At 44.1% G+C, this 57,127-nt stretch carries 60 protein-coding genes (2 of these 60 only partly in view); 29 read left to right on the forward strand and 31 right to left on the reverse strand.

Annotation, left to right across the window (positions count from 1 at the left end):
* A protein-coding gene (locus FTV13_RS03985; RefSeq protein ID WP_004781474.1) for a DUF3565 domain-containing protein crosses the window boundary here: on the forward strand, window positions 1–59 show its end. 136 nt of this gene lie to the left of the window's left edge; only the last 59 of its 195 coding nucleotides appear in the window; the start codon falls outside the window, past its left edge; the stop codon is at window positions 57–59.
* Window positions 60–200: 141 nt separating this feature from the next.
* Here FTV13_RS03985 and FTV13_RS03990 read toward each other — a convergent pair whose 3' ends face one another.
* Both FTV13_RS03990 and pyrE read right to left on the reverse strand, forming a co-directional pair.
* Window positions 201–512 (reverse strand): hypothetical protein, encoded by a 312-nt coding sequence (locus tag FTV13_RS03990; protein WP_180002588.1) that lies wholly within the window; start codon window positions 510–512, stop codon window positions 201–203.
* Between the two features lie 427 nt (window positions 513–939).
* Window positions 940–1,590, reverse strand: a complete 651-nt coding sequence (pyrE, locus tag FTV13_RS03995) for an orotate phosphoribosyltransferase (protein WP_180002587.1) — start codon at window positions 1,588–1,590, stop codon at window positions 940–942.
* 41 nt (window positions 1,591–1,631) lie between these two features.
* Here pyrE and FTV13_RS04000 point away from each other — a divergent pair, with 41 nt between their 5' ends.
* A complete protein-coding gene (locus tag FTV13_RS04000) occupies window positions 1,632–2,450 on the forward strand; it encodes an exodeoxyribonuclease III (protein ID WP_159124217.1) in 819 nt (272 codons plus the stop codon).
* A gap of 469 nt (window positions 2,451–2,919) precedes the next feature.
* Window positions 2,920–3,270, forward strand: coding sequence for a Spx/MgsR family RNA polymerase-binding regulatory protein (locus tag FTV13_RS04005; protein ID WP_180011101.1), 351 nt, complete (start codon window positions 2,920–2,922; stop codon window positions 3,268–3,270).
* Window positions 3,271–3,356: 86 nt separating this feature from the next.
* Here FTV13_RS04005 and FTV13_RS04010 read toward each other — a convergent pair whose 3' ends face one another.
* Window positions 3,357–3,794 (reverse strand): DUF2147 domain-containing protein, encoded by a 438-nt coding sequence (locus FTV13_RS04010; protein ID WP_004781465.1) that lies wholly within the window; start codon window positions 3,792–3,794, stop codon window positions 3,357–3,359.
* 155 nt (window positions 3,795–3,949) lie between these two features.
* Here FTV13_RS04010 and FTV13_RS04015 point away from each other — a divergent pair, with 155 nt between their 5' ends.
* Entirely contained in the window at window positions 3,950–4,861 is a 912-nt protein-coding gene (locus FTV13_RS04015) for an alpha/beta hydrolase (RefSeq protein ID WP_180011103.1), read from the forward strand.
* Window positions 4,862–4,933: 72 nt separating this feature from the next.
* On the opposite strand, the gene FTV13_RS04020 is transcribed toward FTV13_RS04015, so the two are convergent.
* A complete protein-coding gene (locus tag FTV13_RS04020; RefSeq protein WP_159124195.1) occupies window positions 4,934–5,503 on the reverse strand; it encodes an FMN-dependent NADH-azoreductase in 570 nt (189 codons plus the stop codon).
* 264 nt (window positions 5,504–5,767) lie between these two features.
* Between FTV13_RS04020 and FTV13_RS04025 the strand changes: the two genes are divergently transcribed.
* Window positions 5,768–6,958, forward strand: coding sequence for a GGDEF domain-containing protein (locus tag FTV13_RS04025; RefSeq protein ID WP_180002584.1), 1,191 nt, complete (start codon window positions 5,768–5,770; stop codon window positions 6,956–6,958).
* Between the two features lie 58 nt (window positions 6,959–7,016).
* Here FTV13_RS04025 and dsbD read toward each other — a convergent pair whose 3' ends face one another.
* The 4 genes from dsbD to FTV13_RS04045 all read right to left on the reverse strand — a co-directional run bounded on the left by dsbD (window position 7,017) and on the right by FTV13_RS04045 (window position 10,710).
* Complete coding sequence (gene dsbD / locus FTV13_RS04030) at window positions 7,017–8,861, reverse strand: protein-disulfide reductase DsbD (protein WP_180011105.1); 1,845 nt, start codon at window positions 8,859–8,861, stop codon at window positions 7,017–7,019.
* Between the two features lie 17 nt (window positions 8,862–8,878).
* Window positions 8,879–9,646 (reverse strand): transporter, encoded by a 768-nt coding sequence (locus tag FTV13_RS04035; RefSeq protein ID WP_166137494.1) that lies wholly within the window; start codon window positions 9,644–9,646, stop codon window positions 8,879–8,881.
* A gap of 24 nt (window positions 9,647–9,670) precedes the next feature.
* Window positions 9,671–10,213 carry an ankyrin repeat domain-containing protein gene (locus tag FTV13_RS04040; RefSeq protein WP_004781453.1) on the reverse strand — a complete coding sequence of 181 codons (543 nt, stop codon included), beginning with the start codon at window positions 10,211–10,213 and terminating at the stop codon, window positions 9,671–9,673.
* A gap of 128 nt (window positions 10,214–10,341) precedes the next feature.
* Window positions 10,342–10,710, reverse strand: coding sequence for an HPF/RaiA family ribosome-associated protein (locus FTV13_RS04045; RefSeq protein ID WP_005232722.1), 369 nt, complete (start codon window positions 10,708–10,710; stop codon window positions 10,342–10,344).
* Window positions 10,711–11,286: 576 nt separating this feature from the next.
* Here FTV13_RS04045 and FTV13_RS04050 point away from each other — a divergent pair.
* The 3 genes from FTV13_RS04050 (at window position 11,287) to FTV13_RS04060 (ending at window position 13,475) form a co-directional block, all read left to right on the forward strand.
* The gene (locus tag FTV13_RS04050; RefSeq protein WP_180011107.1) at window positions 11,287–12,027 is read left to right on the forward strand and encodes an outer membrane protein OmpK; all 741 of its coding nucleotides are present in this window, start codon (window positions 11,287–11,289) and stop codon (window positions 12,025–12,027) included.
* Between the two features lie 96 nt (window positions 12,028–12,123).
* Entirely contained in the window at window positions 12,124–12,627 is a 504-nt protein-coding gene (locus FTV13_RS04055; protein WP_180011109.1) for a GNAT family N-acetyltransferase, read from the forward strand.
* A 119-nt stretch (window positions 12,628–12,746) separates the two neighbouring features.
* Window positions 12,747–13,475, forward strand: a complete 729-nt coding sequence (locus FTV13_RS04060; protein WP_180011111.1) for a hypothetical protein — start codon at window positions 12,747–12,749, stop codon at window positions 13,473–13,475.
* Window positions 13,476–13,534: 59 nt separating this feature from the next.
* On the opposite strand, the gene parE is transcribed toward FTV13_RS04060, so the two are convergent.
* Entirely contained in the window at window positions 13,535–15,415 is a 1,881-nt protein-coding gene (gene parE / locus FTV13_RS04065) for a DNA topoisomerase IV subunit B (protein WP_166137506.1), read from the reverse strand.
* A 1-nt stretch (window position 15,416) separates the two neighbouring features.
* The gene (locus tag FTV13_RS04070) at window positions 15,417–16,010 is read right to left on the reverse strand and encodes a YqiA/YcfP family alpha/beta fold hydrolase (RefSeq protein ID WP_180002578.1); all 594 of its coding nucleotides are present in this window, start codon (window positions 16,008–16,010) and stop codon (window positions 15,417–15,419) included.
* Between the two features lie 242 nt (window positions 16,011–16,252).
* Between FTV13_RS04070 and FTV13_RS04075 the strand changes: the two genes are divergently transcribed.
* Window positions 16,253–17,584, forward strand: coding sequence for an alpha/beta hydrolase (locus FTV13_RS04075; protein ID WP_166137513.1), 1,332 nt, complete (start codon window positions 16,253–16,255; stop codon window positions 17,582–17,584).
* An 88-nt stretch (window positions 17,585–17,672) separates the two neighbouring features.
* Here the strand turns inward: FTV13_RS04075 and FTV13_RS04080 are convergent, their stop codons facing one another.
* Together FTV13_RS04080 and gshA are read right to left on the reverse strand one after the other, a co-directional pair.
* Window positions 17,673–18,200, reverse strand: coding sequence for a disulfide bond formation protein B (locus FTV13_RS04080; protein WP_159124206.1), 528 nt, complete (start codon window positions 18,198–18,200; stop codon window positions 17,673–17,675).
* 18 nt (window positions 18,201–18,218) lie between these two features.
* Window positions 18,219–19,796 (reverse strand): glutamate--cysteine ligase, encoded by a 1,578-nt coding sequence (gene gshA, locus FTV13_RS04085; protein WP_159124207.1) that lies wholly within the window; start codon window positions 19,794–19,796, stop codon window positions 18,219–18,221.
* A gap of 211 nt (window positions 19,797–20,007) precedes the next feature.
* On the opposite strand from gshA, the gene FTV13_RS04090 reads away from it, so the two are divergent.
* From FTV13_RS04090 to FTV13_RS04100, 3 genes are read left to right on the forward strand one after another with little or no spacing between them, the layout of a single operon-like run.
* Complete coding sequence (locus tag FTV13_RS04090; RefSeq protein WP_180011114.1) at window positions 20,008–20,547, forward strand: DUF924 family protein; 540 nt, start codon at window positions 20,008–20,010, stop codon at window positions 20,545–20,547.
* 41 nt (window positions 20,548–20,588) lie between these two features.
* Window positions 20,589–21,155 carry a hypothetical protein gene (locus tag FTV13_RS04095; protein WP_159124209.1) on the forward strand — a complete coding sequence of 189 codons (567 nt, stop codon included), beginning with the start codon at window positions 20,589–20,591 and terminating at the stop codon, window positions 21,153–21,155.
* A 14-nt stretch (window positions 21,156–21,169) separates the two neighbouring features.
* Entirely contained in the window at window positions 21,170–22,471 is a 1,302-nt protein-coding gene (locus FTV13_RS04100) for a DUF445 domain-containing protein (protein WP_159124210.1), read from the forward strand.
* An 86-nt stretch (window positions 22,472–22,557) separates the two neighbouring features.
* Here the strand turns inward: FTV13_RS04100 and FTV13_RS04105 are convergent, their stop codons facing one another.
* Entirely contained in the window at window positions 22,558–22,845 is a 288-nt protein-coding gene (locus tag FTV13_RS04105; protein ID WP_125278848.1) for a DUF2798 domain-containing protein, read from the reverse strand.
* A 253-nt stretch (window positions 22,846–23,098) separates the two neighbouring features.
* Here FTV13_RS04105 and argS point away from each other — a divergent pair, with 253 nt between their 5' ends.
* Both argS and FTV13_RS04115 read left to right on the forward strand, forming a co-directional pair.
* Window positions 23,099–24,889: an arginine--tRNA ligase gene (argS, locus tag FTV13_RS04110; protein WP_179991902.1), complete on the forward strand. Its 1,791-nt coding sequence runs from the start codon at window positions 23,099–23,101 to the stop codon at window positions 24,887–24,889.
* Window positions 24,890–25,202: 313 nt separating this feature from the next.
* Window positions 25,203–25,817, forward strand: coding sequence for an SPOR domain-containing protein (locus tag FTV13_RS04115; protein ID WP_159124212.1), 615 nt, complete (start codon window positions 25,203–25,205; stop codon window positions 25,815–25,817).
* Window positions 25,818–26,116: 299 nt separating this feature from the next.
* Here FTV13_RS04115 and asd read toward each other — a convergent pair whose 3' ends face one another.
* The 5 genes from asd to FTV13_RS04140 form a co-directional block, all read right to left on the reverse strand.
* Entirely contained in the window at window positions 26,117–26,968 is an 852-nt protein-coding gene (asd, locus tag FTV13_RS04120; RefSeq protein WP_166137528.1) for an archaetidylserine decarboxylase, read from the reverse strand.
* A complete protein-coding gene (locus FTV13_RS04125; protein WP_179991991.1) occupies window positions 26,965–27,813 on the reverse strand; it encodes a sulfurtransferase in 849 nt (282 codons plus the stop codon). The genes asd and FTV13_RS04125 overlap by 4 nt, the downstream gene beginning before the upstream one ends.
* Before the next feature lie 178 nt (window positions 27,814–27,991).
* Window positions 27,992–29,197, reverse strand: a complete 1,206-nt coding sequence (gene pncB / locus FTV13_RS04130) for a nicotinate phosphoribosyltransferase (RefSeq protein WP_179991901.1) — start codon at window positions 29,195–29,197, stop codon at window positions 27,992–27,994.
* Window positions 29,198–29,325: 128 nt separating this feature from the next.
* Window positions 29,326–29,853: an ankyrin repeat domain-containing protein gene (locus FTV13_RS04135; RefSeq protein ID WP_179991900.1), complete on the reverse strand. Its 528-nt coding sequence runs from the start codon at window positions 29,851–29,853 to the stop codon at window positions 29,326–29,328.
* 186 nt (window positions 29,854–30,039) lie between these two features.
* Entirely contained in the window at window positions 30,040–31,554 is a 1,515-nt protein-coding gene (locus FTV13_RS04140; RefSeq protein ID WP_179991899.1) for a catalase, read from the reverse strand.
* 227 nt (window positions 31,555–31,781) lie between these two features.
* Between FTV13_RS04140 and dtd the strand changes: the two genes are divergently transcribed.
* Window positions 31,782–32,222, forward strand: coding sequence for a D-aminoacyl-tRNA deacylase (gene dtd / locus FTV13_RS04145; protein WP_004281259.1), 441 nt, complete (start codon window positions 31,782–31,784; stop codon window positions 32,220–32,222).
* Between the two features lie 100 nt (window positions 32,223–32,322).
* Here dtd and FTV13_RS04150 read toward each other — a convergent pair whose 3' ends face one another.
* The 3 genes from FTV13_RS04150 to serB form a co-directional block, all read right to left on the reverse strand.
* The gene (locus FTV13_RS04150; RefSeq protein WP_004281258.1) at window positions 32,323–32,802 is read right to left on the reverse strand and encodes an SCP2 sterol-binding domain-containing protein; all 480 of its coding nucleotides are present in this window, start codon (window positions 32,800–32,802) and stop codon (window positions 32,323–32,325) included.
* A 140-nt stretch (window positions 32,803–32,942) separates the two neighbouring features.
* Entirely contained in the window at window positions 32,943–33,278 is a 336-nt protein-coding gene (gene aciT, locus FTV13_RS04155) for a ciprofloxacin tolerance protein AciT (RefSeq protein ID WP_034703185.1), read from the reverse strand.
* A 417-nt stretch (window positions 33,279–33,695) separates the two neighbouring features.
* Complete coding sequence (gene serB, locus FTV13_RS04160; RefSeq protein ID WP_180002568.1) at window positions 33,696–34,916, reverse strand: phosphoserine phosphatase SerB; 1,221 nt, start codon at window positions 34,914–34,916, stop codon at window positions 33,696–33,698.
* 77 nt (window positions 34,917–34,993) lie between these two features.
* Between serB and FTV13_RS04165 the strand changes: the two genes are divergently transcribed.
* Entirely contained in the window at window positions 34,994–36,247 is a 1,254-nt protein-coding gene (locus FTV13_RS04165; protein WP_159124187.1) for a hypothetical protein, read from the forward strand.
* A gap of 76 nt (window positions 36,248–36,323) precedes the next feature.
* Here the strand turns inward: FTV13_RS04165 and FTV13_RS04170 are convergent, their stop codons facing one another.
* The 3 genes from FTV13_RS04170 to mhpT form a co-directional block, all read right to left on the reverse strand.
* Window positions 36,324–37,298, reverse strand: coding sequence for a bile acid:sodium symporter family protein (locus FTV13_RS04170; protein WP_166137546.1), 975 nt, complete (start codon window positions 37,296–37,298; stop codon window positions 36,324–36,326).
* A gap of 107 nt (window positions 37,299–37,405) precedes the next feature.
* Window positions 37,406–38,035, reverse strand: coding sequence for a bifunctional nicotinamidase/pyrazinamidase (gene pncA / locus FTV13_RS04175; protein WP_159124185.1), 630 nt, complete (start codon window positions 38,033–38,035; stop codon window positions 37,406–37,408).
* A gap of 233 nt (window positions 38,036–38,268) precedes the next feature.
* Window positions 38,269–39,474 carry a 3-(3-hydroxy-phenyl)propionate transporter MhpT gene (gene mhpT, locus FTV13_RS04180; protein WP_179991897.1) on the reverse strand — a complete coding sequence of 402 codons (1,206 nt, stop codon included), beginning with the start codon at window positions 39,472–39,474 and terminating at the stop codon, window positions 38,269–38,271.
* Window positions 39,475–40,202: 728 nt separating this feature from the next.
* Here mhpT and dapA point away from each other — a divergent pair.
* Genes dapA through purC form a run of 3 tightly spaced genes read left to right on the forward strand, consistent with a single transcriptional unit; the run spans window position 40,203 to window position 42,478 of the window.
* Window positions 40,203–41,102, forward strand: coding sequence for a 4-hydroxy-tetrahydrodipicolinate synthase (gene dapA, locus FTV13_RS04185; protein ID WP_125278859.1), 900 nt, complete (start codon window positions 40,203–40,205; stop codon window positions 41,100–41,102).
* A gap of 12 nt (window positions 41,103–41,114) precedes the next feature.
* Window positions 41,115–41,720 carry a lipoprotein-34 precursor (NlpB) gene (locus tag FTV13_RS04190; RefSeq protein WP_034703997.1) on the forward strand — a complete coding sequence of 202 codons (606 nt, stop codon included), beginning with the start codon at window positions 41,115–41,117 and terminating at the stop codon, window positions 41,718–41,720.
* Between the two features lie 38 nt (window positions 41,721–41,758).
* Window positions 41,759–42,478, forward strand: coding sequence for a phosphoribosylaminoimidazolesuccinocarboxamide synthase (purC, locus tag FTV13_RS04195; RefSeq protein ID WP_004781395.1), 720 nt, complete (start codon window positions 41,759–41,761; stop codon window positions 42,476–42,478).
* Between the two features lie 268 nt (window positions 42,479–42,746).
* Here purC and FTV13_RS04200 read toward each other — a convergent pair whose 3' ends face one another.
* Window positions 42,747–44,021: a replication-associated recombination protein A gene (locus FTV13_RS04200; RefSeq protein WP_166137552.1), complete on the reverse strand. Its 1,275-nt coding sequence runs from the start codon at window positions 44,019–44,021 to the stop codon at window positions 42,747–42,749.
* A gap of 267 nt (window positions 44,022–44,288) precedes the next feature.
* Between FTV13_RS04200 and FTV13_RS04205 the strand changes: the two genes are divergently transcribed.
* On the forward strand, window positions 44,289–46,421 hold the full coding sequence (locus FTV13_RS04205) for an EAL domain-containing protein (RefSeq protein WP_180011116.1): 2,133 nt from the start codon (window positions 44,289–44,291) through the stop codon (window positions 46,419–46,421).
* A 43-nt stretch (window positions 46,422–46,464) separates the two neighbouring features.
* Here FTV13_RS04205 and FTV13_RS04210 read toward each other — a convergent pair whose 3' ends face one another.
* Complete coding sequence (locus FTV13_RS04210) at window positions 46,465–46,917, reverse strand: YcgN family cysteine cluster protein (RefSeq protein WP_004781392.1); 453 nt, start codon at window positions 46,915–46,917, stop codon at window positions 46,465–46,467.
* Window positions 46,918–47,109: 192 nt separating this feature from the next.
* On the opposite strand from FTV13_RS04210, the gene FTV13_RS04215 reads away from it, so the two are divergent.
* Complete coding sequence (locus FTV13_RS04215; protein ID WP_004647174.1) at window positions 47,110–47,268, forward strand: DUF1328 domain-containing protein; 159 nt, start codon at window positions 47,110–47,112, stop codon at window positions 47,266–47,268.
* Between the two features lie 84 nt (window positions 47,269–47,352).
* On the opposite strand, the gene murJ is transcribed toward FTV13_RS04215, so the two are convergent.
* On the reverse strand, window positions 47,353–48,903 hold the full coding sequence (gene murJ / locus FTV13_RS04220; protein WP_171431246.1) for a murein biosynthesis integral membrane protein MurJ: 1,551 nt from the start codon (window positions 48,901–48,903) through the stop codon (window positions 47,353–47,355).
* Window positions 48,904–48,980: 77 nt separating this feature from the next.
* Complete coding sequence (gene ampD / locus FTV13_RS04225) at window positions 48,981–49,553, reverse strand: 1,6-anhydro-N-acetylmuramyl-L-alanine amidase AmpD (RefSeq protein WP_180011118.1); 573 nt, start codon at window positions 49,551–49,553, stop codon at window positions 48,981–48,983.
* Between the two features lie 181 nt (window positions 49,554–49,734).
* On the opposite strand from ampD, the gene nadC reads away from it, so the two are divergent.
* On the forward strand, window positions 49,735–50,580 hold the full coding sequence (gene nadC, locus FTV13_RS04230; protein WP_034704010.1) for a carboxylating nicotinate-nucleotide diphosphorylase: 846 nt from the start codon (window positions 49,735–49,737) through the stop codon (window positions 50,578–50,580).
* Between the two features lie 87 nt (window positions 50,581–50,667).
* On the opposite strand, the gene FTV13_RS15715 is transcribed toward nadC, so the two are convergent.
* Window positions 50,668–50,790, reverse strand: coding sequence for a hypothetical protein (locus tag FTV13_RS15715; RefSeq protein WP_005232802.1), 123 nt, complete (start codon window positions 50,788–50,790; stop codon window positions 50,668–50,670).
* Window positions 50,791–50,939: 149 nt separating this feature from the next.
* Complete coding sequence (gene rph, locus FTV13_RS04235) at window positions 50,940–51,656, reverse strand: ribonuclease PH (protein WP_004781384.1); 717 nt, start codon at window positions 51,654–51,656, stop codon at window positions 50,940–50,942.
* 194 nt (window positions 51,657–51,850) lie between these two features.
* On the opposite strand from rph, the gene FTV13_RS04240 reads away from it, so the two are divergent.
* Window positions 51,851–52,480 carry a TetR family transcriptional regulator gene (locus FTV13_RS04240; protein WP_034704013.1) on the forward strand — a complete coding sequence of 210 codons (630 nt, stop codon included), beginning with the start codon at window positions 51,851–51,853 and terminating at the stop codon, window positions 52,478–52,480.
* Between the two features lie 98 nt (window positions 52,481–52,578).
* Here FTV13_RS04240 and FTV13_RS04245 read toward each other — a convergent pair whose 3' ends face one another.
* Window positions 52,579–53,196 carry a thiol:disulfide interchange protein DsbA/DsbL gene (locus tag FTV13_RS04245; protein WP_004781380.1) on the reverse strand — a complete coding sequence of 206 codons (618 nt, stop codon included), beginning with the start codon at window positions 53,194–53,196 and terminating at the stop codon, window positions 52,579–52,581.
* A 226-nt stretch (window positions 53,197–53,422) separates the two neighbouring features.
* On the opposite strand from FTV13_RS04245, the gene ubiG reads away from it, so the two are divergent.
* The 6 genes from ubiG to FTV13_RS04275 all read left to right on the forward strand — a co-directional run.
* Complete coding sequence (gene ubiG, locus FTV13_RS04250; protein ID WP_034704015.1) at window positions 53,423–54,151, forward strand: bifunctional 2-polyprenyl-6-hydroxyphenol methylase/3-demethylubiquinol 3-O-methyltransferase UbiG; 729 nt, start codon at window positions 53,423–53,425, stop codon at window positions 54,149–54,151.
* Entirely contained in the window at window positions 54,148–54,837 is a 690-nt protein-coding gene (locus tag FTV13_RS04255; RefSeq protein WP_180011120.1) for an HAD family hydrolase, read from the forward strand. Before ubiG ends, FTV13_RS04255 begins: the two co-directional genes overlap by 4 nt.
* Before the next feature lie 49 nt (window positions 54,838–54,886).
* Window positions 54,887–55,633, forward strand: a complete 747-nt coding sequence (locus FTV13_RS04260; protein WP_004781375.1) for a YciK family oxidoreductase — start codon at window positions 54,887–54,889, stop codon at window positions 55,631–55,633.
* A gap of 226 nt (window positions 55,634–55,859) precedes the next feature.
* Window positions 55,860–56,279: a hypothetical protein gene (locus tag FTV13_RS04265; protein WP_180002558.1), complete on the forward strand. Its 420-nt coding sequence runs from the start codon at window positions 55,860–55,862 to the stop codon at window positions 56,277–56,279.
* Between the two features lie 183 nt (window positions 56,280–56,462).
* Entirely contained in the window at window positions 56,463–56,618 is a 156-nt protein-coding gene (locus FTV13_RS04270; RefSeq protein WP_004781372.1) for a hypothetical protein, read from the forward strand.
* 306 nt (window positions 56,619–56,924) lie between these two features.
* Window positions 56,925–57,127 carry the 5' portion of an RcnB family protein gene (locus FTV13_RS04275; RefSeq protein ID WP_180011122.1) on the forward strand. Its footprint extends 193 nt past the window's final position, so 203 of the gene's 396 nt are visible here — the first part of the coding sequence; its start codon is at window positions 56,925–56,927; its stop codon lies beyond the right edge, outside the window.

Below are 57,127 nucleotides of genomic sequence, written 5' to 3' on the forward strand. Positions count from 1 at the left end.
GTAAAGAAAAACTGGGCGTCTTATTGGACTGCAAAAAATGTGAAATACACGAGGATTAATATCTTCTAAATCAAATCAGTATATATACTCACCCTGAGTATTTTATCTCGTTTAGAAAATTGATTAAAACCTGAATAAAAATAATAATACCTTGCTTATAAATGCATTATCTTTCAACTAAATACATCTAATTTTATGATTTAACGATTATTTTTCGAAATCATGGTTCCCAGCATAATAATAAAGGTACTGACCCCGCCAATCAGTAAGCTCATCAGAGCAATTTCCAAAGTGATCTTATGATGCCAGCTCTGATCAGGAATCCAGGGCAAATTCAGATTTTCCCCAAAGATAAAGTTAATAGTACATATAATCAGAAAGCCAATCGTTGTCGAGATCAGTAAAGTCACCACCAGGTTTTTCCACATCTTGCAGCCCACCAGCATGACAATAATGGCTAAACCTACCACCGTTATAATCGATATAAATAAAACACTGTTCCAGTAATCCATTCCTAGTACTCTTATTTTAAATCAATTAAAATTATGAAATTCTTATAATTAATTACGTAATGTTTATTTTAATATAGGCAGATTACAATTTGTAAACAATGACCATAACTACCTTATTCATTTTATTTGTAAAGGGACTTTATGGGGGGGGTAATTCATTCTTTAATGAGTTTCTTTTAAAAATATTGTTCTTTTTAGATAAAATAATTTTGATCAAGATTTATATATTGAGAAGAATATTTAGATAGAATTTAATTTTGAAGAAGATAATATAATTTATCGAATTCAAGGTTTATTTAGATCAAAATTTCTATCTTATTATTTATATTTCTTTTAAATACAGTCGCCTGAACAGAACTTCTCTTCCCATAAAAAGTAAAGCCCTAGATTACTAGGGCTTATACATCTTCATGTGGTGAATTGGATTTTAGATTCCGTATTTCACACGATAAGCTTCCATTTTCGCCAATGCTTCGCTATCGCCTTTTGCATCTAGGTAATTCATTAAATCTTTCATAGTAATCAGTGCATGTACTGGAATTTCCAGCTCTTTTTGTACTTCCTGAATAGCAGATAATTCACCTTGGCCTTTTTCCTGACGGTCAAGAGCAACCAGTACACCAGCAATTTGCGCACCGGCACTTTTCAGGATAGTGACCACTTCACGAATCGCAGTACCGGCTGTAATCACATCATCAATGATCCAGACTTTTTTCCCTTCCACTGAAGCACCGACCAGCACACCACCTTCACCGTGATCTTTGGCTTCTTTACGGTTAAAGCCCCATGGCACGCTGACGCCATGATTTTGCGATAGTGCCACTGCTGTAGCTGCTACAAAAGGAATGCCTTTGTATGCTGGTCCAAAAATCACTTCAACATTGTCACATTCAGTTAATTTTGCAGCATAGCCAGAAGCCAGTAGTGACAAGGCTTCACCATCATTGAGCAAGCCAGCATTAAAAAAATAAGGACTCACACGTCCTGATTTTAAAGTAAACTCACCAAATTTAAGCACACCACGTGATAATGCGAGTTCGATAAAAGCTTGCGGGTTAAACTGAGCTGGCGTTGACATGAGGTGCTCCTAAATCCATTAATTAAGGGTAAGACTTGCGCATGATACCAAAGAGTAGCTATCCAGGTGATCAAAAAATTCTTCGTGTCGTTTCAATTAATGTCAACGGTTTACGTTCCTCTGTCAGCAAGGGCTTGCTAGAGTGGATCGAACAGTCTGATGCCGATGTGATCTGCATGCAGGAAAGCCGGATTACCCATGCGCAGTGGACTGATAAATTTAAGCCTGAAGGCTGGTATACCCACCTGTTCCCTGCCGAGCGTCCAGGTTACGCGGGTACAGCGATTTACAGCCGTCTGCCATTTGTTTCCATTACCGATGGTTTGGGTTTTGAACTGGCCGATTCTCAAGGTCGCTTTATCTCGGCAGAATTTGACTTGGGTCTGGAAAAAACAGCGCATATCTGTTCGCTGTATTTACCTTCAGGTTCTTCGGGCGATGAAGCGCAGGCACGTAAAGATCACTTTCTGGAAGAGTATAAAAAGATCCTGAAACAATGGCGCGATGAAGACAAATCCATCATTGTCTGTGGTGATTACAATATCGTGCATAAACGTATCGATATTAAAAACTGGTCCGGTAACCAGAAAGCATCGGGCTGCTTGCCGCATGAACGTGCATGGTTGGATCATATCTATGATGAACTGGGTTATGTCGATACGTTCCGCGAAGTCCGTAAAGAAGCCGAGCTATATTCCTGGTGGTCGAATCGTGGTCAAGCCCGCGCCAAGAACGTGGGCTGGCGGATTGACTATCAGGCCTGCTCACCGGACTGGAAAGACCGTACTGTAAATGCCTGGGTCTATAAAGATGAATGGTTTAGTGACCATGCACCCGTGATTATTGACTATAAAATCTAAAACTGACCGAAAGATTGAGTGAACATTCGTTCACTCAATTAAGGTTTATTACCTACACTACATGACGTATTTTCAGGTTTATCTTCAGACCCTAACAGCGCATGATACTCACACGGCACAGGGATATGTCAGGATGACACTATAAGGACAGGACGCCGTAGGAAGAAAATAAAACAAACTATCAGATTTAGCTTGTTTTTCATGGATGTGACAACGGACGTTGTATTGAGACCCGCATAATCAGGATGATTAGATGCGGGTTTTCTCATTTCAGTACCTTCATTTTTTTCTTATTCTTAAACTTTACCATTTACTTTTTAATACCCATTCTGCTCTTAAACGATGTCAATCGAATGACATGTCTTTTAAATATTGCTTAAAAACAAGCTTCTTGGAAGCACATAGGCGATCGGCATAAATTCAGCTAAGCTAAGCCATCAATAAATAAACTGTTTGGGATACAGCGAGCATGCTCAAGATTTATGGCATTAAAAACTGCAATTCGATGAAAAAAGCTTTTGATTTACTTGATGAACTGGGATTGGCTTACGAATTTCATGATTATAAAAAACAGGGAATTGACGCGGATACTGTTAAAACCTGGCTAGATGCTTTAGGCCAAGATGTGGTACTGAACAAGAAAGGTACTACCTGGCGTAAACTCACTGCAGAAGAACAGGAAAATGCGCTTGCCAGTGAAGATAATCTGATTACCGCCTTAACTACTCATACCAGCCTGATCAAACGTCCGGTATTACAGACTGCAACTGGTTTTATCGCTGGTTTTGACGAAGCCGCTTATCAAAAGCTAAAAGACTAATCATCCCAGATGAGCTGGAAGAATAAAAAAAGCCTGACTTCTGTCAGGCTTTTTTATGGTAGTTTTTAGAGAACGGTCATGATCTATTATTTGGCACGAATCCAGGTTTGGTTACGACCTAAAGCAGACACGCCGATATAACCGCGCAGCTCAAGCTTCTTGCCACCATCTGTCAGGTTGCCTTTCAGCTTATAAGTTTTACCAGATTTTGGATCTAGGATCGAACCACTGTCATAGCTGGTTCCGCCTGTATTTTTCAGGCCTTTCACAATCGTTAAACCTTTCAGCGATTTATTGTGATACGGACCTTCACATTTTGTACAAGCATTTTCTTCACCCGGTGTTAATACCGATTGGATGCTTGCAGATAATGTCCCATTTTTTTGCTCAGTAAATTTTACTATAGCCTTTGGTTGTTTGGTTTCGTCGTCAATCGTTTTCCAAACGGTACCATTTAAAGGATCTGCAGCATTGGCCAGCGCAGATAAGCCGAGTAGTCCTAACATTAGCGTAATTTTTTTCATTTTTCTTCATTTCCCTAGTCTGAGATAGACCGATGTAGTATTAAAAAGTCACAACATTTTTGCAATTTTTACCTGTGACTATTTAGTGTAACCTTGTAAATATTGTTGGTAAATAATCTACATAATCAATAAAAGCAGAAAAAGATGGAAAGAAGATGAAGATGAGCCCCGTGACGAAACAATTAATTACAGAAAGTCTTTTAAAAGCGACCATCCGCGCGCCTAGTCGGTTCAATCTTCCTCCAAGCTCCTTACGGGTCGCACTGGAGCAGATGTGCAAGATTTTTCCGCAAGATAAGTCCGTACAAATCCGTTCGCTCCGGCTGGCAGGTGTACATGCCGAGGAAATCAAACCACAGCAGGAATCCAGCCAGCTGATTTTCCATATTCATGGTGGTGCTTTTTATCTCGGTTCCTTAAATACCCATCGTGCCTTTATGACCCAGATTGCCGCTCGCACCCAGATGCAGGTACTGCATATTGATTATCCTCTGGCTCCTGAATCTGCTTATCCTGAACCTTTGGAAGCTGTGTTTGATGTCTATAACCTGTTATTAGATCAGGGCATTCAGGCTAAGGACATTGTTCTGTCCGGAGATTCGTGTGGCGCTAATCTGGCGTTGGCGTTGGCACTCAAATTACAGCAGGAAGGCCTGCCACAGGTGAGTGGACTGATTCTACTTTCCCCTTTCCTTGATCTGACCCTGACCAGTGAATCACTACGCTATAATCAGAAACATGATGCCCTACTGTCGATTGAAACCCTGAAAACCGGGATTCAGTATTATGTACCGAGTACAATGGATCGTGGCGATCCGGAAATTTCCCCATTTTTTGCCGATCTCAGTGGTTTGCCACCGATGCATATACAGGTGGGATCTAAAGAAATTCTGCTGGATGATGCCACACGCTTCAAGGAAAAAGCGGAACAGGCTGGTGTCGAGGTTGAATTCAAGATATATACCGGGATGTGGCATAACTTTCAGATGTTTAGTGCCTGGTTTGAAGAGGCTCGACAAGCGCTAGCGGATCTTTCAGAATTTGCTCATCATCTGGATCAAGACTAGAAATTTAAAAGAAGCCATAAAAAAGGTCAGCGATTGCTGACCTTTTTTTGTTCATTCATTTTCTATCGAATTTTAGATCTGGCTTACCTGCGCCATCGCAGTTTCAATTGCCTGCTGTTTCGCTACATCACCCATATTGACGCCTTCAGCGCGAATTACGTGCACATCAGTTACGCCAGTAAAGTTAAATACAGTTTTCAGGAAAGCTTCCTGGAAATCGACTGGGCTTTGTTCGCCATAAACACCACCGCGGCTACTGGCAATATAGACTTTCTTTTCACCTGCCAGACCCACTGGGCCATTTTCTGTATATTTAAAAGTACGCCCTGCCACACTAATGCGGTCAATCCAGGCTTTTAAGGTAGAAGGTAGACCGAAGTTATACATAGCGGCCCCAACCACCACGATATCCGCCTGTAAGTACTGCTGTAAAATCTGTTCTCCTAAAGCCGCCTGCTCAAGATTTTGACCCATCAAAATTTCGGCAGTTAAATGTGGAATCGGCTGTGCAGCCAAGTCCAGATATTCAAGCTCAACAGCCTCACCATGTTTCTGTTGAAGCTGTCCCACAATAGCTTGAGTCAACTGACGGGAAATAGAGGCATCACCTAAAATACTGGAATCAATCTGTAAAATTTTCATTGCTTAATCTGGTCCGTTCATTGTTCGGGAATGGACATAGCTTAATAAACTTTAAATAATGAAATAATGGGTTTAAATAAAACACTTCATTGCGTATTTAGAACAATAAATTCTCAGCTTAATTTTTCTCCTTTTTTTTAATTTTTGATAAATATTACTGATTATCAATGAATTAATTTTATGTTATATTTCTGTAAATAATTAAAGCAATATTTTTCCATCTTTTAAAAACTTAGCAATAACAATAAAGGTCAGACCTGTTGTATGAAGCGAATGTCAGCAGTATTACAAAAATTCCAGAATCATCGACTCAAGAAATATCTGATCGAAGATGAAGTAGTGATGAACTGGGGGATTTTGAAAAAGTGTATCCTGATGCTGGCACTTGGCTGTGGCATACATATCAGCTGGCTAAGCTGGGACCTGTTTGTCCTGTCACATCCGCAATACTGGCAGCATGTCCATATTGATGTCGTTCGTTCAGAGATTCACATGAATGGCCTATTTTTACTGGCGCTGGTTCTTCTGATTTATCCCTGTTATAAATTTCAGGGCAATGCACTGATAGAACGATATTTTCCCTATCTGGCAGTGGGTATCTTTGTAGTTTCCCTGTGTCGGGATGCGTATATCGTGGGCGTGATCAGCCCGGTAGCCACAATTGCCTATGTTTGCCTGATGACGGTAGGTCTGGTCCTGTTTCACCGGAGACTGGTCTATAGCATGCTGATTCCGGCCTCACTGTTTCTGGTAACTTGTGCCTATCTAAGCTTTAACCAGCAACTGCCTTATTCGCCACTCTTTAATATTCAGGATCAGTTTTTCCATAATAGCTTCTGGCTGTTATCAATGCTGTATTTTATCTTACCAATTCTTGCTGTCTGCATGATTTTATTTGAAATTTTACTCAGTCAATGGCGCTATCGCGAACAGCTAATTAACCATCTCAGCCAGATTGATCCTCTGACCAATCTATTTAATCGCCGCAGTATCAATCAATGTCTGGACCAGCTAAATAGTACTGCAACTTTTAACTATGCCCTGGTGCTGCTGGATCTGGATCATTTCAAAAAGATTAATGATTACTATGGACATCACAAGGGCGATGAAACACTGGTACAAGTCAGTGCGGTACTGAACCAGCAATTGCGTGAGAGTGATGTGGTGGGACGGTTCGGCGGTGAGGAATTTATTCTGGTCCTGAATAATTCCAGCCTGGAAAAAGCTCAGCAGGTTGCAGAGCGTTGCCGAAGCGCGATCCAGCAACTACAGATTTTTAGTGATGAAGGACAATTGATCCCGGTGACTGCCAGCTTTGGCATTGCTATTTCAAAACCAGAATTACGCCCACAGCAACTCCTGAGTCAGGCCGATCAGGCCCTTTATCAGGCTAAAGCCGGTGGACGGAATCAGGTGAAATCTTATCTGGAACCTCTAAAAGTTCAACCAGCCTGATATTTTCATTGGCCTTATTCACTTTAAAGCATGCACCAGAAAAGCTTTAAAGTGAATGTTAGAGCTGCTCTAAACGCTGTAGCTGTGCCAATAATTCTGCTTCACTAAATGCACCTGTCAAACGTAAGCTGCGAATCTCCTGCTGCTGAGTGTCGAGAAATAAATAGGTCGGTGGTCCCAGAATTTCCCATCGGTTAAGTAAAGCCTGATGCGTAGTATCATATTGACTAAGATCGAGCTTGATCAGAAAATAAGGGGCTAAGGCCTGCTGGACAGCAGCTGCCTTTAATACTTTATGTTCAATCGGCTGACAAGCCACACACCAATCAGCATAGACATCCACAATGACCTTCTGCCCTTTCGGTACTGTAGCCAGTAACTGTTCAAATTCAGTGGCTGTTTTTGCTATATGCCAACTCGCCTGTTGTTGGGCAGTTTCAACAAAAAAACGCTGACTATGCTGATACTGACTATATGTAATATAAGGCACTGCAATGGCCAAACAGATGAGATAGAGCCAGCGCAGTCCGGTATTTTTCCAGAATAATCGTGCCAGAACATAGGCAACAAAGCTTAAACCCAAACCTAGCGACAGCCACTGCAATGCAGCTTCTGAAATCAGCGGACGAATAAAATACAAGGCCAAAGCCAGCATGATGAAAGCAAAGAGTACTTTTACCTGATTCATCCAGTGCCCGGCTCGGGGCAGGATGCGTGCCCCCATAATACTGGCCAGCAGCAACGGAGTGCCCATACCGAAGCCTAAAGTAAATAGGAGCACTGCGCCTTGCCATTGGTTCTGGGTCTGGGAAATAAATAATAATGCACCGGCTAATGGTGCCGTCATACAGGGACCAACCAGCAAGGCAGAAACAGATCCCATAACCGCAGCGCTGACCAAGGTACCCCCTTGCTGCATCGCCTGAACCCGGTCCAGACGCTGCGTCAGACGCTGTGGCATTTTAATTTCAAACAGGCCAAACAGGTTAAGAGCAAACACCACAAATAGCGCACTAAATGCCATCAAAGTGGCAGGTTGCTGTAACCAGCGTTGAAAGTTGAGTCCGGCTGAAGACGCGATCAAGCCCAGTACAGCATAGACTGCGGCCATACTGCTTACAAAGCTTAGGGCAATTATCCAGGCCTTGATGCCTTTGCTATCACGAACAATCAGTGAAGTCAGAATTGGCAGCATCGGCAAAGAGCATGGCGTAAATGCCAGCAAAATGCCCAAGCCAAAAAACAACAGTAATCCGTAAGCCAGTGAACTTTCAGCCAGACGTGCAGACCATTGCTGGTCTTGTGCCGAGTCGCTGCTGGATCGGGTAGAAATGACTTCAACGATTTTACTATCTGTATTTCCTGATTCTAAATCATCAGCAGAATTTGCCATAATCCGGTTGTGTTGCGAGGAAGAGCTGCTTAGATCCAGTAACCTTTTATTACCCGAGCCAGTAGATTCATATTGCACCAGACCGGATAAGTCAGTCTTAAATTCAATGGTTTGAGGAGGATAACAAAGCCGGTCTTTGGCACAGCCTTGCCAGCTGACCTGATAAGTTTGACCCGCCTGTGTCGGAATCTGAACTTTTAATTGCTGATAATAAACCTGGGTATGACCATAGTTTTCATCATATAGATCTTCAGCGGGTGGTAATTGCAAGGTCATCGGCTGACTTCCCTGCTTTACCTCTACCTTATGCTGATAAAGATAATAGTTTTGCGGAATTTCCCAGCTAAGTTCAGCCTGTTGCTGAGTGACTGAACTGATACTCAGAGGAAAAGCCTGCTCAGGCGAAAGCAAAGGCGCTTCTGCCTGAGCAATATTACTAAGCAACACTGTGCCCAATAAGACTGGAGAAAAAACTTTTCTCCCGATCTTAAACTGTAGTGCTTTGGTCATATCGGAATAAGAGCAGCTTAGAATAGGAATGATACGCCCAAGCCTGAGAAGTAACCTTTATTCTGACCTTCCAGATCTACCCCAACACTGGCATCAAGTTGTACCTGATCATTCAATGCATACATGACGCCAGTCCCTAGTGCATATTCATTATTCTGACTTTCGGCTTTACGATAAATCAGTTCCGAATAACCTGACCAGCGCTCAGTAATCTGATAGCCTAAAGCTGGAATCGCAGTAATTGCCCAGTTGCTATCCTGCCATTCATAACGCATGGTCAGTGCAGTATTCACCAAATCATTATATTGATAAGCAACTGCTGAGCTCAGGCTATAAATATCTTCTTCATTACTAAAATTAGCATTACCTGTGGCAATAATAGCTTCAGCCATCAGCGCCATACTGAGTTTTTCATCATCCAGATCAATGGCTTTTTTCAGGCCAATACTGACATCGCCTAAACCATCATCCTCTTCAGTCTGACCATTGAACTTGGTTTGTGACCAGGCCGGACCAGCCCAGCCTAAACGTAATTCCAGATCATCAGTCAAACCGGTACGCAACAAGACGTCGGCATTTAAAGTGGTTTGTTTCAGCTTGCTTCCATCCACAGTCGCTTCGCTATAAGAGAAACTCGGTAAACCCTGTTCCCAAGCTAACTGACCCACTGGTACGGTACTGGTACCCAAACCTTCACCTGGTCGGTCAAATTCAACTGCAGCACAAAGCTGTGCACTGACACCCGTCAGTGCCATCAAACCCAATATTCTTAAAGTTGTCTTCATCTTGTTGGAGCTCTTTCTTAAAATTTAATGTAATTCCTTGGTCATTTTTGCGCCATGACTACGCAATAATTCTAGGGTTTGTTTTTCTTCTTCCAGTGCTTCTGCCCAGTTAATTTCATCAAAATCACAATCAAAGAATAAATCACTAATCGATGACAGAATGGTTAATCCTTCTTCATCCTTGCTGTTCGGATTGACTTTTTCTTCTAATAGGCGCTGCACTGCAGGTACACAGGCTGCACTGGCCGCATCCCAAAGCGGGCCATAAACTTCTTCAGCATCCCAAAGATGCAAATTGACTTTAGCCTGGATCAGCGCTTCCAGAATCTGTAAATGTACATCCAGACGTTGCTGTTTTTCTTCAGCAGTTAAGGGACTGCCCGCTTCATAAGCTTCACACACTTCTTCCCACCATTTGAACAGGCCATCTGACCAGATGGAAATAACTGGGCCTTTTTCCAGATCAATAAAATTCGGGTTAAGTCCATCTGCCAAAAGCTGTTTGACCTGACCCAGATTGAGTTCTTCGAGTGCTTGCACAAAAAGCTGTTGTTGCGCAGTTAACATGATGGAGCTCACTTTAAATTCGTTTTTCACTATTATGCCGAATAAAGCGGGATTTGTTTTGTTCTCATTCGTTTATTTTATCTAAAATTGAAAAAAGCCCCGTAGGGCCTTTTTCATCTGCGAATTATTTATTGTTCTAGATCTGTACCTGTATCTTCTTCCGCAAGTTTTAGCGGAGTGCTACGTACGTTATCTTTTTTCTCAATCACATGTTCCAGACTGCGTTTTAAACGGTCAATGGCACCATGAATGGCAGTATCAACATTATGACCATGATGGTTCACAACAATTGGCTTCAAGCCGGCAGGACGTGCTTCGATCATGCAGCGAATATCGTCATCGCCTCCTTTGGCGGCATTTTCATCGCTAAGATGCACTGAGAAATGGGTAATACGCTCACTGTGGCGCTGGAATTCCTGATTTAATTCGGTACGAACGTAAGTAATTAGACGATCACTATTGCGAATGTTTTTATCGGTACGGAGTTCAATGTTCATAAAATACCATCCTCAAATCATTTTAACTTTTTAGTGCAGAATTTTTATCTTGGCACGTGTATAGCTTGCTGTTTTATATTGCATTTCACATCTTCAAATCGCTTTGGATAAAACCCTCCAGATTGAATGATGAACACATTTTTGAGTCTGCAGAACCGTGTTCCTATACTTCGAATATCGGTCCTCTGTTGAAAATATGCAAGTGATATTTTGATTTTTTTAGCAAAAGAACAACCGATCGTGACAACTGCTTACCGGATCGTGATTGACCTTCCAGATTTGGAACGATCGAAATACTATTCACATGACCTTTCCAAAATTAAATCAGTCTTTGCCCTGTTCATAGAAGATCTATGTCTTTACTTGACTCAGCTTCAAAATTGATTCTCTATTCTTAAAATTAATTTAAATATAAAAACTTAACTCGCTTCAATTATCCTATAAACCTTCTTCTCCCAATATCTCAAATTATCATCAGCTCAAGACGATGAAATATTTCCGTCAGCGATCAATTTTGACTTTATTTTTACTTATTAATCTGTATCCTTAAGCTGCTTTCTCGGGGGAGATATTTAAATGAAATTTACACAAATCGCGGCACTTTGTGCATTGGCTTCAACAGCAGCTTTCACTCAGGCAGCAGTTTGGCAGGATTTTAGTTTGACAGGCCTATATGGCGAAAATTATGCACATCCTGTAGGTATGGTTGATGATTTAGAACAATCCACTATTACAGCTGAATATGCAGCTGGTTTAAAATATGGTGATTTCTTCGCCTTTGCTGACCGTACTAATAATGATATTAGTGGTAATGAAACTTACTTTGAAGTTTCACCACGTTTAAGTTTAGGTGCTGTCACTGGTCAAAAGCTTGAGCTTGGTCCAATTAAAGACGTACTTATTGCGACTACTTGGGAAGGAAATAGCGGCAGTCTTGACTTCAATAATTACCTATATGGTATTGGATTTGCTCTAGATGTTCCTTATACCAGCTATGCAAATATCAACTTCTATAAAGCTGATAATGATAAAGGGTCAGAAGATGACTATCAGATGACCATTACTTATGCCGTTCCATTTAAAATTGGTGGTGAAGAGTTCCTGGCAGATGCTTTCCTGGATTGGTCAACAGCTGAGAAAAATGGTCATGCAAGTGAATTAAACTGGACTTCTCAATACAAATGGAATGCAGGTAAACATATTTCACCTGAAACCAAATTATACTTCGGTATTGAGCATTCAGTTTGGAACAATAAATATGCAATCAAAGGTTTAGACGAACATAATGTCAGCGCATTGGTGAAATACCACTTCTAAGTTTTTAGAATGAATAAAGCAGAACCTTGGTTCTGCTTTTTTATTGCCTAAATTCAGGTTATGGTTAGATATTCTCTTTCTTTTTGGCATCTGCTTATGAGCTTTGTTATTCGTCCTGCTCAAATTCAAGATCTGGAACATCTACTCCCGATCTACAATGCTGAAATCTTATACGGAACCTCAACCTGGAATAGCACGCCAAAGACAATTCAGGATTTTCAGAACATGCTGAATGAATTAAATGCTCAGCAATTTCCTTTATTGGTGGCTGAGCATTCAGCGTCCAAGCAAATTGCAGGTTATGCGGATTATTCTACATTTCGACCCATTCAGGGTTTTAAACACACTGTTGAACATTCTGTCTTTATTCATGCAGATTTTATAGGGCAAGGTCTGGGCAAAGCCTTGATGCTCAAGCTGATTGAACATGCGCGGCAAAATGCTATCCATGTTATGGTTGGTGCCATTGACCATGAAAATCAGGCATCAATTGCCTTACATGAGAAATTAGGCTTTAAACAAACCGGTTATATGCCGGAAGTTGGACAGAAATTTGGACAATGGCGTGATCTGGTATTGATGCAACTCAACCTGAATTAAACCAAAATATTTTATTTTTTATGTAAAACTTAATCTAATTGGATCAATAATCTGTTAGAAAAATTACTGATAGATAAAATTTTCTATTAAAACCAGAATAATGTCAGTTGAGTAAAATTATGAATAAATGGCTTATCTTTATCAGTATTCTCTCCCTGAGTAGTTTTAGTTTCGCCAATTCAAACTTTGAAACTGAACTCCGATCCGAATGTGCCAAGGTGAAAAGCTATGCCAACTCGGGAAGAAAATTTTATGATCAGAAACAGTATCAAAATGCGCTAGGACAATTTCAACAGCAAGCTTCCTGGTCTGCCTTTTGTGCAATGCATAGTGAAAATAGCGGTGTATCTTTTTCCGAGAGTGCCATTGCCACTGCTTTTAATAATGTCGGGTTAAGCTATTTTAAATCAGGAAAACCACAATGGGCACGGGCCTGGTTCTCAGTCTTTCCTCAAGCCAAAAGCAGTCAATTTAATTTAAAACAGCTTCCTTCCCCGCAAAAAACTCAAAACTTGGCTGGCATCTATATACAGCATGCTGGCTTCGGTCACTGGAATACCATTCAAGTCAAACGGATTAAAAATTCTTATCAGATTCATTTTAATGGCCTCTATATGGGACTAAATAGCATGATTTATGGTCCAAATATAGGTGAATTTGAAACCACAATGCCTGTTAATAAAACCCAAACGACCTATCGATCAGATGACTGCAAAATTAATCTCAATTTTGCTTTTGATCCTAAACAGGGGCAGCAGGTAATTTTAAAACAGGACAGTGGCAGTTCAGGTTGTGGCTTTGGACATAATGTCTATGCAGATGGACACTATTTAAAAGTTGAGTCCTAAATTGAGTTGTTAAAAAAGCCCGCGATTGCGGACTTTTTAAATGCATATTAGAAATATACTTAAACAACGATATCCGCCAGGTTACCTTTCTGTTCCAGCCAGTCTTTACGATCACTGGCGCGTTTTTTGGCCAACAGTTTATCCAGTAAGCCTGAAGTCAGGTGCACATCATCCAGATCTAGCTGTACCAGACGACGAGTATTAGGATCCAAAGTCGTTTCGCGAAGCTGGCTGGCATTCATCTCACCTAAACCTTTGAATCGGGTGATCTGCGGATTCTTAGTTTTACATTTTTTCAGGATGCCTTCCAGTTCATCTTCATCCAGCGCATAGTGCACATCTTTAGCATCATCGATACGGAATAGGGGTGGCATTGCCACAAACAGATGCCCTTCTTCGACCAGAATCGGGAAGTGTTTTACAAACAGCGCACATAACAAAGTCGCGATATGCAAGCCATCCGAGTCGGCATCGGCAAGAATACAGATCTTGCCATAACGCAGTTCAGACAGGTCATCTGAACCTGGATCGACCCCAATCGCGATTGCAATGTTATGCACTTCCTGAGAGGCCAGCACTTCATCCGAAGAGACTTCCCAGGTATTTAAAATTTTCCCGCGAATCGGCATGATCGCCTGGAAATTCTTGTCACGTGCCTGCTTGGCCGAGCCGCCCGCAGAGTCCCCTTCCACAATAAACAGTTCAGACTGATCCAGATCATGTCCCACACAATCTGACAGTTTCCCAGGTAAAGTCGGACCAGCGACAATTTTCTTACGTTCAACTTTCTTGGCCGCTTTTAGACGGCGACCCGCTTTGGAAATGGCCATTTCCGCCAGTTGCATAGCGATGTCTGAATTCTGGTTTAACCATAGCGCAAACGCATCTTTGGCAATATTCTGCACAATGCCGGAGGCTTCACGGCTAGATAAACGTTCCTTGGTCTGACCAGAGAATTGTGGCTCCTGGAATTTCAGTGACAGGATATAGTTCACCCCATCCCAGACATCTTCTGCAGACAGTTTCATATTCCGTGGCAACAGGTTACGCAGCTCACAGAACTCACGCATGGCATCGGTCACACCTGAACGTAAGCCATTCACGTGAGTACCGCCTTGTGCGGTTGGAATCAGGTTGACGTAGGATTCCTGAATACTTTCTCCACCTTCCACGTTCCAGCAGATGGCAAATTCTGCACTGGCACGCTCAGCATCACCTGTCGCCACAAAAGCAGGAGCCGGAATGATTTCACGGTCTTCCAGCTCGTCCATCAAATAGTCGACCAGACCATTTTCAAACTGCCAGGTGATCTTTTCATCATTGATCTGGTCGATATAGTTAATTTGCAGACCAGCAGCCAATACCGCTTTGGCTTTTAAGTTATGTTTTAAGGCTTTAAGCGCGAATTTTGGAGAATCGAAATATTTGGTTTCCGGCCAGAAATGAACAGTTGTCCCTGTGGCACGTTTCGGTGCCTTACCTTCTAGCACTTCTAGTGGTGCAGTCGGTTCGCCATTTTCAAAGGCCATTTTATACAGGTTACCGTGACGCTGAACTTCAACTTCTACGCGGCTAGAAAGCGCGTTGACGACCGAGATCCCCACCCCGTGCAGACCGCCAGAAAATTGATAGTTATCAGTACTGAACTTACCACCGGCATGCAATTTGGTCAGGATAATTTCAATCCCGCTCTGACCATATTCCGGATGAATATCGACGGGCATACCACGGCCATTATCTTCAACCGATAATGAACCATCCTTATACACCGTGACCGTGACTTTATTGGCATGTCCCGCCAGTGCCTCATCGACCGCATTATCAATCACTTCCTGCGCCAAGTGGTTTGGACGAGAGGTATCGGTATACATGCCCGGACGACGACGGACCGGATCTAGACCAGATAAAACTTCAAGAGATTGAGCCGTATATTGAGACACGTTATTCGGTTTCCTTTTTTATGCAGTCGGATAAAAACTGTAAGAGCAGCGGAATTTTCTCCGCAAAATCATCCATGCCATGGCTGCCATTGGCCTCGGTCATCAGCAGTGCAGGTGGACGAGCTGAACTATAATAGCGATGTGCTTCACGATAATCCAAAACTTCATCGCCTTGTTGTAACAGCACTAACATTTTGTCTGCATCTTGTGCAGTTGGTAGCGCCATGGCTTCGAGCTGGCCAAGATCTGCGTCATTCAGGCACCAGTTCGGATGAACCTGCAGGGGCAATTCATCATCAAACAGTTCACGAAACAGCTGCCATGGTCGCATTGCCGGATTGATCAGTACAGCCGGCACATGCGCTTGAGCGACCAGATATGTCGCATAAAATCCCCCGAGACTACTGCCGACCAATGCCACCTGATCCATCGACTGGATCAATTTAGCAATCTTCTGAATTGCAGCCATCGGCGGCATGTTTAAATCCGGTAAATGCACCTGAATATCTGGGTACTTGGCACAGTATTGTTCCAATAACTGGCCTTTAATTGAGCTGCTACTACTCTTGAACCCATGCAGGTAAATGATATTCATCGGCAATCAATAAAAACAAACAAAATGTCAAAATTTAATTTAAAAGTGTGAAATACACTTCATTTTATAACCACTTAATTGCTTAAATTGTCTGACAAAAAAGCCTTTAATGTTATGCAATTCTCGCTATTTTAAGAGTATTCCGAATAAATTGAGAATCAAGAATACTGAAAAAAAGAATTTATACCGCGAAGTGCTCAAAAAAGAAAGATGTCTACGGCTCATATAAAGGATAGGATCAAATGCCAAGTTTAACGCCATTGCATGAAACCTATTGTCGATGGGATCGAACTCCGCTTAGCCAGGCAGATGTCCTGGAAGGCCTGGCACAATTGGTCACCATGCGCTTTAGTGATGTAGTACAGGAGCTGATTAAATCGATTCAGCGTGAAATTTTAATGAGCGTATTCGGGCTGAGTGAAAAAAATTCCAAAACTTTCCAGAATATTCCTTATATCGTACGTCTGTATCAAATGTCTTATGACATGATCTTTCATTATGGCAATACCCTGATTGCGCCTGGACTGCGCCGTATTATTGAAAGATTTCCAAAATTACATAATAAACCTCTGACCCCGACCATGCATTTTATGGTCAGTGCCCTGAACGGGATTATTGGCGATTATCTGCTGAAATATCAGAATCCTCTCGCCCTGCCGATGCTCATTTACGATCATTATGGTTCTCTGCAACAAGGTGAGCTAACCGGACGCATTACCCTATTTGTGCATGGTCTGTGCATGAACCATCTGGACTGGTCAACCCGCAAATATCCGGGCATTGGAGAAAAATTACTGGCACAGCGTGACCATAACACCATGCTGTACCTGAACTACAATACCGGACGCCGCATTTCAGCCAATGGCCGCAGTCTGGCCAATGCCTTGCAGGATCTGGTCAAACGTAATCCAGGAATTACCAGTATTGATCTGATCGGACACAGTATGGGCGGTCTGGTGTCACGCAGCGCCTTGTTCTATGGCAAACAAAATGTCTATGACTGGATTCCGATGGTAGAAAATCTGGTCTGTCTGGGCTCACCGCATCATGGTGCGGTACTGGAACGTTTTGGTTTTAGTTTGCAGGAAAAGCTCGGACATTTTCCTTTAGTGAAAATTGTGGGACATGTGGTGAATATTCGCAGTAACGGAATTCTAGACTTACGTCATGGCAGCGTCCGGGATGATGACTGGGAACATAATCCGGTACGGATTGGCTTTATGGACGACAACCGTAAACCAGCCCCGATTCCTGCGCATATTGATGCCTATCTGGTGGCAGGTACGATCGAGTTTGAACACCATACCAACAAAACGCTTAATGTGATCGGTGATTATCTGGTCAGTGTCAAAAGTGCCTTGGGCGAACATCCCCATCCGCGTTTTGATCTGAAAGTACCCGACGCACATAAGGCGATTTTCTATGGACTGAATCATTTTGAAATTCAGTATCATCCACTGGTGGCCGAACAGATTGTGCGCTGGTTCTATCCAAGTGTGGAAGATGAAACCTATACGCAAATTCATGAATACGTGACCGATCTGGACAGTATTGAAGGCATTGCCCTAACCTGATTGAAGGTGAAAAATTTGGTTCGCCTCTAAGAGAGTGATAAAAAAAAGCCAGTCTGTAGACTGGCTTTTTTGATTCCAATTTTGAAAATCAGTATTTATCTCTTAGACGTTTGACGGGCGCAGTCTGATATTTGCGAAATAACTGCCACAGGCTGATCAGCAATAAAATACTGAAGAACACCAATGACCAGACCGGTAAAGATTGCCCCAGGAACGTCCAGTCAATTGCGGCACATTCACCTGAACCGTTTAATACCTGCTGTAATACCGATTTCATCGGCAAAGTTTCCAGCCAGTAATCCAGACCTGGGCCACAGCTCGGCACTTGATCTGGGGGCAGGTTCTGTAGCCAGACATGCCGTGCAGCGACACCGACTGACCATAAGATACTCAGCGAGCCTAAGAAAGCATAACCACGCTTCATGGCATTGGATTTCGGATTATGCAGCAAGGCAATCAGGGAAATAATCCCTAGTCCGATCAATCCGATTCGTTGAAACACACACAATGGGCAAGGGTTCAGGCCCTGTCCATGCTCAAGATATAAAGCAAATGCCATCCCGGCAACAGATGCCAAAAACAACACACCACTCACGAAGCGATAACCCCATTGCATGGTTAATCCTCTTATTTATTATCGATATTGGGCTAAATATTCAGTAAAACTGATCGTGTTATCTTGCTCGAGCTGCTGTTGTTGCTGCAATGACTTTTGTGACAATTCATTGAAATATTTAAGTGTTTCTTTGCTTAATCGATGTGATTCATAGAGATTGCTATGCTGATGGGCCAAATGCTGACCAAACTGCCACATGCTGCTGTGGCTACGAATATCTCCGACAATCAGGGCTGACAAGGTCGCATCAACTTCATCGACACGGATCTGCATGGCTTGCATAGCATTGCTATATAGATCAGTTTCATAAGCCTGATCGAGCAATTGAGCCAGTGGCTGCATACGTTGCAAATGCAGATTACACCAGTCTTCAATCATATAACGCTGGCCATTTTCCATAATCGCAGCGTTATAGGCGCGGCCACGATTGACCACTTCAGCCTGATTCTGGTCAATGATTTCCTGTTCGGCATCCAGCAATGCCGGGCTGTCTTGCAATAAGCAGTACAGTGCCACTACTTCCAGGAAGCCGGCAGTATCTTCATTGATCCCGATCGCGCTATACGGATTGACATCTACAGCACGCAGCTCAACATAGCCGATCCCGCGATTTTGCAAGGCTTGCGATGGAGTTTCACCTTCTTTAGGTACCTGCTTTGGACGCACCAGACTGTAGTATTCATTTTCAATCTGTAGCACATGGTCATTGATCTGAATTGGCTGACCATTGGCATCATCCAGACCCAGACGGGTAAACTGTTTGTAAGGTGTTCTGACCGCTTTTTGCAGACCTTCCAGATAATCCTGCAGATTATTGTAGTGAATACCGAGCTGTTTCTGCGCTGAATTCTGGTAGCCAAAGCGTCCCATCCGTAATGCAGTCGAATAAGGCGTATATAAAGTACCGCGTACCAGCGGAAATAAATGGTGATCACGTCCAGTCATAAAACACTGGCACACTGCTGGACTGGCACCAACCAGGAAAATTACCAGTGGCGTTAAACGAATAAAGTTACGGATCAGCCCCATATAGCGATGGCTGCGATAATCCTGCAGGCTTAAAGCGCGTAGCTCTTCATCAGTTTCCTGTTCCTGAAGTGCTATAAAGAAATGATCCGGGAAAGACAGATTATAGTGAACCCCGGAAATGGTCTGCATACGGCGACCATAACGCACGCCTAAACCATGACGATACAGCGTTTTAAATAAGCCAATATTGGAGCTGCCATATTGCGCCAGCGGGATATTTTCATCCTTACTGTCGAGCATGCACGGCATAGACATCGGCCAGAGCTTTTCATCATTTTTCAGATGACGATGTACAAAGGCATGAATGTCGGTCAGATAGTTTAATGCCTCAGTAATACTCTCTTTCGGTGGAGTAATAAACTCCATCAAGGCTTCAGAATAATCGGTCGTAATATGCGGATGTGTCAGAGCTGAACCTAAGGCATGAGGATGCGGTTCCTGCGACAGGAAACCATTGCTTTGCATACGCAAGCTCTCACGCTCGATACCGCGCAGCATTCCTTTGATGAGCGACGAATCTACCCATTCCGGTAATACATCATGGGCAGTCGATTCAGGTTGACTCATTACAATCTCGCTTAATGGGGGTAACTATTAAAATAGAATCATCGGTTTAGCTTAGTATACCGCGATTTCCAGACAGCACATGCTGCCCTGCCTAGTTTTCAAGCAAACCATTGATTTTTAGTTGGGCAAATTTTTAACACAAAGTTTCTCTATAAGACATGTGAAATTTGTGATTTTATTAACAAATAAATGCTAATAAATTGTAAACATTATGAATTATCAAGATATTTTAGACTCCTGGTTTAGTCCTGAGACTCAACCCAACTGGTTTGCCAAAAGTGACCAGTTCGACCAAAGTTTGAAGGAAAAATTTGGTGATATTCTGGAACAGGCGAGTAGAGCTGAACTGTGGTCATGGCGTAAGAATGCTGATGGTCGATTAGCTGAAATCATTGTTCTGGACCAGTTCTCACGCAATATTTTTCGGGATACGCCGCGTGCTTTTGCTCAGGACAGTCTGGCTTTGGCACTGGCTCAGGAAGCCATCAGCCAGGATCTGGACAAACAGCTGAGTCCGGAGCAACGTTCCTTTCTTTATATGCCTTTCATGCATAGCGAATCTAAATTAATACATGAATTTGCGCTAAAATTATTTCAGCGCCTCGGCAATCCAGAAAACCTCGAATATGAAATCAAGCATAAAATCATTATTGACCGTTTCGGACGCTACCCACATCGCAACCAGATTCTGGGCCGTGAATCCACCGAGGAAGAATTGAGTTTCCTGACCCAGCCAGATAGCAGCTTCTAGAGGTCTGTAACTCGCTGGATCATCCTATCAGGAGAACGAAGATGAAAAAGACCGTCATTGCCCTGACCCTTGCGACGACTGCCCTGCTTTCTGGCTGTGCAACGACACCGTCCAAGCCGCTTACCTTTGACCAGCTCGGCCAGTACAGCACTACTCCACTGAATGCCAACACTTATCGCATCAGTTTTCAGGCGCGACCTAATATGAGTTTCGGTACAGCCGAAGAAATTACCCTGCTGAAAGCCGCGCAGACCACAGTTCAGAACGGTTTCCAGTTTTTCCGGGTACTGAACGATCCAAGCAACCGTACCCAGCAACCACCGCGTCAGGCGATTGTCTATCCGGCGCCTAGCGTCTATCCATACGGCTATTATCGTCCTTATGGTTATTCCCGTCGCTATCCGGGATTCTGGCCCGATCCATTCTATGACCAGCCCTATACTGTCACTTTAGATCCTGCTCAAGTGGCTTATACCATTGAGTGCTTTAAAGCCGGTCAGGAGCCGAAAGATGCCTTTGATGCCCGCTTGATTTTACAATCACTTGGCGCTAAATATGGAGTAAGTCCATCCGGCCAAGTACTCCAACCGCAGCCGGCCACGCCCTAATAACAGGATGATTTATGCAGAAAGAGCAGCCGTCACCGAGCTTACAACGCAGTAAACGTTTTGCGACTATTGCACTGGTCGTCGCAGTACTGGCTTGGCTGGCGCTGATGATTACTGCCAAACTGCTGCCTGAATATGTCTGGCTGATTCATATTCTGATGCTCTCTGCCGAAGCAGGTGTAGTCGGTGGTCTGGCGGACTGGTATGCAATTACCGTGCTGTTCCGCAATCCTTTTGGCCGGCTACCGATTCCAAAATTTTTACGTGACCATACTGAAATTATTCCACGCAATAAGGCCCGGATTGCCGAATCTATGGGGCGCTTTGTGCAGGAAAATTTCCTTTCCCCGCAAATTGTGCAGCGCAGTCTGGCCAGTACCGATTTAAGTCTGGCTGCTGGCCGCTGGCTGGCCAATCCGCAGAATAATGCTCAAGTCACACAAGTGATTCAGCAGACCGTACCCAAAGTATTTGAATTTGTCGGGCAGGAACAGATCGCCGGATTTATTCAGAGCAATAGTGTGCAATGGGTCAAAAACACCCAGATCAATACCCTGGCCAGCGAAATGCTGCGCGCTGTTTTGGAAAATGATTTCCATCAGGATGTGCTGCAACGCGGCCTAGATGTGGTACATGCCTGGATGACTTCACATCCAGAACAAACCCGTGAGCTGACCCGCACTTTATTCAAGGAAATGGGCGTCTGGCGTCTGGCCAAAGGCGCCAGCTGGATCGGTATTGATGTGCAGCAACGCAGTATCGATTCGGTGATTCAGCGGGTGGAAGCCATGCTGGCAGATCCCGACCATCCGTGGCGGCTTAAAATTGAAGAAACAGCTCAAGAATTGATGCAGCAATTGGCAGATTCTGAAAGTATGGCCAGCCAGCGACTGAATGAAACTAAAGATGCCCTGCTTGACAGTCCGCAAGTGCTAAATTTTATCAGTGGTGCAGTGGTCATTTTATGCGATGCCATCAAAGCAGATTTGCAAAAGTCGGATTCGGGGATTGCGGAGAATCTGCGAGTCGCCATTCAGCAAGTCGGTGAAAATATTATTTCAAATACTTCAGTGCGTGAGTTGCTGAATAACCGTCTCAGTGGTATCGCTGTCGATTTGAGTGACCAGTACAGTGAGAAAGTGATCCGTTTTATCAGTGAACGTATTCATGAATGGGATTCGACTGAGATGATCGACAAGATTGAAAACGAAGTCGGTGGTGACCTGCATATGATCCGGGTCAATGGTGTCGTGGTCGGGGCCTGTATTGGTCTGATCCTTGGAATCATCCGTGCTGCAGTCGAGCATCTGATTTAATTGATTTTTAGTTAGAGAGCCCATCTGTTAGTGAATGCTTTTTACCTTCTAGAACTTCTTTCTTAATTCTCATTGATAGAAAACAATTATTTGGGTGGCTGATTTCCTGACATATCGACCAGCAAGCCGGCAAATTTGCGTACAAAAGGCAAAAGCGTTACCACAATTGGAAAAGCAATTGCCCAGGAAATCATCCAGTTATGAAACCAGAGTGCCATAAAGCCCTCAATCCAGCCCAGATTGCGCAGCATGTTAATCATGGAAATAATTCCACTCATCAGGCAGGACAGGATAAAAGGCACAATGACCAAGGCCCATTTGGCTGGAAGTTTGGGAATATTGCCGATAATAGTCGGGCGCTGTTTTGAATCCATGCTGACTCTTTTTATAGTTTCAATCAGGCTAATATAGGCCATTTTGATTGCTGGATGATTCATTTTTTATAGCAAAATTTGCAACTTATTTATTCCCCTCTTTCTCATGTGATCCTTCATTGATGACCGACCGATGGATAGAAACTATAGACTACTAATCGTATATTTTTTATTCCCCATAAATGGTTTTACCTAAAGAGTCGGAAATTTGCTATATTTGCTGTTTTTCTGCGATATCTATTTTCGACTGATTATGAATACGGCAATCCAAGCAGCTCTCGATCATGCAGTGCAAACTTTACAGGCACAAAACGTACTCCCATCTGACTGGAACAATACAAGTAATTTGACGCGTACCAAAGACCGCAGCCACGGTGACTTTGCATCAAATATTGCCATGATCGCGTCTAAAGCTGCGGGTATGAAACCGCGTGATTTAGCAGAAAAAATTCTTGCTGCCCTGCCTGAAGTGGCGGATATCAGCAAGGCAGAAATTGCAGGCCCAGGCTTTATTAACTTCTTTTTAAATGCAGACCAGCGTTTTGCTGTGCTGGATCAGATTCAGGCTCAACAGGCAACGTATGGTCGTACCCAGGCCAATGCGGAAAAACGCGTTCAGGTTGAATTTGTTTCTGCGAACCCGACTTCTAGCCTGCACGTAGGTCATGGTCGTGGCGCTGCTTATGGTATGACTGTTGCAAATCTGCTTGAAGCGACAGGTGCCAAAGTTGACCGTGAATATTATGTCAACGACGCTGGCCGTCAGATGGATATTCTGGCAACTTCAACTTACCTGCGTTATTTAGAATTGACGGGTCAGGAACTGGTGTTCCCGAAAAATGCCTATCAAGGTGACTACGTCAAAGAAATCGCACAAAGCATTATTGATAAAGACGGCGATATCTATGTTCGCCCTGTTGCAGACGTTTATAAAGATGTCCCTGAAGATGTACAGTACGCTGCCGAACCGGATGCTGAAGGCAATAAGGTGGTGGTTTCAGGCGATAAAGAAAAGCACATTGATGGCCTGATCTTCAACTCACAAACCTTATTAAATGAAGGTTACCGCGTATTCCATCAAGCTGCGTTAAAAGCCATCCTTGATGATATTAAAGATGACCTTGGTGAATTCGGGGTGACTTTCAATCAATGGTTCAGTGAAGCGACTTTGACTGAAAAAATTGATGAAGCGCTACAAACTCTAGATCAGCGTGGCTTCCTGTATGAAAAAGATGGCAACATCTGGTTCAAGTCGACTGAATTTGGTGATGAAAAAGACCGCGTAGTGAAACGCCGTAATGGTCAAACCACTTATTTCGCGTCTGATATTGCGTATCACCTAAACAAATTACAACGTGGCTATACCGATATCATTGATATCTGGGGTTCAGACCACCACGGTTATATCGCACGTGTAAAAGCTGCGATTGATGCTCTGGGCTATGACTCGAAAAAACTGACTGTACTTCTGGTTCAGTTTGTCAGCCTGTGGCGTGGTGGAGAGATGGTACAGATGTCCTCTCGTTCAGGCCAGTTCGTGACTTTACGTGACCTGCGTAAAGAAGTCGGTAATGATGCAGCGCGTTTCTACTATGTCATGCGTAAATCTGAACAGCACATTGACTTCGACCTTGACCTTGCCGTATCTCAAAGCAAGGACAATGCCGTGTATTACATCCAGTATGCGCATGCGCGGATCTGCCGTATGTTAGAAAAGGCAACCTCTACAGGTGTGAACTTTGATGCAGCCACTGCACGTGGTCTGGCAGCCAAACTTGAGCTGGAAGCGGAGACTGAAATTCTGGCAAAGCTGGCAGCTTATCCAGAGATTGTCGTTCGTGCTGCAAACAGCTATGAACCGCATCAGATTGGTAACTACCTGAAAGAGCTGGCTGCGCTGTTCCATGGCTGGTACAACGACAACAAGGTTCTGGGCGATGATGCAGAATTAACTCAGGCACGTTTACTGTTATCTGTAAATGTTCGCCAGGTGCTGCGTAACGGTCTGGAACTGCTTGGTGTATCTGCGCCTGAGAGCATGTAAGCAAAACACTGTTTTGCATGCTCGCAAGGCGAGAGCTAAGCTCGAAGCGAAAATGTAAAGCACTGCTTTTACATTGACGCAAGACGGAGAGCTCTGCTCGAAGTCAGCATGCTAGTCATTGCCGTTTATCTGCTGAATAAATATTTTGTAACTTTAGCTATGTGTTTGAAGATGCAGATAAATTAAAATTCTGTGTGATTTGTGATCTAGATAATGACTTTTCTATCACGATCACATAGGATGAAGTCATAGTAGGGGCATAACTGCTGTTATGCCTTTTCTATTTGCCCCGATAAATAAGAGGAAATCCCAAGTGTTTGGAAAAACGCAGCGCGGTGTATCTGAAAGACCGAATAAGCCCAAAAAGCCACTTATTCCTACCTGGCTCGGCACACTCGTGATCATTTTAATCGTGTTAAGTTTTTTAATGGCACTCATGCTGTGGAAGCCATGGGAACCTGTTAAACCTAAAAACCAGGCTACGGCTGAGCATTCTCAAGAAGAAGATACCAATAAAGACTACCGTTTTTATGATCTGTTGCCACAGCAGCAAGTGACACCGATTCCTGAAGAGGCGGTTCCTGAAGCAAAAAATCAGGAAGCAGTGGTGATTGTAGAGGCACCAAGACCTGAAGTTGATGAATCAGAAACAGCAACTGAGCCAGGTCTGGATGCAACCGAAGCCCCAACTCCTGCTTCTGCAAGCTATATTTTACAAGTTCGTAGTTTTGATGACCCGGATCAGGCAGATGCCCGCCGTGCAGAAATCATTCTCAACGGTTTATCTGCAGATGTAGTCCGCAGTGTGGAAAATGGCAAGGTTTGGTATCGTGTCGTGTCTGGACCTTATGATTCAGCAGAATCTGCGATTATTGCACAGCAAACCTTACAACATAGTGGTATCGATTCGATCGTGGTCAAACGATAAAGTTTAGAAAATAAAAAAGCGCCAGATGGCGCTTTTTTTGGATCTTTTATCTCCTCCCTTTTTTAAAGGGAGGTTGGGAGGGATTTTAATTTTTTAACTCCCTCTTGCGAAGCAAGGCTTCTCACCTTTTTCAAAGGGAAAGAATCTAAGGGATATTTGTTATCATGAGATTCCCTCCTAAGCAAGCTTTGAAGCACTGCTTTGAATTGAAACGCAAGAGGAGGAAATTAGAATATTTAATCCCCCTCAATCCCCCTTTTTCAAAGGGGGAAGCAACATAACAGGAGATTAAAAGCTTTTTATAGGGTATGACCCAACGCCTCACCCATCAATACGGTTGAATTGGCTTTAAATTTCTCATCCCATTGCATCTTGTTTTCCTCAAACAGGATAACGGCGGTTGAACCTAGGTAAAAACGACCCAGTTCAGCGCCTTTTTCAAGGAATAAATTGTGCTGGTTTAGCTCGATACGACCAGATGGTTTTACCTTGCCAGTCGCCACAGTTTCAATACCAGCCACAATCATCGCACCAACTAGAACCACTGCCATACGACCAAGTTCGGTATCAAACAGACATACCATACGTTCATTACGGGCAAACAGACCTGGAATATTTTCGGCTGTGGTCTGGTTGACCGAGAACAGTTCACCCGGCACATATAAAGTTTCAGTCAGAGTCCCGGCAAATGGCATGTGAACACGGTGATAGTCACGTGGTGACAGATACACCGTCGCAAACTCACCATTCTTGAATGGTTCTGCTAGTTGCGGATCAGCAATCAAGTTTTCAACCGTAAACTTCTGGCCTTTGGCCTGAAACACATCGCCATTTTCAATTTTACCCAGTTGGGAAATCGCGCCATCTGCCGGAGATACGATCGCAGTTGAATCAGCATCGACCGCACGCACCCCGGTTCTTAGTCCACGGGTAAAGAAATCATTAAATGATTTGAATTTCAGGGCATTGGTTTGCTCAGCAATCGACATATCAATTCCGTATTTGGTCTTGAATGCTGCGATCACGGCTGTTTTTACAATCGGATTTTCGCTGGCTGCAATTTTTCCCACCACACGGGACAGGCGATGCTGTGGCACCACTTTTTGGGCCTGGATAAACAGTTGTTGTTTTAGACGCGATGTGATGCTCAAGATGGCACCTCTCCTGTAGCGATTGGACTATCGAGGCGGTTGCCCCATTCACTCCACGCACCATCATAGGCTCGAATATTCCAGCCGAATAAGCGACCCAGAATATAAGCCAGACCTGAACGGTGATGGGACTGACAATACACCACAACCGGCTGATCCAGATCAAATCCCAGTTGTTCCAGACGCTGCTGAGTACGTGGTAAAGGATGTAATTTTAAATGATTTTGCCGGTTAAGGGCAGTACTCCACTCAAAATGACGTGCGCCCGGGATGTGACCACCGCGTCGCGCAGCCAGACGCAGGCCAGTGTATTCATCTTCTGTACGACAATCCCATACCTGAATTTTTTCATTTTCAATGAGTTGTTTTAATTCATCATAATCAATCTGAAACTCAGCCTTTCTTTCAAGATTGACTGGAACCAGATGATCGACAGGTATAAACGTTTCCTGATCTGATGAAGTCGGTAGTCCCGCACCCAGCCAGGCATGAATGCCGCCATTGAGTAAACTGGTATTTTCAAAGCCCATGCAATGCAGGTTCCAGAGCAGACGCCCTGCCCACGCACCGCCTTCATCATCATAAGCTACGACATGATGTTCAGGAGAAATATTCAGGTAACGAATTAAAGCTTCCAGCCCTTCTGCATCCGGTAACAGGCCCATGGCTGTTTCTTCCTGACGAACCAGCAGCTTGGGTTGCAGATGTAAGGCATGTGGAATATGCAATTGTTCATAAACCGACGCCCGGCTTAAATCAACAATTCGAAGTTTTTCATTTCCCAAATGTGGAACCAAATCTTCTGCTTCAATCAGCAGACCAAAGTCAAAGGCGGAAGCTGTCATCTTAGTAGTTGTCATTGCGGTCAAATCCTTTTGATCTTAGCACAGCTCATTTTTTCAATTATGTTGTTTTTATCTAGATCCTTAGCATAATTTTAGCTAAAGCTGATTTAAGAAAGACCATCATCCAAGAAAAAACCGCCTCATGATTGAAGCGGTTTTTTGAATCAAGCAGAGATTTTTAGACAGGTTCTGAGATATTGAACACCTGACGCAAATATGCCAGGAAAGTATCATTATCCGTCATGGTTTTTCCTGGGCTATCGGAGATTTTCGCTACCGACTGACGGTTGCATTCCACCAGTTTCAATACGATATTTAGCGGCGTCTGCCCCATGTCATTGGTCAGATTGGTGCCGATCCCGAAGCTGACCTGAAAGCGGTCTTTAAAGTATTGATGCAATTTCCAGGCTTTTTCCAGATTCAGGCCATCACTAAAAGTCAGCATTTTGGTTTTGCTGTCAATTTTCAGCTTTTTATAGTGAGCATAAGCCTTGTCACCCCATTCATAGGGATCGCCACTATCATGACGCAAGCCGTCAAACAGTTTGGCAAAGTACAGGTCAAAGTCACGCAGGAAAGCATCCATACCGACTACATCGGTCAAGGCAATTCCGAGGTCACCACGGTATTCTTGTACCCAGGTTTCTAGGGCTGCTTTCTGGAAATTACGCAGACGCACATCCAAGGCCTGAAAGGCTTGCAGAAATTCATGCGCCATGGTGCCGATCGGGGTAATACCCAATTCTTTGGCTAAGTACACATTACTGGTCCCACGGAACACGTGCGGTGCAGCTTTATTAAATTCTTCAACGACATGCTTTTGCCAGTCAAAACTATAACGACGGCGGGTACCAAAGTCCGAGACCAGGAATGGTGGATCATTCGGGTTCTGCGCGGCATCATACTGTTTTAGCAATTCAATTTTAGCTTTTAAACGGCGCTCACCTTCGGCTAGCACTTCGGGTGTACGGATACGACTGAAATACAGTTCATTCACAATGGCCAGTACAAAGATTTCAAACATCATTGCCTGAACCATGGGGCCTTCAATAGTAATATCCAGGCGGCCTTCATTGTCGATGGTGGCCTTAATAAAACGCCGTTTGAGCTGGAATAGTTCCAGATAATCCACAAAATCGCTTTTGATAAAACGCAGGCTGCGTAAATATTGTAATTCGTCTTCTTTAAATTTGAGCTGACACAGCAAATCCAGTTGGTGATTCAAATCATCCAGAATATCCGTCAGCGGATATTCCGTATCTTCCAGGTTGCGACAACGGAAATGATAGACACTATGCGTTTGTGGAAACTTGTGTAATACCACTTGTAGCATGGTGAATTTATACAAGTCAGTATCTAACAAAGAGTGGATAATTGGAGCCATAACTAAGGGAAATATCGCTGTGCTTATCCCGCATTAAAGCATAAAAGTTTAGGCAATATTGCAGGATTTACGTACAGCTAGCTGAATTATCGACAAAAGTTCAAGAAAATAAACTGCTTCCCACACAGTTATTTGACTGCTTTCAGCCCGTTTTCCTGTTCCTTGATAATTTTTTGTAGCTGCTTTTCCTGACCGATCACCTTGGCAAATTCAGCTGTGGTTTTTTGCCCGGTTTTCTTGGCTTGGGCATCACAGTCGACCTGACGCAGCTGTTTGGCAATGGCAAATTCCATTTTAAACAAGGCACCCATCAAGGCTGTATTGCCACGGTTGTCCCGGGCGCAGCGGTCTGCCCCTTTGGCCAGTAAGGTGGTCACAATATCCTGATGGCCATAATAGGTTGCCATCATCAACGAGGTATAACCATCTTGATTGCGTACATCGACTGGAAAGCCGTGCTTTAAAAATTCATTGATCACTTCGCTATTGCCGATTTTAGCAGCAGCAAAAAACAGATCGATCAATTCCTGTTGTGAGGTCATCTGAACGCTTGCCGCAGTTTTTGCAGGGGAGACATTCTTCACTTCAGCAGCAGTTGCGAATGCGGAACTAAAGGCAAGAATACTGGCTAGAAATGCGTGTGGCAGAACTTTCATGATGAACTCCAATAGAAATCGAAAGGAAAATTTAAGTTTTTAAAAACTCAATTGACCTGAGATGGAATGAAAAACAGAGTGCCTGTAAAACTCCCCCTAGGGTGCAGGAAAGGTTTGGAGTATTACAGGACTTTTTGGAGGTGATGCGCTATGCCCTAGTCACCAGTTCCTCAAGACCAATCGGGATTAGTCTTTTAATTTTGCAGCTTTGGCTTTAACGATGGCGATGTCACCATTTACAGCTTTAGTCATGCGCATACCGTAGTCAGCATCTGCCTTATAGAAGTAAGACAACATGATGTGCTTGGTTTCTGAATCTTTGACATTGCCCAGATCAGCCGCCAGGTTCATGATCAGGTCATCTTTCTCTTTGGCAGTATATGAACGGTACAAGTCACCTGCTTGCTTGAAGTTTTGCTCTTTAGTACCGATCTGTTGCACATGACCAGTCAATGGTGTTTCAACTGCACGCGCTTTTTCAGTCGCCGGTTTTGGCTCTTTACGGCTTGGCTCGTAGTTCACATCAGAGTCACGTTCAGACACATTCATGTGACCTTCTTGGTTATTGTTGTTCACATTCACCACAGGACGGTTTACCGGAATTTGCTGATGGTTCGCACCTAGACGGTACATTTGTGTATCTGAATAAGAGAAGATACGGCCTTGAAGCAAACGGTCTTCAGATGGTTCGATACCTGGGACCAGATTACCTGGTGCAAATGCAGCCTGTTCAGTTTCATTGAAGAAGTTCTTCGGCATACGGTTGAGTGTCAATGTACCGACTTTCACTTCTGGAACCAGTTTGGTTGGCCAGATTTTGGTTGGGTCTAGCGGATCGAAATCAAAGCTGTTCAGATCTTTAGGATCAAGCACCTGAATATACAGATCCCATTTCGGGAAATTACCTGCATAGATGTTGTTATAAAGATCATTGGTCAAGTGATTGAAATCTTTACCTTGTTGCGCAGCCGCTTCTTTGACATTTAAGCCCTTCACGCCCTGTTTAGAGCGGAAGTTGAATTTCACGTACTTGTATTCGCCTTTGTCGTTATACAGTTTGTAGGCATGTACACCAAAACCGTCCTGTTCGCGGTAGCTGGTTGGGACACCTTGCTTGCCATAAACATAAGTCAGCATGTTGGTTGCCCAAGGCTGGCTAGACAGAAAGTCAAACACACGGTTGGCATCTTGTACGTTGGTGACGGGGCTTGGTTTCATCGCGTGGATGAAGTCCGGGAATTTGATCGCATCACGGATAAAGAAGACTGGTGTCTGGTTACCGACCAAGTCCCAGTTACCTTCCTGGGTATAGAATTTGATGGCGAAACCGTGCGGGTCACGTAGGGTCTCTGGTGAACCTTTACCATGAATGACGGTAGACATGCGCACAAAAACTGGAGTTTTGGTACCGGCCTTGAATAAAGAAGCAATTGTTAAATCAGACAGATCTTTCGTCGTAACGAATTCACCATAAGCACCCGTACCACGTGCGTGTACGACACGTTCAGGAATGCGCTCACGGCCAAAACGTTGCAGTTTTTGAACCAGTTGTACATCCTGCAGCAAAGTTGGACCTTGTGGACCCGCAGTGATCGAGTTCTGGTTATCACCGACTGGTGCCCCGTTATCTTTGGTTAATGGTGCAGCTTGTGCAGCTGTCACCGTTGCAAGCATTGCAACAAGTAATGAACGCTTAAACATTTCTAAATCTCTCAATTTAATACCTTTCCTGCATGCAGCTAAGATACTTGAGAGCAAAAAATAGATAAAACAGATAATTTTTATGATTATGATCGTGTTTTTAGATAGTCTAAAATATTATCAATGCTAATCAATCAATTAAGCCCATTTTTTAGACATTAACTTAATAACAGATGAGTCTGATCTTGCTACAATGGCGGCAATTTTGAATCTGACTAAAATTGATTATGCGTGCATTATTACAACGGGTACTGGAAGCCAAAGTCGTGGTCGATGGTGAAACCACCGGAGAAATTGGCAAAGGTATTCTGGTTTTTCTAGGTTTAGGTAAAGAAGACAATCTTGAAAAAGGCAAAAAACTGATTGATAAGATATTGAAATACCGTTTCTTTGATGATGAGCAGGGCAAGATGGGCTGGAATGTCAGTCAGGCCGGTGGCGGTTTACTGCTAGTGTCCCAATTTACCTTGATGGCGCAAACTCAAAAAGGCTTACGTCCGGATTTTGGTCCCGCCATGCCGCCAAGCGATGCCAAGGTCTTGTATGAACAGCTGGTTGAATATGCGCAGAGCCAGTTCGAAAATGTACAAACCGGTATTTTTGCGGCCGATATGAAAGTGCATCTGGTCAATGATGGGCCGGTAACGTTTAATCTGGAAGTTGAATAAACTGTCATTGTTCCAGAATGAAAAAAGCCCTCTAAATGAGGGCTTTTTTATGATAATCCTTCCCTAGCCCCTCCTTTAATTAAAGCAGGGGGATTAGGAGTTATTTACCAGTTTTTTCTTTAATAAACTGACGTGCCATTTTCACTTTTTCTTTAACTGGTTTTGGCAGTTTAGGTGGAATCATTTTCGCAACCTGGTTAAACCAGACCAGCAGACCAAAATCACCTTCCATTTTAATCGTGCCACTTTGCATACCGGTCATGAATGCAGTCGGATCACCTTTGAGCAACGTTTTTACGCCCTGTTCACTGTCAGCAAATTGCAGTACAAAATCAGCTTTTTCTGCATCACCTGAAACGGTATCGATATGACCATTATTCACAACGATCTGACGTGCCATTCCTTCATCTGTTCCGATCTGGATACGGAACTGGCGTTCATGTACCAATTCAATAAATTTCGGACTGGTACGCGCTAACTGCTTCATACGTAATGCAAGACCTGCGACCAGCAAATCAAGTGGATCGGTACTGAGGTCAACCAGAGGAAGTTTGAGCACAGGAATGGAGGACAGTTTCATGGAATTATGCCTATTCTAATTGTACGAAAATTGACAAATATCCTAGCATAGATCAAAGCCAGGCAGATGCAGGACTTTGTATCATATTTCTAAACGAAAAATGCACCCGCAGGTGCATTATTTCGCTGATATTAGAGAACTTAACGGCTAGATAGCTGCTGCTGGTCATCTTCATACACTGGTGTATGTTCGATATAACGGCGTTTAGCCAAAGCACGCTCTGCACGTCGATCTTCACGCAATAACAGTAAGGTCACTACGACCATCACGGCCGTTAAAGCTGTCAGATAGCTATATGTCATCGGGAGCTCAAACAAGGCTTGAGTACCTACTCGAATCACTTCGATCAGGCCCCAGGCTAGCATTCCCGCAGCCATAAAACTTAACCAGCGACGATAAGGCGAGAAGAAAACAGCAAGCACAGCCGCGGCGACTAAACTAAAGCCTACGAGAGTTGCTAGATTCGCTGTTACCATATAAACCCCTCCATCCAAAAGGATAGTGTGTATGCTTGATATTGCAACCGTCCTACCTATTGAATTTCGTTAAATCAATAAAATGGAATGTGTTGATTTGTATCTCTATGCATGCATTATGCTGAGTTTTTTGCATAAAAAAAGTCCTGTTTTCTCCCCTTACGACATACTCTGTCGCGATATTATTTTGTCATTACATTTTTTATTTTCACAGTATTTGTGGATCAATTGCTGCGTCGATGTTGGCGTGTCATTACAAAATCATATGCCCTTTCATCGACTTAAAAAAAATATTTTCCGTTTAAGATGATCGGGGTATTTATAGACAAGCTGCGCCGTCCCTCGATAAAAGTTAAGCTAAAAATATAAAAAAACGCGACCCTAAGGCCGCGTTGGATTTCACCGAAAAGCTATGTGTTACGCGCGGCTCAGATCTTTATCATGTACACCGAGCAGGTAGAGCACACCATCCAGACCCACGCTGGAAATGGCCTGATTGGCATTCTGACGAACCAAAGGCTTGGCACGGAAAGCCACACCTAGGCCCGCAATTGAAAGCATTGGCAGGTCGTTGGCACCATCACCTACAGCAATGGTCTGTTCCAGAGAAATTCCCATATTGTCGGCAATTTCACGGAGCAATAAAGCCTTGCGTGCGCCATCCACAATATGACCTTTGACTTCGCCTGTCACCACGCCATCCTGCACATCCAGAACGTTGGCATGAACTTCATCAATTCCCAGTTTGGCTTGCAGATATTCTGCAAAATACTGAAATCCACCAGACAGAATTGCGGTACGGTAGCCCAGTGCTTTCAGGGTGGAAATCAGGCGTTCTGCACCTTCAGTCACGGTCAGACGCTCAGCAATTTTTGGCAATACCGATGCATCCATGCCTTTTAATAAAGCAACACGGGCACGGAAACTTTGCTGGAAGTCCAGCTCGCCCTGCATCGCGCGTTCAGTAATTTCAGAGACTTGGATACCGACACCAGCTTCGATCGCCAGCTCATCAATGACTTCCTGCTCGATCAAGGTCGAGTCCATGTCAAAGCAGACCAGACGACGGTTACGGCGGTAAGCATTATCTTCCTGTACTGCCACATCGACATTCAGGTTATTCGACAGGCTTAAGCAGGCTGCACGCATGGCTGCTGCATCTAGCATCTGGCCTTTCAGACCAAACTGTACACAGGCACGTTTAGGGCCAGTATTGGAACCATCCAGCTCAGGACGGCCAGAAAGACGGGTTACGGTTTCAATATTGAAGCCCTGACTCGACACAATCTGGGTCACGGCTTGCAGATGAGAGGCATTTAATTCCGGGGCCAATGCCGTTACGATATAACGCGTGCGGCCGCCCTCTCTTACCCACTGTTCATATTCAGCAGCAGAGATTGGTTTAAAGCGCACTGTTAACCCGATATCATGTGCTAGAATCAGGATTTCCTTCATGGCTAATGCTGTTGCAGTTTGGTCATCAGACGATACAACAATACCTAAGGTCAGTTGATTATGAATGACCGCTTGCCCCACATCTAGAATCTGTAAGGAATGAGCGGACAAAACCTGCATTAATCGTGTAAATTGATTAGGCTGGTCGGGTCCTAAGAATGATATAAGAATGATTTCTCGCATGAATTGACTCGGGTCTGAGCTACAACTATTGTTAGAATCATAATCGAAATTGAACAGAATTGCCTTGGAAGTTTACGTTGAATGCGCCTAGACAAGGGCTATTTGCTAGCCTACTGATTGTAAGTTTTGCTCTGCATACCTTTTTACTGGTATTGGCAACGACTCACCAACTGAATGATAACCGTGCCAACCAGGGACAGCTCATGACGAGCCAACTGGTCACAGACAGCCTGGCGGAGCTTGAACCGGCGAACCGCGTTTCTCTGGCACTTCTGGCCAACCGTTATGCGACTAACCCAAGCGTTGCTTCAATTCGTATCCTGGATGCGAATGGTCAGGTTTTAGCCACTGGTGGGCTGACCAAGACCCGTGATGGGGAAGTTTTTGTCCGTGATGCCCTGCAAAACGAGAAAAAAGTCGGTGTGATTGAAATCACCCTGATTGAGCCAAGTATTGGTGAAATTCTCCGGACTCAATGGCTTGCCATTCTGTTCTCTTTCATTATTCATGGTTTGCTTTGGGTCGGTTATCGTGCGGTAGCGCGTCCAAGCCGTACCGAGTATCTGGCACGTATCAATAATGAATCGCGACTGAAATTCGAGATTCAGACTTTAACTCAGGCATTAGAACAGGAAAAGCATAATGCTGCCCTCGCCATTGCCCAGGCACAGCAAGCCCTGAAAAACAAACCGAAAGAAAAAGACAGTAAACCTGTGGTCCTGGATACCGATAGCCTGAGCTTGAACATTCAGTTCTATGATCCAAAACAGTTGCTAGATAGTGTGAATAAGACGGTATCGGTTCCTTATTTCAATCTGTGCCAGATTTTCCTGAACAAAGCTACTGAACTGTGCATCCAGCACTACAAACTGAACAGCACGGATATTTGTACCGTACACAAGTTTGATGAAAAAGGTGCCAGTATCAGTATTGCGGCAGAGAAGCCAGATGCCCTCGCCTGTCTGACCATGATCAGTTCAGTATTCCAGTTGCTTTCAGAAGTCCTGTATAAGCGTTATCGCGAAGAAAAACGTTTTGTCCTGCAGACACGTAGCGCAATTTCTTCAGCCGTTGAAGAAATGCAGCTTAATTCCGTTCAGGCTGCAGAACGTCTGGTTCAGCAACTAGTCGCTAAGGAAAGTGCACTGCATGTTCCTAATGCCCTGTTGAAACAAATCGCGGACCACTTTGAGCTGGTCAGCATGCCAAATCCGACCAATGTTCTGACCCGTCATGCCTTTGTGGTCAATGGGATGGATGCGGAAAGTGCTGAACTAGCGCAAAGCTTCAGAACCGAGATTCTCAAATCGAAACAGTCTAAAGCGTCCTAAGTCACAGAAAGCAAAAAGCCCGATTGAATATCGGGCTTTTTATATGAGAGAAATAAAATCTTCAGCAGTCAGGATGTTATCTATCTGCGGAAGTATCTTGTGCTGATGCAGATTCAATTGTCTTACTTTTAGCGGCCCAGTACGTCGCCAAGGCGGGTCCAGAAATGTTATGCCATAGGCTGAAAATAGCACTTGGAACCGCAGTGATGGGAGACGCGGCAAAATGGGTCGCAGCCAACGCTACCCCTAAACCAGAATTCTGCATTCCCACTTCAATCGAAACCGCGCGACAATCGATTTCTGCCAGTTTCAATATTCGGCTTGCCCAATAACCCAATAAGTAGCCCATTCCATTGTGTAAAGCCACAAGACCCAAAATCATTAACCCGGATTCCAGAATCTGGGTTTTACTGCCAGCAATAATGGCCGCCACAATTGCGACAATGGCAATCACCGAAATTACTGGCATTACTTGGATATAGCCTTCTACCTTGGTTTTTAGAAGGGCACGGACAATCAAACCTAAAATGATTGGAAACAGCACCACTTGTAGAATCGAAATCAGCATAGATAAGGCATTAATTTCAATCCATTGGCTGGCCAGCAGATAAAAAATTGCCGGAGTCAAAAGCGGTGCCAATAAAGTTGATACCGAAGTACACGCCACAGACAAGGCCGTATTGCCTTTGGCCATATAGGTAATCACATTAGATGCCGTGCCACCTGGACAGCAGCCCACCAGAATCACACCAATCGCAATTTCAGCCGGAAGCTGGAATAGCTGACAGAGCAAAAAGGCTAACCCTGGCATCACCATAAACTGAGCCACGACCCCAATCGCAACGGCCTTGGGACTTTGCAAGATACTTTTAAAATCACCTGGCGTCATGGTCATGCCCATGCCGAACATGATCAGACCCAGCATCCAGGGAATATAGGCGCGTAACCAGACAAAAAGATCCGGCAGCATCAAGGCAATGGCTGAAAACAGAATGACCCATAGAGCAAAGGTCTTTTGGACAAACTGGCTAAATTGAAGAAGTGCTGACATGGGAAAATCCAAGTGTCATGAAAAAGAAATCAAGGCATCTGTGGATGCCTCAAAGTAAACAAACCATTGCATAATGGCAAATGGCCCTAATCGCCTTAAGTTAGCGCTTAGGCAGCATTAATAATATCTTTCAGATAAATCCGTTTTACACCCTGTGCCAGCATGTCCTGCCAGGCATGTTGTAGCGAACCGTTCAGGTCTATACCTTTGGTGGCATCCGCAATGACATAGGCCTTAAAGCCGAGTTTGCAGGCATCCATCGCAGTCCAGGCCACACAAAAATCAGTCGCGATACCCACGATGAATACGGTATCAATACCGCGCTCACGTAAATAGCCGGCCAGACCGGTACTGGTTTTTTGATCAGCTTCCATAAAGGCGGAGTAACTGTCGATATTTTGATGAAAGCCTTTGCGGATAATCAGTTGAGCTTGCGGAAGGTTCAGCTCCGGATGGAATTCAGCATCCTCAGTCCCTTGTACACAATGACTCGGCCAAAGGACCTGAGAACCATAATCCAGCTGAATCGTGTCATAGGCTGCTTGAGCAGGATGATTGTCTGCAAAGGAGATATGCTCTGCCGGATGCCAATCCTGAGTCAGCACAATATTCTGAAAGTACTGCCCCAATCGGTTGATATTCGGAATAATCTGATCGGCATTGGTAACAGCCAGATTTCCACCTGGGGTAAATCCTTTTTGTACATCCACCACAATCAGCGCCGCATTTTGCATCATTTTCATCCCTTGAAATCTGAGTTTGCATCCAAGCATAGCTTAAAACTAAAGAAAATTTTTAGCCCTTTAGGTAAAAATAGAATGACTCTGCATTCTGATAAAACGCATGATGAGTTAACTGTAAAAGCTATTGCTCTCCAAAACATAGAAAGAACTTGTCTTAAGCTGAACTGATACTGGAAAATAAAAAGCCTGCATCAGTGCAGGCTTTTCGGATATTCATCTTTTTATTTTTAAACCTTGGTACGGCTGACCAGGAGTAGCATACATACCGCAGAGATTACGATACATGGAATCGCTGCCGAGATCACCCCTGCTGCACCGAAGCCTGCTGTCAGTAGCTGACCCGCAATTGCAGGGCCAAGCATGGCGCCGATACGGCCAACTGCGGAAGCAACACCTACCCCTGTACCACGTACTTCAGTTGGGTAAACGATACTACCGAAGGCATAGAGTACACCCTGACAGCCAATCACAAAGGCACCTGCCAGTGCTGCGGCCATGTACATTTGCTCAAGTGAGCTTGCACCGTTGAGTGCCAATAGACCCGCCAGGATACCGCCATACATCAACAGGATCACATAGGCTTTTTTCAGGCGATCCGTCAGCATACCCAAAATCACAGTACCAATCGTTGCAGTCACCATAAAGTAGAACTGTGCAGTTGAACCATCTTTACGGGTGAAGCCCAGTTCCATGAACAATGATGGCAACCAGCTCAACATAATGTACACCACCATCAGGGTGAAGAAGTAGCTGACCCAGATGCAAAGCGTACGAAGCAAGTTGTCAGAGTTAAACAGATCCTTGAATGAACCCTGAGGAGATGCTGCACGTTCTGCGGCTGTCTTGTTTTGTGTCTTTAAGTATTCTTTAGATTCAGGCAGACACAACATCATCAGTGGAATCACGATGATGGGTAATAAACCACCTAAGTAAAAAACATTTTTCCAGTTTGCACCGAATTCAGTTGCTGCGATTAAAGACAAGATTGCTGCACCGACTGGCATACCACAGTACATCAGGCCCACGGCACGTCCACGGTTTTGTGGAGCCACGGCTTCAGAAGCCAGCGTGATTAAGATTGGCATTGCACCGCCAAGACCCGCACCCGCCAGAAAACGAACTGCCAGCAAACTGTGGAAACTGTTCACCCACACGGTACATAAGGTAAATAGTGCAAAAATTGCGGTTGACCAGATTAAAACTTTCTTACGACCAATACGGTCCGCGAATCGACCACCGACCAGTGCACCAGGCAATAAGCCCAGAATCCCTGCACTAAAAAACACACCCAATTGTGAGCTATCCAGACCAAAGTGCTCACGAATACCAGCAGCGGCAATCCCGGCAGCCTGAATATCCAGGCCTTCAATCACAGCGATCAGAAAGCAGATCCCTACCGTGATGATCGCGTGCTTATTGTCTGATTTTTCCATTGGAATATCCTTGTTCAATCAGCGTTCAAAAGAGAGGCCATCATCTATGAGCGCTCAAATAGAATTAACTACCAATAAGTTGAACAATTTGCTCGGATATACTGAAAAATCCAGAAAATTGATGACCTTAAGATGCTGTTCGATAAAGTCAAAAAAGCAATTAATGAGAAGTATCAAAATCCCAGTATTTTTGGATTTAGACTTATACATCAAACCTGGAAATTCAACAGTGAGAAAAATTCGGGGCCGATCACTAATACGAAAAAAAGATTAGTTCAGGCATTTTTGCTTTTTATTCATCATAAATGAGGTTTATTATTCGATATATTTTAGCTCTTAATTCATCGAATATAAATATTAATACTCCCCTAAAACGCCATAAAAGCATGTTTTCTAAATCTATTTAATTCATTTAAGTGACTTATTCTGTGTATTTTTTCCTGAAAAAATGAATTCATTAGCTTTCATACTGCTGGAGGATAAAGGATGATTTGGACAGCAAAAAATCATAACGATTAAAACTTGATTGTTGCCTGGAGGCTTTGTATAAAGAATTCAGTGGCTTTTACTAAAGCATATTGTTCTTATGCGTTTGATCAGTCATAATTTGCATAAGCAATATTCAATTCAGTGCAAATCTATTGAATTTGCTACAAATCAAAATACAAACCCATCCCAAATATGTTTTCTCATTCTCTTCGGATGGACAAATAGGATAGTTTTTTAAAATGACTCAGCAAGCACAGACCATTCAGGGTTCCATTGTCGCAATCGTCACCCCCATGTTTGAAGATGGCAGCGTAGATTGGAAGGGTCTCGAGAAGCTGGTTGAGTGGCATATTGCAGAAGGCACCAACAGTATCGTCGCGGTTGGTACTACTGGTGAAGCATCAACGCTCAGCATGAGCGAGCACACTCAAGTGATCAAAGAAATCATTCGTGTTGCCAACAAACGTATTCCTATCATTGCCGGTACAGGCGCAAACTCGACTCGTGAAGCAATCGAGCTAACTCAGGAAGCCAAAGAACTTGGCGCTGATGCTGCCCTGCTGGTTACTCCTTACTACAACAAACCGACTCAGGAAGGCCTATACCAGCATTATAAAGCGATTGCTGAAGCGGTTGACCTACCTCAAATTCTTTATAATGTTCCAGGCCGTACTGGCGTAGACATGGCCAACGAAACCGTGATCCGTCTGGCAGATATCCCACAGATCGTGGGCATTAAAGATGCAACAGGTGATGTAGCCCGTGGTGCTGCCCTGATTGAAGGTCTGGCAGGCAAAAACATGACTGTTTACTCAGGTGATGATGCAACTGCCTATGAGTTAATGGGTCATGGTGCCAAAGGCAATATTTCTGTGACTGCCAACGTTGCACCTAAAGTCATGAGTGAAGTATGTGCTGCAGCCATTGCAGGCGATGCTGCACGTGCTGAAGAGCTCAATGCTCAGGTTGCAAATTTACACAATATTCTATTTTGCGAATCAAACCCAATTCCTGTGAAATGGGCTCTCCATGATATGGGCTTAATTGGTACAGGTATTCGCCTTCCATTAACACCACTTGCAGAACAATATCGCGCTCCGCTTCATGAGGCACTTGTAGAAGCGAGCGTCATTAAATAAAGAGCAACGATTATGCAATTACGTTTAGGACTTACCCTGGCACTTTCAGTATTCAGTTTAGCAGGTTGTAGTTCAATGGCCTTTAAAAACGGTACCTTGGACTATAAAGAAACAACCACGCTGCAACCATTGCAATATCCTGAAGGGTCAATGGTTCGTCCTGCAACGCCTTTGTACCCTGCTCCGACAGTGGATCCGCTTGCCCTGGAAAATGCACCAAAACTTGAAAATCAGCGTGGTAACCGCTTTGCGATGCCACGCCCTACTGCACAGCCAGTAAATTCAACTCAAGCAGATGAAACTCAAGAAAATTTTTCAGGAAAGCCGCAATTAGTCACTGACGGAAATCAAAATCCACTGCTCAAAATTGATGGAAATGCTGCTACAATATGGCAATACACTCTTGCCACGCTTAGCAGCCTTAACCATTCTATCGTTGGTCAAAATAAAGATCGTTATGAAGTAACGATTCAGGTTGATCAGCAAACCTATGTTTTAAGACTCTCTCCCGCAGGTTCGAGTAACACCCTGGCTGTGTTTAATCCCGATAACAGTTTTGCCGACCGCGAAAAAGCAGCAGAACTGTTAAACCAGATTTACCAAAATTGGCCAGCCTAGACATTTTCTAGGCATTTTTTTTTGTAGAAGGTTCCCTCATGTTAAAACAAACCTTGCTCTATACTGGTAAAGCGAAATCTGTCTATACCACGGACAGTGAAGACCACCTGATTTTAGTTTTTCGTGACGATGCGTCCGCATTCAATGGCGAAAAAATCGAACAACTGGATCGTAAAGGTAAGGTGAATAACCGTTTTAACGCCTTCATCATGGAAAAGCTGGCTGCTGCTGGTATTGAAACTCATTTTGAGAAACTGCTGACACCAACTGAAGTGTTAGTGAAAAAACTTAAAATGATTCCAGTAGAATGTGTGGTACGTAACTATGCTGCGGGTTCTTTATGCCGTCGTCTGGGTGTAGAAGAAGGTAAAGAATTAACTCCTCCTACATTCGAATTGTTCTTCAAGGATGACGCGCTAGGCGATCCAATGGTGAACGAATCTCAAGCGATTGCTTTAGGTTGGGCGACTGCTGAACAACTGGCAAAAATGAAAGAACTGACTTACCAAGTGAACGATGTGCTTAAAGCATTATTCGAAGCGGGTAATATGCTTCTGGTTGACTTTAAACTTGAATTTGGTGTGTTCCACGACCGTATCGTACTGGGTGACGAATTCTCTCCAGACGGTTGCCGTCTATGGGATAAAGACACCAAGAAAAAACTGGATAAAGACCGTTTCCGTCAAGGCCTAGGCGGCGTGGTTGAAGCGTACGAAGAAGTTGCAGCACGTTTAGGTATCAATCTTGAAGATATCTAAGCACTAATAGTGCTTCAAAGAACCGGGTTAATAGCCCGGTTTTTTATTGTCTAATCTTATGATCGAAAAAATGAATTTTATTAATAAAAATGATCGTTTTTACATTATTCAATGCATGCCTTAATATTACTGCATCCCAGCAACATCCCCAGCAGATGCAATCCATCTGATGTTGCTGACCAGATTTATACCCTTACCCTCTAGGATGTATCTCCCCCCAAGACATCCTATTTCAGCCCAATTCTCCTTGAATTGGGCTTTTTTTTGCTTATTGCTGCTGTTGTTCCTGCTGCCAGCGACGTTGTTGCAGACGTTCGCCTTCTACTTCACGCTTATTACGTGCCGATTCGTACAGCTTGGTGCCTTTCAGCTCAGGCGGCAGGTAATCTTGCAGGACAAAATGTTCCGGATAGTTGTGCGGATACAGATAATTTACCCCATAGCCCTGCTCTTTCATCATTTTGGTCGGTGCATTACGTAGATGTAAAGGCACTGGCAAATTGGCCGTTTTTTCAGCCAGATCCATCGCCTTGTTAATCGCCAGATAGGTACTATTACTTTTGGCACTAGTCGCCAGGTAAACCGCACATTGTCCCAGAATAATCCGGCATTCCGGCATGCCAATCGCTTGAACTGAGCGGAAGCATTCGCCCGCCAGCAACAAGGCATTCGGATTGGAATTGCCAATATCTTCTGATGCTGCAATCAGCATACGGCGGGCAATAAAGACCGGATCTTCACCACCTTTGAGCATACGCGCCATCCAGTACAGGGCAGCATCCGGATCACTGCCACGAATCGACTTGATGAAGGCCGAAACCAGATCATAGTGCTGTTCGCCAGATTTGTCATAACGGGCAATATTCTGCTGTGCGACTTTGACCACAATCGCATTGGTAATGATATTTTCCTGGTCAGCCTCAAAGGTACTGGCAATCAGATCCAGCAAATTGAGGGCCTTACGCGCATCCCCAGCGGCAAACTGCAATAAGGCGTCAAATTCTTCAATCTGGATATAGCGTTCCTGCAGAAATTTGTCAGTCTGAATCGCCTGAGTCAGTAAAGTCTGAATCGCTTCATCACTCAGCGCATTTAAGGTATAGACCTGACAACGTGACAGCAAGGCACTATTGACTTCAAAAGATGGATTTTCCGTCGTCGCACCAATCAAGGTAATTTTGCCTTTTTCGACGGCATTCAGCAGTGCATCCTGCTGGGATTTATTAAAACGGTGAATCTCGTCAATAAACACCACGGGCGTCAGCAGATCACCACTTTCTGCAATGACTTCACGCAACTCCTTCACACCAGTATTAAGTGCAGACAGGCTGATAAATGGCCGGTCCACCGCTTGGGCAAGTAGCAAAGCAATTGTGGTTTTACCTACTCCAGGTGGCCCCCAGAAGATAATCGATGGTAAATGCCCTTGGTCAATCATTTGACGTAGAGGTGCATTCTCTCCAAGCAAGTGATCCTGCCCGATAATTTCTGTAAGGTCGCGAGGCCGCAAGCGTTCTGGAAGCGGGATATGACTGTCTGACATCTTATTATTGGCTCAAATTAAATTCTGCTTTCATTCTAACACCGGTAGTTTTGATTCCAATATTTCAAACATTTATGAGAAAAATTTAATTTATGTAAGAAAGCTCTATTTTTTTTACAATGAATGGATTAATCTTATGAAAAGTAGATAAATAGAACATGATTAATTACAGGTGAATAACCTTGTAAATTTCACATTGTCTCATATTAATTAGAATGGACTTGAGCAACTGATTGGATGCTCTTTGGGTGGTATCGGTGGGGATGCATGAAGCATAATAAATCTAGACGAACAACTGCAGAATGCGCTGAGTCGCTTATTTCAACCTCGATACAATCTTCTAATGAGCAACAGGCAAAATTCAGATTATTACAGGACCTAATCAATGATGTGCCACATCCACTCTGGGTGCTGGGCAAAGATAATATTGAATATTTTAATCAGGCACTTTCGGATTATTTAGGCACCAATTTAAGTAAATATGGTCCTAAAGAATGGCAAAGCCTGATTCATCCAGATGATCAACCAGCGTTTTCTAAGCAATGGCATGCTGCCCTGAATCAGCAACAAGGCTTTAATACCCAGTGCCGGATTAAATCGGCTGATTCCAGCTACCGTATGTGTGCCTTGGCCATCAAGTTTCAGCATACAGCGGAACATCTGCTGCAATGGTCAGTATCCCTGACCGATATTCATGAATATTTTGAGATTCAGCAACAGCTGTCTCAGGTGATTTCTACCCAGAAAAATATGCTGGATGCCAGTGTCGACTGTATTAAAGTCATGTCTCCACAAGGCGAGATCCGTCATATCAATCAGTCGGCCTGTCATAAGTTAGGGATTGATCCTGAACAGCAGCCTGCCCCGCATTTATGGTTAAACCTGTTACCCGCTGAAGTTAAAAAAACCGGACAACGCGCTTTAAAACAGGCTGCTCAAGGCTTAAATAGCCGTTTTGTAGAAAAAGCCCAGACGGAGAATCAGGACCCAGAATATTGGGATCATTTGCTGACTCCAGTTCTGGACGAAAATAATACTCCCCAAAATATCTTGTGTGTTTCACGCAATATCAGCCAGCAAAAAATAGCCGAAAGCCGTTTAAAAGCCGTGATTCAGCGTGATGAACTGACCGGACTGTATAATCGTAATGCCTTTTATAAGACCTTTAAACAGGTGCTGCTAAAAGCCAAGCAACAGCAAATGATGGTTGGCCTGCTCCTGATCGACTTGGACTATTTCCGGCATATCAATGACACCCTGAGTCATATTGCTGGAGATCATCTGCTACATGTCTTGGGCAAGCGTTTTCAGGCCTGTTTTGGCTCCAACAATATAGTCGTTGCCCGTCTCGGTGGAGATGAGTTTGCCATTCTGGTCAAAAACTTGGAAAACGAAGCCCAGCTGATTAATACCGCACAACTGGCCTATGCTCAACTAGAACAACCAGTGAGTTATGTCGGCCATCGCATGAGTATCGGTATGAGTATTGGTTGTACCGTTTATCCGCGTGATGCCCAGAATAGTTCCAACCTGCTGAAATGTGCCGATATTGCCCTGAATGATCTGAAAAATAGTGGTCGTGGCGGGATTCGCATGTTTAATCAGGAGATGTTCCGGTCACTGGAAAACATGACCAAACAACTGACGCTGGCACGCAAGATTATTCATGCGGATCAGATCATTCCTTATTATCAGCCTAAGGTCCGTCTCTCCGATGGTGAGGTGATTGGTTTTGAGGCCTTGCTGCGCTGGCAGGATCAGCAGCATCAGATCCAGTTACCCTCTCATATTTTTTCAGCGTTCCAGGACTATGATCTGGCTTCGCGCATCAGTGAAACCATGCAGCTAAAAGTCTTTGAGGATATGAGCCGCTGGCAGGCCGAAGGTCTGGATATTCTGCCAATTTCAATCAATGCAGCTCCAGTTGAATTCCTGCGCGATGACTATGCTGAGAAATTTCTGGCTCGTTTGTCCCGATTCGATATTCCTGCGCACAAGGTTGAGCTGGAAATTACCGAGCAGAGCTTGTCTGAAGGCGGAGCCAATTATGTGATCCGGGCACTGAACCTGCTGAAAAAACATGGAATTCATATTTCTCTGGATGACTTCGGTACCGGTCATTCTTCCCTGACCCGTTTGCAGGAATATCCGGTCGACTGCATCAAGATTGATCGCAACTTTGTAGAACGCATGAACAATGATCCGTCTGCGCTGGCCATTGTCAAAGCCATTACCCAGATTGGTTCCAGTATTTCTCTGGATGTATTGGTCGAGGGTATTGAAAATACTGAACAACTGGACACGCTGATCAATTGTGATTGCCAGATCGGACAAGGTTTTTATTTTTATCGTCCTATGTCCGGGTCTTCAGCACAGCAACTGCTACAACAGGCAGCTTAATTTTTTTATTTAATCATTTGACGGGGTTGGATTGCGCTAATCATTAGCGCACCCAGCGCACGATATATTCATCAATTTCATCTTCATCAATATCGACTTCACTTAAGCAGCGACCAGCAGCGGATTTTTTGGCCTGAATCACGCTTTGTCGTGAACCCGTCTTCAGATAATGCCAGGATGGCAGGCTTTTCCCTTCAGCAACTCGGCGATAAGCACAGCTTGAGGGTAACCAGTGAATAGTGTCCAGTTTCTCAGGTGTCAGCTGGATACAATCCGGCACATATTGCAGCCGGTTCGGATAATCCGAACAGCGGGCAGTTTTGCAGTCCAGTAATTTGCAAGCCACTTTGGTATAGGCGACTTCGTGGGTGTCTTCATCTTCCAGCTTGATCAGGCAGCAAAGCCCACAACCGTCACAAAGCGCTTCCCATTCTTCTGGCGTCAGCTCAGTGAGACTATATTTTTTCCAGAAGTATGGACGTAAGGCATCAGACATAATCAAAACGGCTATGGTAAAAATCAGCTTATTATACCAAGTCTCAACAAAGGAAATGTAGGGACATGAATCTTATTAATATCACGTAAACTATTGTTAAATCAGAGACAGTACATCAACAAAACACTAACAGTGCCCAAAATCGAATATTCCTATACTGGATTTGAGAATAAAAACACATGGAGAATTGATATGTTTCGCTGGGCTATTATTTTTGCTGTGATTGCCTTGATTGCCAGTCTACTTGGTTTCGGTGGAGTAGCAGGCTTATCTAAGGATTTCGCAATTATCTTATTGGTGATTGCCGTTATTCTTGCCATTGTTGGTTTCCTTTCTCGCGGCAAGGTCTAGCGACTGAGTTCTGCTTAAGGAAAAGTTTCCTACAGAAAAAACAAGAGCCATTTGGCTCTTGTTTTTTTATGCGCCCAAAATGAATTACGGTTTGATATGGCGTGGTCTGAAACCAGCAGCGACCAATGCGGCCAAATACGCCACGACTCCTACCACACATAAAATCAGCACTTCCAGTACACGCATCCACTGTGATACATCACCATTGTACCAGCTCAGTGCATAGGCCAAGGCTGCAATCATCACCACATTGGCAAACATGAATTGCATAAAGATTTTTTTCCAGTGTGCCCCAAAACGGAAAATATTGCGTTGATGCAGATAGAAATACAGCAGACCTGCATTGACCATGGCTGAACCGGTCGAAGCCAGTGCTAGTGCCATATGCTCCGCTTCCCAATGAATCAGCTTAAAGAAACCAATAAAGATCACGTTCAGAATCGCATTGGCTGCTACCGCCATTAAACCGACGCGTACCGGTGTACGGGTATCCTGCTGGGCATAGAAGCCGGGAGCAAAGACTTTAATCAGCATAAAAGCAATCACACCGCCACTCATACATTGCAATGCCAGCGCCGTCATCTGGGTATCTTCAAAAGTGAACTGTCCGCGTTCAAATAATGCCTGAATAATCGGTGTTGACAGCATGAACAAGGCAATACTGGCTGGTAGACCCACCAGCACGATGACTTTTGCTGCCCAATCCATCATACCGCGGAATTTTTCCGGATTCTTTTCTGTATGCTGTGTGGATAAAGACGGCAGAATCACGGTACCGATGGCCACACCAATCAGACCCAATGGCAACTCGGTCATGCGTTCAGCACTATACAGCCACGATACTGAACCATCCTGCATGAAAGAGGCCCAAACCGTATTCAGTAACAGGTTGATCTGGGTGACCGATACACCAAACAGAGCCGGTAGCATCAGTTTCATGATGCGATCCACCCCTTCATGCTTGAAGTCTACTTTCGGTGGAATCAGCAGGTTTTTACGCCATAACTCTGGAATCTGGATTGCCAGCTGCAAAATCCCGGCAATGACGACTGCCCAGCCTAGCGCCATAATCGGCTCTGCCATAAAAGGGGTGAGCCAGAGCGCACCGGCAATCATGGCAATATTCAATAAGACCGGAGCAAAGGCTGGCGTACTGAAAGAGCCATAACTGTTCAGAATACTGCTGGCAAAAGCCGTTAGTGACATAAACAGCAGGTATGGAATGGTCAGGCGGAACATGTCTGTAGCCAGCGCAAACTTTGCTTCATCGCCATGAAACCCTGGCGCATAGATATACATGATCACCGGTGCGGCAATGATGGCAATCATGGTCAGGGTGGTCATGAAGGTAGCCAGACAGCCAAAGACCCGGCTGATCAGGATCTGCACTTCTGCATGGGTGCGACTGGTCTTATATTCAGTCAGTACCGGAATAAAGGCTTGGGAGAATGCCCCTTCTGCAAACAGCCGTCTGAAAAAGTTTGGAATACGAAATGCCACCACGAAGGTATCGAAATCTTTACCGGCACCGAATACATTCAGTAAAACCACATCCCGGACCAATCCCAGAACCCGCGACAACATGGTCATCGCACTGACAATTACGGTCGAACGCCAAAGCGCCATCCTATTCACCTAATAATTAATTTGGGCCTATTGTAATGAAACTTGCAAAAGAAGTTCATTGCTTAATCACATGACTTCCTGAAGGGTCATGGGTTCTTATAATGTTGTAACTGGGCACGAAAAGCACACCAGTCAAAATATGGTCCCGGATCGGTTTTACGTCCCGGTGCAATATCCGAATGTCCGGCAATATGCTGCTGCATTTTTGGATAATAGTCTTGTAAACAGGCGGTGACTTTGACCAAGGCATCATATTGTGCCTGTTCAAACGGCAGGTCATCACTGCCTTCCAGTTCAATCCCGATGGAATAATCATTACATTCTTTTTTGGCCAGATAGCTGGAACGACCTGCATGCCAGGCTCGGTCATTGAAATTCACAAACTGCAGCACTTCACCAGAACGCAAAATCAGCAGATGCGCCGACACCTGCATGCCTTCAATAGTCCGAAAATACGGATGCACTGACCACTCCAGCTGATTCTGAAAAAACTGTTCAATATAGCCACCACCAAACTGTGACGGCGGCAGACTGATGTTATGGATCACCAGTAACTGGATGTCGGTATGTTCAGGCCGCTGATTAAAATTTGGAGAAGGGATCTGGCGCGCCCCGAGCAATTGCCCGTCCCGGATTTGAAACTCAGCTGCCTGTTGCATAAAACTGTCCTGTACAAAAATAAAATCTGCAATATCAGGATTGCAGCCGGCTTAATGCTAAAACTTTCATAGGCAAATCTCAATTCATCCCGGCAGGCTGTATGAAAAATCGCTCATTTTAATGTAACGGTGTTAAGATAACGCACAATTTTTCACGGCTAAAAAAGATACGGAAATACTCATGAGCATATCTCAGGCTTTGCTAGAACAGTCGATTCAGATCAATATTCAACAGGCACTCTCCGAAGATATTGGCGATGGTGACATTACTGCCCTGCTGACTCCTGAAGATGAACAGGCGACTGCCACGATTATTAGCCGTGAAGCAATGGTTCTTGCTGGTCAGCCTTGGGTCAATGCCCTGATTCAGGCCTATGATCCGAGTGTAGAAGTGATCTGGCTAAAAAATGACGGCGATCATGTCGCTGCCAATGAAGCTTTTCTAAAACTGGCCGGTTCTGCACGTAGCCTACTGACTGTAGAACGCCCTGCCCTGAACTTTGTACAGACGCTGTCTGCAGTTGCGACCAAAACAGCAACCTATGTCAAAGAGTTGGACGGTCTGCATACCAAGCTCTTAGATACCCGTAAAACGCTGCCAGGCTTACGTATTGCCCAAAAATATGCTGTTGCTGTCGGTGGTGGTCAGAATCACCGTCTGGGCCTATTCGATGCCTTTTTGATTAAAGAAAATCATATTATGGCAGCCGGCGGCATTCGCCAGGCGATTGCCATGGCCCACCAGATTGCACCGGGTAAACCAGTTGAAGTGGAAGTTGAAACCTGGGATGAACTGAATCAGGCCCTAGAAGCCGAGGCTGATATCGTGATGCTGGATAATTTCAGTCAGCAGCAAATGATTGATGCCGTTAAACATGTGGCTGGTCGCTGTAAACTGGAAGCTTCAGGCAATATCACCATTGATAACTTACGTGAAGTGGCGAGTACAGGCGTAGATTATATTTCGATGGGCGTACTGACCAAAGATGTCAAAGCCATTGACCTGTCGATGCGTTTTAATGGTTAAAGTCTTATTATTAAAAAAGGGTGCCACAGCACCCTTTTTCTTATTCTCAAGGATATAAATCATAGAGGTTGAATGGCCTCTACTCTGTTAATTGGTATCACTTCCTCGTTCCATATTTGCACCATCACGGTTTTCATCACGAGAATTCGAATCACAGGCAGTTAAACCCAGTACAGCAAATACTGAAAATGCCATCAACCATATTTTCATGTTATACCCCTCTGAATGAGATTTGGTTAAAAGATCATCGCTTAAAACAGAGGTTACACAGTAGACAGATCCTGTTCATTTTTTGTCAGGCAATGTGTAGGTACAATAAAAAACGCATCCGAAGATGCGTTTTTTACAACTTGAAAAGCTTACCAGCCCAAAGCTTCTTGCTGTTTCTTGATCAGTTCCTGAATCCCTTTTTCAGCCATGGCCAGCATGTCATTGCATTGCTCACGGGTAAATGGCTTATCTTCAGCAGTACCTTGGATTTCAATAAATTCACCTGCCTGAGTCATCACGACATTCAAGTCAGTCTGACAGTTTGAATCTTCTTCATAGCAAAGATCCAGCAAGACTTCATCTTTAAAAATACCTACAGAAATGGCTGCTACCAGACCTTTAAGTGGGTCCTGTTTAATTTTCTTTTTCTCAAGCAATACGTTCATGGCATCAATCAATGCTACGGCTGCACCCGTAATTGATGCAGTACGGGTACCACCATCTGCCTGGATCACGTCACAGTCAATGGTAATGGTATTTTCACCAAGTTTTTTCAGGTCGACCATTGAACGTAGGCTACGACCGATCAGACGCTGGATTTCCTGAGTACGGCCACTTTGTTTGCCGCGAGCAGCTTCACGATCACTACGGGTATGTGTTGAACGTGGCAGCATGCCGTATTCTGCTGTTACCCAGCCTTGACCCTGACCTTTCAGGAAACGTGGTACAGAGCTGTCCACACTGGCAGTACACAGCACTTTGGTATGACCAAATTCAACCAATACGGAACCTTCCGCATAACGTGTATAGTTACGGGTAATTTTCACTTCACGTAATTGATCTAATGCTCGTTGGTCGATACGCATAATAGGTCCTGCTGTTGACTAAAAATAATTGCGGCTCAGTATAACAGAAGCCTCCGCCAAGATTGGAACAGAGGACAGATCATTTACAAAATCACTGGACACGCTTTGCTTGTATAGATTTTTCAGTCCATCTGCGCTACTGCGATGGACAGATGTTTTTTGCTAAACTGCAAATCTGCCGAAGGAAAATCCCTATGTCTTTACGTGAAGAACGCAAGCACCAAAGCCGCCAGGCCCTCCTCGATGCTACCTTGGCATTGAGCAGCCGTGGCTATGCATTTAGCAGCATCAGCCTGCGCGAAATCACTCATGAAGTCGGGCTGGTGCCTGCTGCGTTTTATCGACACTTTCAGAATATGGATCAGTTGGGCCTGGAACTTCTGGATCAGGTGTCAATTCATCTCAAAGGTGTGCTGAGTCAGTTGGGACCTGCAGATTTTTCTCTGGATGAGCTTTCAGCCAAAATCGAACTGTTTTTTCAAGCAGTCGATGCCCATCCCGAAGCCTGGACATTTGTCAGTGCCGAACGTTGGGGCGGTTCCAACATTCTCAGACAAGGGATTGAGCGGGAAATTCATTATCTGACCCAAGATTTAAGGCATACCCTGGAACAGATTCCAGCCGTCCAGCAATCTCCTTCTCCAGCCGAATTAACCGCACTGGCACAGATCTTAGTTCCTCTCGCATTAAACTGGGCTATGGGCTGGATTCAGCTTCAGGCACAGCCTGATCCTGCACTGCGGCAAACTCGGATAAATGACTTCAAAGCGCAAAGCCTAAAGCAGTTAGAACTGTTATTTCGTGGAATTTTATCTCAAGCCTGAGATCTCATCTGAGTGAAATCTATTTCGCAGTTCAATTTTATCCTGACATAAAAAACCCGCATATAACAGCGGGTTTTTAGATTCATGCAGATCTGGTTTTATTTAGCTTTACGCTCTTTTTCAACCAGATAATTTACCACTTGAACCACTTTGGCATCATCGCCCTGAACCACATACTTACCATTTACGGTTACCGCTGGTACGCCGCTTAACTGATAAGTCGCAGCCAGATTTTTGGCCTGTGCGATTTTTGAAGAAATCGGGAATGATTTATAAGTGGTATTAAATTTCGCTTCAGAAATACCATAACGGGTATAGAACTTAGCCAATTGAGCCTGTTCCAGAATTGGCTGTTTCTTCGCATGAATATCATGGAATAGCTGCAAATGTGCTTTTTGACGAACACCTAGAGCTTCAGACACATAATACGCACGAGCTGCCTGTTCCCATAGTGGATTCATCGCGGCTGGGGTACGCACGAAACGTACATCTTTAGGCAATTTTTTTAACCAGCTTTGCATGTGTGGTTCAAGAGAATAGCAGTGACCACAGCCATACCAGAAGAATTCACGGACTTCAATTTTCCCCGGCTTTTCAACTTTTACTGGATTCGCCAGGACTTGATAGTCTTGACCTGCTACAAAGTTGGCGGCCATTGCACTGCCAGAAAATGCCAAAACAGATGCGGCTACAGTGCCTAAAATAAATTTTTTCATTGGGATTATCGTCCTCTAAATCATTATGTCTAATTTATGGCTTCACTATAAAGTAATTATGCCGGTTTCGTTTTTATTCTGTGAACTTTTTTACAGCTTTTATCGCTTTTTTTTCCAGAATCGCTACACTAAACAAGTGTACTGATTTACAAGAAGTTAAATCTGTGTATACCGCCTCTGGGCGAACTTAAATTTTAAATAATCACGACTGATTGAGGTAACACCGATGTCGCAATTGAATGTTGATCCACAAGAAATTGCCAAGTTTGAAGCATTTGCAGCCATATGGTGGGATCAGCATTCCGAGTTCCGCCCATTGCATATGATCAATCCGTTGCGTCTCAACTGGATTGATGAACATGCTGGTGGCTTGAGCGGCAAGAAAGTGCTGGATGTGGGCTGTGGCGGGGGCATCCTGTCAGAAAGCATGGCGCGCCGTGGCGCTCAGGTGCTGGGCATTGATATGGGCGAAGCGCCACTGAATGTGGCACGCATCCATGCTGAGCAGGAAGATGTTAGCAATATTGAATACCGTCAGATTCCGGTAGAACAGCTGGCAGAAGAGCAAGCCGGTCAATACGATGTGGTTACCTGTATGGAAATGCTGGAACATGTACCTGATCCAGCCTCTATTATTCAGGCCTGTTATAAACTGGCCAAACCAGGTGGTCATGTCTTCTTCTCGACCATTAACCGTAATCCAAAATCTTATCTGTTCGCGATCATTGGTGCAGAATATATCCTGCGTATGCTGGCCAAAGGTACACATGATTACAGCAAATTCATCAAGCCGTCTGAACTGGCGCATGACATCCGTAATGCCGGTTTAAAACTGAAAGATATGACTGGCCTGCATTATAACCCGCTGACCAAGCGTTACTGGCTGGCACCGAATGTTGACGTGAACTATATGGTGTATACCGTTAAAGAAAGTGCGCAAGAGGCTGCCCAATGAAGGCGGTTCTATTCGACCTAGATGGTACTTTAATTGATACTGCGGCTGACTTTATCCGGATTATCCAGCATATGTGCCGCGAAGCCGGCCGTGAAGTGGTTGAAGCTGATCTGATCCGTACCCAGGTTTCAGAAGGTGCCCGCGCTATGGTCAAATTGGTCTATCCGGAACTACAACTGGAAGATCCAGTGTTTTTGAATCATCGCCAGCGTTTTCTGGATATGTATGGTGCAGATATTGCTGTGGATACAGACCTGTTCAGCGGAATGTATCCTCTACTTGAAGAATTAGAGGAAAATGATATCCCTTGGGGAATCGTAACCAATAAACCGCGCTGGTTGAGCGAAGCTTTACTCAAAGCTTTAAACCTGACCGAGCGCTGTGCCGTACTGGTCTGTCCGGAAGATGTAACTCGAACCAAGCCAGATCCGGAGCCAATGTATCTGGCTGCCCAGCAGTTACAGCTGGCTGCAGAAGACTGTATCTATGTCGGTGACCATCCACGGGATATTGATGCTGGCCGCAATGCCAAAATGTATACCATACTGGCAACATACGGTTATTTACCACTGCAATACAAAGATGACTTAACAGCCTGGCAAGCCGACTATATAGTGAATACAGTGAATGAGTTACATCAGCACATTCAGAAACTGGTCTTGAGCGAGCCAAGTGTCCTGTCTTGATTCCTGAAACTACTGAAGACACTTAACAATAATAATGAGGAGGTAGATAATGAAGTATTCAGAATATCAACCTCGCCCCGATCTGTTAAAAGATCGTATCATCCTGATCACGGGTGCGGGCGATGGCATTGGTCGTGCAGCAGCAATCAGCTATGCCCTGCATGGGGCGACTGTAGTTCTGCATGGGCGTACCTTAAACAAGCTTGAAGTCATTTATGACGAGATTGAAAGCTTGGGGGCGCCGCAACCTGCCATTCTCCCATTGCAGTTATCTAGCGCCTCTGAACGTGATTATGAATTATTGCTCGACACGCTCGATCGTCAGTTTGGCCGTCTGGACGGGATTTTGCATAATGCCGGTATTTTAGGCGAGCGAGTGCCACTGGCAGATTATCCGGTTAATGTCTGGGATGATGTCATGGCGGTTAACCTTCGTGCGCCTTTTGTGATTACCCAAGCCCTGTTACCTCTGCTGGAAAAATCCAAACATGCTTCGGTGGTCTTTGCCAGTTCCGGCGTAGGTCGTGAAGCCCGGGAATGCTGGGGCGCTTATTCAGTTTCAAAAATTGCCATTGAAGCAGTGAGCCAGTTATTTGCCAAAGAACGGGTCAATTCGAATATCCGTTTTAACTGTATCAATCCAGGCGCTACACGTACCGCAATGCGTGCCAAGGCTTATCCGAATGAAGATCCGAAAACCTTACCGACACCGGATTCCATCATGCCAGCCTATCTGTACCTGATGGGTGAAGATAGCTTGCATATGAACGGTCAAAGTATTGATGCGCAGGACTAATCTTTAATTGACACCTATTTAAAAGCCAATGTCCGCATTGGCTTTTTGTTTTTTTTAAACTCTATAAAGATAAGACCCATTTGAAAGCTGGCTTATTCTTCTGCCCAATTCATCCAGATTTCAGACTGAATCAGCCAGACCTTTCTTATTTCTACAATACTGTCTTTATTCAGTTCGCTGCAAATTCCCCTATACTAGCGCCAACAGATTTTTATTTGAGTGCAACATGACTGACTTAAACAACATCACCGTGACGACTTTGGAAGATGGCATGGTCTCTCTGCTGGTCGATCAGCAGCCGATCTCTGAAAAATACGGCATGAAGTTTGATGCCAGCATTGTCGATGACATTCAGGCACTCGAAAATGGTCAAAAACTGAAACTGTTTGACCAGTTTGTCTTTTCCCATACCGATCTGAATTTTGAACATTCCTATCATTATGTGACGGGTATCGAAAAGCTGGGCGATCGTTATCAGGTAGCGAAACACTTTGTCTATCGCATCAAGATCGAAGGTCAGCCTGAAATTGAACATGTGATCAGCAATCAGGGCAAAGCAATGACAGCAGAAGATGTGCGTACTTTTATTCAGGCACATGTACAGAAATCCCTAAGTGACTATACTGATCTGAACTATGCCTATTAAGATCGTTCATTAGATCCCGAAAGAGCACATTTACGGATGATGCTCTTTTTTTATCCTTAAATTCTTTAAAAAACAGACATAAATCGTTTTAACGAATCAATAATATAAAATTATTCGGTTTCTCAAATTAATATAAAATTTTTATAATGCTTTTCAAGTTAAATCAAAGCGAAGGAAAATTAAATGGCAGACCAAAAACGTAAAACTGAAACTATTCGTCGTATTGAAAACTTGCAGTTATCAACTGCCCTGATTTTGGCTTTAGAAGATGCAGTCGAGGCAGAGTCTGTGGCTGAAGCCATTCAGTCCTTACAGGGTTTAACGGAACAGTGGAACTGAAAAATTGCAATGACCAAATCAAGATCCGGTGTTTAAAAAGAATATTTTTCCACTAATTTGAGACGGTTTTGATACACAATTCAGGACATTGCGCTTGCATCTTGATCCCGGTTTTGCTGAAATGCCAATGGGGCTGGGCATAACTGGTCAACTGACTGAAGTGCATCCTAAGCTTATGTAAAATCATGGCATAATCATAATTTCTCTGTAATTGATATAAAACTTCAGCCAGTTCTTCACAGTTTCTCTGCAATTTTTCCGTACATTAGTTACTGTAGAAAATGAACAATTGAATGAGGGCTCAACATGAAAAAGGTTCTGGTAGCATTGGCGATGTCCTGCAGTGCATTCATGCTGGCAAATGTTGCAAACGCTGCCCCTCATTTCAATGATGAACAGCGTATGGAACGAGGTCCGGGTCATCATCAGGCCAAGAAAGCGCTTGAGTTCCATGACGATCACCAAGACCAGTATGATAAACGCCGTATGCGTGAAGAACGTGGTGTTAA

The sequence above is a fragment of the Acinetobacter sp. YH12235 genome (genome assembly GCF_013417705.1).
Lineage (GTDB): Bacteria > Pseudomonadota > Gammaproteobacteria > Pseudomonadales > Moraxellaceae > Acinetobacter.

Bases quoted from the DNA above. Each gene is read 5' to 3' on its own strand.
- FTV13_RS04200 (WP_166137552.1), bottom strand. From the start codon at position 44,021: ATGTCAGACAGTCATATCCCGCTTCCAGAACGCTTGCGGCCTCGCGAC.
- FTV13_RS04055 (WP_180011109.1), top strand. From the start codon at position 12,124: ATGAGCTTTGTTATTCGTCCTGCTCAAATTCAAGATCTGGAACATCTA.
- FTV13_RS04125 (WP_179991991.1), bottom strand. From the start codon at position 27,813: ATGACAGCTTCCGCCTTTGACTTTGGTCTGCTGATTGAAGCAGAAGAT.
- serB (WP_180002568.1), bottom strand. From the start codon at position 34,916: ATGCGAGAAATCATTCTTATATCATTCTTAGGACCCGACCAGCCTAAT.
- FTV13_RS04095 (WP_159124209.1), top strand. From the start codon at position 20,589: ATGAAAAAGACCGTCATTGCCCTGACCCTTGCGACGACTGCCCTGCTT.
- rph (WP_004781384.1), bottom strand. From the start codon at position 51,656: ATGCGTATCGACCAACGAGCATTAGATCAATTACGTGAAGTGAAAATT.
- FTV13_RS04045 (WP_005232722.1), bottom strand. From the start codon at position 10,710: ATGAACATTGAACTCCGTACCGATAAAAACATTCGCAATAGTGATCGT.
- nadC (WP_034704010.1), top strand. From the start codon at position 49,735: ATGAGCATATCTCAGGCTTTGCTAGAACAGTCGATTCAGATCAATATT.
- FTV13_RS04255 (WP_180011120.1), top strand. From the start codon at position 54,148: ATGAAGGCGGTTCTATTCGACCTAGATGGTACTTTAATTGATACTGCG.
- FTV13_RS04150 (WP_004281258.1), bottom strand. From the start codon at position 32,802: ATGAAACTGTCCTCCATTCCTGTGCTCAAACTTCCTCTGGTTGACCTC.
- FTV13_RS04070 (WP_180002578.1), bottom strand. From the start codon at position 16,010: ATGAATATCATTTACCTGCATGGGTTCAAGAGTAGTAGCAGCTCAATT.
- gshA (WP_159124207.1), bottom strand. From the start codon at position 19,796: ATGAGTCAACCTGAATCGACTGCCCATGATGTATTACCGGAATGGGTA.
- FTV13_RS04090 (WP_180011114.1), top strand. From the start codon at position 20,008: ATGAATTATCAAGATATTTTAGACTCCTGGTTTAGTCCTGAGACTCAA.
- FTV13_RS03990 (WP_180002588.1), bottom strand. From the start codon at position 512: ATGGATTACTGGAACAGTGTTTTATTTATATCGATTATAACGGTGGTA.
- FTV13_RS04190 (WP_034703997.1), top strand. From the start codon at position 41,115: ATGCAATTACGTTTAGGACTTACCCTGGCACTTTCAGTATTCAGTTTA.
- dapA (WP_125278859.1), top strand. From the start codon at position 40,203: ATGACTCAGCAAGCACAGACCATTCAGGGTTCCATTGTCGCAATCGTC.
- FTV13_RS15715 (WP_005232802.1), bottom strand. From the start codon at position 50,790: ATGAAAATATGGTTGATGGCATTTTCAGTATTTGCTGTACTGGGTTTA.
- FTV13_RS04210 (WP_004781392.1), bottom strand. From the start codon at position 46,917: ATGTCTGATGCCTTACGTCCATACTTCTGGAAAAAATATAGTCTCACT.
- dtd (WP_004281259.1), top strand. From the start codon at position 31,782: ATGCGTGCATTATTACAACGGGTACTGGAAGCCAAAGTCGTGGTCGAT.
- FTV13_RS04040 (WP_004781453.1), bottom strand. From the start codon at position 10,213: ATGTTAACTGCGCAACAACAGCTTTTTGTGCAAGCACTCGAAGAACTC.
- FTV13_RS04000 (WP_159124217.1), top strand. From the start codon at position 1,632: ATGATACCAAAGAGTAGCTATCCAGGTGATCAAAAAATTCTTCGTGTC.
- mhpT (WP_179991897.1), bottom strand. From the start codon at position 39,474: ATGGAAAAATCAGACAATAAGCACGCGATCATCACGGTAGGGATCTGC.
- FTV13_RS04265 (WP_180002558.1), top strand. From the start codon at position 55,860: ATGACTGACTTAAACAACATCACCGTGACGACTTTGGAAGATGGCATG.
- FTV13_RS04205 (WP_180011116.1), top strand. From the start codon at position 44,289: ATGAAGCATAATAAATCTAGACGAACAACTGCAGAATGCGCTGAGTCG.
- FTV13_RS04245 (WP_004781380.1), bottom strand. From the start codon at position 53,196: ATGAAAAAATTTATTTTAGGCACTGTAGCCGCATCTGTTTTGGCATTT.
- ubiG (WP_034704015.1), top strand. From the start codon at position 53,423: ATGTCGCAATTGAATGTTGATCCACAAGAAATTGCCAAGTTTGAAGCA.
- FTV13_RS04035 (WP_166137494.1), bottom strand. From the start codon at position 9,646: ATGAAGACAACTTTAAGAATATTGGGTTTGATGGCACTGACGGGTGTC.
- FTV13_RS04260 (WP_004781375.1), top strand. From the start codon at position 54,887: ATGAAGTATTCAGAATATCAACCTCGCCCCGATCTGTTAAAAGATCGT.
- purC (WP_004781395.1), top strand. From the start codon at position 41,759: ATGTTAAAACAAACCTTGCTCTATACTGGTAAAGCGAAATCTGTCTAT.
- FTV13_RS04025 (WP_180002584.1), top strand. From the start codon at position 5,768: ATGAAGCGAATGTCAGCAGTATTACAAAAATTCCAGAATCATCGACTC.
- aciT (WP_034703185.1), bottom strand. From the start codon at position 33,278: ATGGTAACAGCGAATCTAGCAACTCTCGTAGGCTTTAGTTTAGTCGCC.
- pncA (WP_159124185.1), bottom strand. From the start codon at position 38,035: ATGATGCAAAATGCGGCGCTGATTGTGGTGGATGTACAAAAAGGATTT.
- FTV13_RS04240 (WP_034704013.1), top strand. From the start codon at position 51,851: ATGTCTTTACGTGAAGAACGCAAGCACCAAAGCCGCCAGGCCCTCCTC.
- FTV13_RS04170 (WP_166137546.1), bottom strand. From the start codon at position 37,298: ATGTCAGCACTTCTTCAATTTAGCCAGTTTGTCCAAAAGACCTTTGCT.
- FTV13_RS04105 (WP_125278848.1), bottom strand. From the start codon at position 22,845: ATGGATTCAAAACAGCGCCCGACTATTATCGGCAATATTCCCAAACTT.
- FTV13_RS04020 (WP_159124195.1), bottom strand. From the start codon at position 5,503: ATGAAAATTTTACAGATTGATTCCAGTATTTTAGGTGATGCCTCTATT.
- FTV13_RS04060 (WP_180011111.1), top strand. From the start codon at position 12,747: ATGAATAAATGGCTTATCTTTATCAGTATTCTCTCCCTGAGTAGTTTT.
- pncB (WP_179991901.1), bottom strand. From the start codon at position 29,197: ATGGCTCCAATTATCCACTCTTTGTTAGATACTGACTTGTATAAATTC.
- dsbD (WP_180011105.1), bottom strand. From the start codon at position 8,861: ATGACCAAAGCACTACAGTTTAAGATCGGGAGAAAAGTTTTTTCTCCA.
- FTV13_RS04015 (WP_180011103.1), top strand. From the start codon at position 3,950: ATGAAGATGAGCCCCGTGACGAAACAATTAATTACAGAAAGTCTTTTA.
- FTV13_RS04140 (WP_179991899.1), bottom strand. From the start codon at position 31,554: ATGTTTAAGCGTTCATTACTTGTTGCAATGCTTGCAACGGTGACAGCT.
- argS (WP_179991902.1), top strand. From the start codon at position 23,099: ATGAATACGGCAATCCAAGCAGCTCTCGATCATGCAGTGCAAACTTTA.
- FTV13_RS04100 (WP_159124210.1), top strand. From the start codon at position 21,170: ATGCAGAAAGAGCAGCCGTCACCGAGCTTACAACGCAGTAAACGTTTT.
- FTV13_RS04135 (WP_179991900.1), bottom strand. From the start codon at position 29,853: ATGAAAGTTCTGCCACACGCATTTCTAGCCAGTATTCTTGCCTTTAGT.
- FTV13_RS04010 (WP_004781465.1), bottom strand. From the start codon at position 3,794: ATGAAAAAAATTACGCTAATGTTAGGACTACTCGGCTTATCTGCGCTG.
- FTV13_RS04075 (WP_166137513.1), top strand. From the start codon at position 16,253: ATGCCAAGTTTAACGCCATTGCATGAAACCTATTGTCGATGGGATCGA.
- FTV13_RS04215 (WP_004647174.1), top strand. From the start codon at position 47,110: ATGTTTCGCTGGGCTATTATTTTTGCTGTGATTGCCTTGATTGCCAGT.
- FTV13_RS04270 (WP_004781372.1), top strand. From the start codon at position 56,463: ATGGCAGACCAAAAACGTAAAACTGAAACTATTCGTCGTATTGAAAAC.
- FTV13_RS04080 (WP_159124206.1), bottom strand. From the start codon at position 18,200: ATGCAATGGGGTTATCGCTTCGTGAGTGGTGTGTTGTTTTTGGCATCT.
- FTV13_RS04050 (WP_180011107.1), top strand. From the start codon at position 11,287: ATGAAATTTACACAAATCGCGGCACTTTGTGCATTGGCTTCAACAGCA.
- FTV13_RS04005 (WP_180011101.1), top strand. From the start codon at position 2,920: ATGCTCAAGATTTATGGCATTAAAAACTGCAATTCGATGAAAAAAGCT.
- ampD (WP_180011118.1), bottom strand. From the start codon at position 49,553: ATGCAACAGGCAGCTGAGTTTCAAATCCGGGACGGGCAATTGCTCGGG.
- pyrE (WP_180002587.1), bottom strand. From the start codon at position 1,590: ATGTCAACGCCAGCTCAGTTTAACCCGCAAGCTTTTATCGAACTCGCA.